The organism is Flavobacterium rhamnosiphilum (genome assembly GCF_004349195.1).
Classification (GTDB): Bacteria; Bacteroidota; Bacteroidia; order Flavobacteriales; family Flavobacteriaceae; genus Flavobacterium; species Flavobacterium rhamnosiphilum.
The window spans coordinates 1-57,671 of the sequence record NZ_SMLG01000008.1 but is presented as its reverse complement, the minus strand read 5'-3'; the positions used below and the strand labels follow the sequence as shown (position 1 = coordinate 57,671).

The window sequence follows — 57,671 nt, the reverse complement described above, 5'->3', positions numbered from 1 at the left end:
TTTTATATTTGTATTGATAAAGTGTATATTTTTAAGGGATTTATTTCAATAAATTATGATAATAAAAAATAAAGAAAACTGGTTTAAAATGCTTTTTGTCTGGCATGGTTCAGTCCTACCCCAATTGTTGCCCCGTCTGATTTTATTGTTTATTTTATCTTTAGTCATCGTATATTTTCATGGAAATATTTTTTCGTTTAAAATTCCTCTTAATCCGGCGCCATTAACTTTATTTGGTTTTGTACTGGCATTATTTCTTGGCTTTCGCAACAATGTTAGCTATGAGCGATTTTGGGAAGGGCGAAAACTCTGGGGAGCTTTATTAAACCATACCCGATCATTAGCACGGCAGACCTTAACTTTAACAGATTCAAAAATAGATGATTCATCCAAAATAGAGTTTATTTCTTTGCTACGCTCTTTTGCCTACGCTCTAAAACATCAATTAAGAAATACTGATTCTGAAAATGATTTAAAAATACGTCTTACTGAAAGACAGTTCAAAATAGTATCACAGGCACAATATAAACCCATTATGCTTACCAAACTTATGGCTGAATGGATACAAAAAGCCAAACATGAAAATATAATCGATTCTATTCAGCAGGCACGCTTTGATGAAAATCTCGATGCACTAACCGACATAGTAGGAGGCTGCGAAAGAATTGCATCTACACCTATACCCTATACCTACCGTGTTTTATTGCACCGAACGGTTTACATATACTGTTTTTTATTGCCTTTTGGATTGGTAGACAGCCTGCAATGGCTCACTCCTTTTCTCGTTGCCTTTATTGCTTATACTTTTGTTGCTTTTGAGGCCATTGCCGATGAAATCGAAGAACCATTTGGCACTGAACCGAATGATCTCGCACTAAATAGTATGTCACAAATGATCGAAGCCACCATCTCTGAACTGGCAGGCATACCTATAAAACAAACACAAGAAGCTAAGCGAGACATTATTGATTAACTATGAACCTATCAATCTTGAATGAATCAAAAAGTTTCATTTTAAGGATATTTTTCTTCTTCATCACTTATTCTACCGTTCCTTATGTACTTCTGAATAATTAACCCGATTGCGGATTTGCAATCTGTACCCGTAACAGGTAAGAGTATAATCTCAAAAAAAGACATAAAAAGGAAAACTCCTTAATTTCTTAAGGAGTTTTTTGTGGTCCTTACGAACCTGTTTACGAACCATTTTTTACATGGATTTGAAGAAGTTAGCGTTAAAAACTTAATGATTTGAGATGGGTTATTAGCTTCTAAAGACAACTTCCAGCTTTTCATACACTATCCATACACTATCTATGCTTTATCTATGCTTTATGTGCCGTCGTTAAGCTGCTTTTTTTAACCCATTTGGAAACATAATAGCCAACAATGCGAATATCAGCAAGAAATTAAATTCTACACCATTTCTTCCACCGCCTACAACATACCACCCTTCTTTGAAGTGGATTAAAATAATACCTGTTATCAATACTAAAATTGTAACTAAAGATGTCAATTTTACATATTTTCCAAATAATAAACATAAAGCAGCCACCAAGTGTGATAATTTAATAGTCCAAGCCAGAAATATTCCAAAGGGAGCAAAACCAATTTGGTCTAAATACAAAGTCCCAAAAGTATTTACTCCGTTGTTAAACATTCCTGGCACACTATGCATAAAGAGAATAATCGCAACTGCCAGGCGAAGTAAAAAAGTATTGTTAAAAATTTTCATAGTTATTGATTTTTTTGTGATTTGATACGATTGTCATTACTATTTGGCCAGATTTAAGCTGGTTGTTGTTATTTTCCTTATTTTCAGTTCATTAATAAACCCATATATATAAAACTTTCAGTTTAGCCTTATAACTCTACTTGCTTACAAACTGTCTTAAGTTTAATTAAAAGTGTTGGAAGGACAGACAACAAACTCCTAGTGCTCGTTGCAACGAGTCCCAATTTTCACTCATAGCAGTAAAACAAACATTTGCAACACGGCTATTAGATCAAGTTATCAAAAAATCCAAACATATCAAGAAGTAAACCTAACTTATTTTACTCGAGAGATCAAAGGCGGGAGACTTTGCCTAGCCCACGCAACGAACACCTCAGAGAGCTGGGGAGATACCCGCACCAGCGGTACTTCAAAGTAATTACTGTCTTGCCAGAAAGCATAAATATAAAAAAAGGCACTTGCTGTAAACAAGTGCCTTTCTATTATAAAAGTAATTTTATTTTGAGTTAACTTTTTACAGCTGAATATTCAAAAGATTGATAAAAACCATTTGTTTATTGCCTTCTGTTTTCGCCAAAATTAATCTTTTAGCTTCTGGTAAATAATTCACAAAACCTGTAATTATTGTTCCATCATCATCTAAAGATTTTATTTTAAGATTGTTGTCAATCGAACCGTTATTTAATCGGTAAATTCCAGGAACTTCATATTGTCCGTTTACATGTGTATTTAGAAAATAATTCCCTTTAATATTTTGCACACCAATTGATTTATAACCTTCTCTGGTTGGTCGTACCTTATAATCTACAGTTCTTGTCAGTTCCCCATTCATATTAAATATTAGCAGACTTGGGTAACCGTTTGAATATTCCGGAACTTTGAATGTAGAATTTGGAAAGGTAGGATCCGGTTTTGTTCCGCTTTGAAAGTCACAGTCAACAAATAAGTTAATTTCATCATTTTGTATAGACAGAGTATTGAAATTAACTTTCTTTAAATCCTTAATATTTCTTAAACTTTCTATAGGATTATTTTTCAAGACCGTACCTGCATTTACATCATAAACAAGAACTTTATCAAATTCTCCGCGATTTATTCCGTGTGCATAATTATTAAATGCGATCAGATACTCGTTGGGACCTACTGAAAAAGAAAGCGGTTTCTTAATCTTCACATCTTCTTTACCAAAATCTTTGTTTTCAACAGTATTTCCGTCTGCTATGGCCAATACGTTTTGAGATCCGGTTTCTTTAGTAGTTCTGACGAAAATCACTTTTCCGCTATCACTTAAAACTACATCGTCTGTAAATGATAATAACGGAAAGGAAACGTCTTTTTGCCAAAGTAAATCTCCTGTTCTTCCATCTATAATGGTACATTGATGTTCTTCTGCAATTTTCTTATTTGCAAATTTACTGTAAACAATTCCGAAATAGTTTTTGTTTTGTGAAACCATTGCATAAGTAGTTCCAGATTTTGAAAGGCTTTCAAAAGTATATTCAGCGATTACTTTTTTATCAAATAAACCCGTTTTTTTATCAAATGTAATTTGATGAATTTCTTTCTTTTTTGTTTTATTTGAATAACAATCCGTTAAAATTATAAGCTTCTCTTTTCCAACCTCATAACTTGCAACATAATTATGAAGCGTAAATGAGTCTTTATATGGAAATTCTTCTGTAAAGGTCTCAACTAACTGATTTTTTTGATCAAATTTTCTAATAATAATTTTGTTGCTTGACTGCATTCCGCCGTCCACATTTATTATAGAAGACATATAATGATTGTAGTTATCAACCAAAACTACTTTAAAATCTATTTCTCGTGCATCGTAGTCAAATTTAGTTCCGTATTCTTTATTAATCTGGCTAAATCCAGAATGGTTTAGCAGTAAAAAAAGGAGTGCAAGTATTTTTGTTCTCATACTATTAGTTTTTAAGTCGTTTTATAAATTTGCTTTTCGATGGCTTTTAATTCGGTTTCCTCGCTTGAATTTAACTTGATGTAAATTAAATTTTCCTGCATTTCATTAAGTACTTTTTCTGCTTCAGTTTTTTTATCTAATGCCAAATTTAAATTCATTAAATTAAAGTAAATAAACTTTGCAATTTTTGCGTTAAAATCGGTTTTTGGATCTTTAAAATCAATCTTAGTTAAGGTTTCTCTCCAAATATCAATTCCTTTTTGCATTCCGGTAAAAGCTACGGCATTAATTTGCGGATTTTCAGGGCTTAATTTTTTTAAATTAGTTGAAACATAAATATCTGCTTTTTCCAAATCATCATATTGCCCTTTGTTTTTAACTCTCTGAAGTCTTACACTATATCGGATTGTTTTAAAAGCAAATGTTTCATTTAAATAATCATTGATAAAAGCTACGACTTTTCTCAAATGTTGTTGTTCTTCGTGAGGTTTATTGATGTTGTTTGTTGGAGACGAACTAATGTATTTATATTCCTGGAAAAAGATTTTATTTATTTTTTCTTGCCCATTTTGTTTTACAATAAGTGTTGTAGGCTGATTGGCATACGTTTGTCCTGAATTATCCTGAAAATTAGTTTTTTTGATGTCTAATAAAATAGTCAAATAATTTCCGTCTTTAGTAAAACCGTCAATGTTTACCTGAGAAGCTAAAACATTATTATCAATAATAACAAAGTTTTGAAGGTTTGGTTCGTGATAAACCGGTTTTAGTGGCGCTACATAAAGCGGTCTGTTTGGAAGAACAAGTTTAGGATTTTGATTTTTATCCTGTAGCGTTAAACGCTCTAATAAAGTAAGCTTTTTAAATTCTTCAGACTCTGATTTATATTTAGCACTGGCTTTTGCTACATCAGCATCGTAATCTGCTAGTTTTTGTTTAAACTCGTTTTGGCTATCCGTAGTTACCTTATCAAAATTCTTTAATTCGGTTTGAAAATCAACTTTAGATTGGGCATAAACTTCATCACTCGTCAAGTTGTAAGGTGAAGTAACTGTTACTGAATACTGACGTGAATTGGCGTCGATACTAATTTTTGGTTCTCTTAAAACCTGGTATTCTACTAATTCTGTTGAAATGCTTTGTGCATTCAAAGTAAAAAGGGGAAACAGAAAAAGACCTAGTAGGTAATTTAACTTCATGTGATTTAGCTTTAAAATTCTGTCAAAATTAACATAATATAAATACAAAATACATGGCATATATTAAAATATAAACTCGTATTGCATTTAGACAATGTTAGCTTTTAAGTTGTTGATGTTTCTATTTAGATTTTTATTAATGAATTGAATAAATTTAGTATTTTTATCTAATACAAAGTAAAGGCGGATTTACTTCGTCAGTTCGCTATCGCTCGGGTGTAATCCGTGCCCGTAACAATAAGCCATAAAGTTAACACAATAAAAAAGCTACAAGAAAATAATTCCTGCAGCTTTTTTATAAAATTGAAATTACTAATCTTTGTGGACACAGATTAAAAATCCGCGATATCGGTTTTTTTTCCTTATTTTCAGTTTATTAATCAAACCAAATATATAAAAACCTTTCAGTTTAGCCTTACAACTCTACTTGCTTACAAACTGTCTTAAGTTTAATTAAAAGTGTTGGAAGGACAAACAACAAACTCCTTGTGCTAGTTGCAACGAGTCCCAATTTTCACTCATAGCAGTAAAACAAGCATTTGCAACACGGATATTAGATCAAGTTATCAAAAAATCCAAGCATACCAAGAAGTAAACCTAACTTATTTTACTCGCGAGGTCAAAGTCGGGAGACTTTGCCTAGCCCACGCAACGAACACCTCGGATAGCAGGGGGTCCTTACGAATTTGTTTACAAACCATTTTTTTGCAGGATTTGAAGAAGTAAGCTTTAAAATAATGAATAATCAAGACGGGAGTGACTGGAGAGAGACCGCTTGTTTGTCTTGTTGTTTATAACAAAAAAGCTGTTTAATGGACAGTATCTTTATTTAGCATCCAGTATGTCATCTGGTTTATTGATTAATAGATCAAGCCAATCAGCTTTATCAGTTGCCCATTTTACCCATTCCTGCTTTTCCTGTGTTAGGTTATTTGTTTATATTAAACCTAATTTTACAATTAAGTCAAGTAAATGTTCCGATTTAATGCTATTGACAAGGCTTTGACTGTGAGCAATTTGATATGTTGAAGTCCAAATTGTATCGAAACCGTATTTATTAGCAGTATTATCAACTGCGTGAACTGTTTCTCCTCTTGTTCTTGTTGAGCAAATTATCAAATCTGGTTTGTATTTCACAACAATATCATCAAGCCTTTGTACTAGGTTTGTTTTTGGATCCCCCTGACTTTCTAAAGCAATCACTTTTCCACTAATTTCTAAAATCAATTGTAAGTGTACTGGCATTCTTAGAGCAATATATAACTTTGTGTGTTGTATAACTTGACATTAACAAGTTAGCTAGATTTAAGATAGTAGAAGATTTTCCTTTTCCTCCTGAATTCCATATTGCAATTATTGTACTCATCATTATAATTTTATATTAAATTCAAATGCTTTAAGTCGGTAACATAAATATATTCTCCTATTGTAAATACCTAATTTGGATTTTTACAAAAACTAAAAACCAGTTATTCCACTTATAAAAGTATTGACAAAATTGTAAATTTTATCAGTTATTCTTTCAGCTGTAATGCCCCTTTCTTTTAATCCTGGTTTAGTTTTCATCATACCAACCACATCATCTCGCAAAGGTTTCTTTTCGGTAAACATATATTTTCCGATTATTTCTTCTAATTTTTTGGCATCTAGATTTTCTTCGAGCGTTATTTTATTTAATGCTATTTCTTTTTCTAACTCCCAGAATTTGTTGAATTCATCAGGAATATCATCATTTTCTTGAATTACGGGTAAATTTTGTTCGATAAATTTTTCAATTAATTCCCGTTTACTTCTTAATTCTACATCGCCAGAAATTAAATCGATGATTGCTTTTTTCTGCTTTTCAATTTCTTCGGAAGTGCTGTTATTTAATTTTGCTAGCAATTTCAGTATGTAGGTAACATTAATTTCATCACGATGTATCAATTCTAATTCAAAATCAATATCGTCCAGAATGGATGTTTTTTGTATTTGATTAAATCCTTTGGTTTTATCATACAAATCTAAATACTTGCTTTTGTAATCTTCAAATTGTTGTTCTGTCATTGACAAATCATCAAAATTAAATTCCGTAAAAGTGCTTAAAACATTTCTTAATCGCATTAACTCCCGAAATGTTTTGATAAATTCTACTTCATCTTCTTCACTTTTCAGATTATTAACGCTATTTACTGTTGGCGTTATTTGTATTAGTGTAATAAATGAGCTGTTGAATTTTGTTACATAATCTTCATACGGTTGTAATATAATTTCATTTTTATGTTCTAATCTCGAAAACAGTTCAATAGCATCGTCAGTATCTTGTTTTAAGTTTCTAAAACAAACAATATTTCCTTGCGATTTGATTTCGTTTAAAATTCTGTTAGTTCTTGAAAATGCTTGAATTAAACCGTGGTATTTTAAGTTTTTATCTACATACAAGGTATTGAGTGATTTACTATCAAAACCAGTTAAAAACATATTGACTACCAACAAAATATCTACTTCTTTTTGTTTAACACGTTTTGCAATATCATTATAGTAATTATAAAAAGATTGTGTGTCCTTTGTTGTAAAATTGGTGCTAAACATTTGATTATAATGTCCAATAAATGTTTCTAAATTATCTCTAGAATGATTGGTGCCATATTCTTCTCTTGGTTCGGCAGCTATTATCAAATCTTCTTCTTCAAAAGTACCAACCGCATCTAAATCTTCTTCATTGGTTTGATATGAAAAAATTGTCGCTATTTTAAGGTTGTGCAATCCTGCTTCTTTTTTTTGTTGAAACAGTTTGTAATATTCTACTAATGAAGCAACACTAGAAACGCAAAAAATAGCCGTAAACTCTTTTTGATGTGTTTTACGGTTGTGATTTGTAACAATATAATCTGCAATATTGTTCAGTCGAATTGGTGCATTCATTACTTCAACTTCGTCTATTGCTTCTACATTTATATCAACAATATCCTCTTTGCGTTTGAATGTTCGTATGTATTCTATAGAAAATTTAAGTACGTTTTCGTCTCTAATGGCATCTGTAATGACATATTTGTGTAACATTTCGCCAAACAACATTTCGGTTGTTCGTTTTCCAAATTCGTTTGAGCCTGCATTTTTATCAAAAATTGGCGTTCCTGTAAAACCAAACATCTGACAATTGGAAAAGAATTTTTTTATGGTATCGTGCGTTTTTCCAAATTGACTTCTGTGACATTCATCAAAAATAAAAACAACTCTTTCGTTTTTTATCTTGTCCATTTTTCCTAAATACTTTGCTTTAGAAATAGCAGTATTCAGTTTTTGTATGGTGGTCACTATAAGTTTATTATCACCGGCTAATTGTTTTACTAGTGCCTCAGTATTGTTAGTTCCGTCAATACTTCCCTTACTGAAACCATTAAATTCTTTTGTAGTCTGGTAGTCTAAATCTTTTCTGTCCACGACAAAAACCACTTTATGTACATTGGGTAGGTTGGTAAGTATTTGCGCCGTTTTGAATGAAGTTAATGTTTTACCTGAACCCGTAGTATGCCAAATATATCCAAACTTGGTTGTTGTTTTTACCTTTTCAATAATGGCTTCTGTAGCATAAAATTGATACGGTCTTAAAATCATTAATGCCTTTACGGTTTCATTGAGTACAATGTATTTTGTAATCATTTTTGAAACGTGACAAGGCTCTAGGAAAATATTAGTAAAATCTGCTAATTGAGTAATGAGCTTGTTTTTATCATCCGACCAATAAAAAGTTTGTTTGAAAGTTCGGGACTTTAAAGCATTGTTTGCGTAATATTTTGTGTTTACTCCATTACTGATTACAAATAATTGAATGAATTGAAACAAACCATTTCCGGCACCATAAGAGTGGCGTTCGTATCTGTTGGTTTGATTAAAGGCTTCTTTTAATTCTAAACCTCTTCGTTTCAGCTCGATTTGGATTAATGGCAAACCATTGATTAAAATAGTAACATCATATCGATTTTTATAAGTGCCTTCCATTTCAATTTGCTGTGCAACTTGAAATTCATTTTGACACCAATGGATTTGATTAATTAACTCAATGGTTTTATTTTCTCCTAAATCGTTAGTGTAAGGAACTCGGTCACGAAGAATCTTGGCTCTTTCAAATACATTCCCTTTATTGATATGGTTTAGTATTTGCTTGAACTCTTGTTGACTAATAGCTACTTTGTTATGCTTTTCTAATTGTGTTTTTAGATTTTCTAAAAGTTCCTTTTCGTCTTTAATAACAACTGTTTTATAACCCAAACGTGTTAACTGAGCAATTAGATTTTTTTCTAATATTTGTTCTGGTTGTGCTGTCATTACTTTTCTTTTAATTCATTAGCGAAATCCATAACTATTTCAAGCATAACTAATAAAGCAGTTCTCCTATCCGCTAATGATGGCGGATGTTTCATAATTTTGCCTATATTATCTCTTAAAGGTTCATCATTAAAAGCAATATAATCTTCGATGATTTTTTTCAAACCAACTACATAAAATGAATTAACATCTGCAAATTGATTTAAATCTTGAATTCTTTTTTCTGTCCAAAACGTTTTCTCATCAAACGTATTTATTAATTGAACTATTGGTTTGACTTCTTCTTTTCTACCAAAAGTCACCTCGTATAATTTTTTAGACTGCTCTTCGGTTAGTTGAGGAATCTCTTGTTGTGCTTTAAGAATTTGTTCTGAAAGACCAATTTCGGGAATGACTTCATTCTTTGATGACTCAGTAATGCTTTCAATTATTTTTTCTTCAGTTACAACTTCTTCTATTTCATTTTCTAAAATTTCTAAATATTCTTCTGAGTAATAATATTCTTCATACTTATCATATGCATTTTTATATAGTAGATTACTAAAATCGATTTTGACTGATAAAACATTATGTTTATTATCTAACCACTCATTAAAACTAATAAGGTCATCATAAATTAATTTTTTATTAGAAACTTCAAAAACAATATATTGTGAAGAAAATTCATTTATCATAAATGAACAAATACCATCCGTTATCGAAGCTATTGATTTTGCTAAATGCACCTCGCTTTCGTCCTTCTTAGGATAGATTCTACCATGACATATATCTCCTCGATTATCCCTAATGACTGAGATTTTTAGTATTGCTTCTTTTGTATTTTCAAAAATAATTTCAGCACTAGTATTGATGAATTTATCAATTTTAACTTTACTTCTTATAATTTTATATAATGCATTGTGAATATCAATTTCAAATTTATTTCGATAAATATTTTCAAATGCTTGCTTTACTAAAAAGGGCAAATTATTGTCACAATTCTTACGAACACTTTTTGTTGTTTTATATTCATCACTTAATAATTCAAGAGCTTTTTTACAAAGACCTTCAATTAGTGATTTACATGCTTCAATTGCAATGTCAGGATTTAAAGTTACATTGTCTTCAATTTCAGAAGCAATTATGATATACCCATCTAAGCCATCAATGGCTTGCTTATGTTTTTGTATTGCTTGTTTAGTCAGTTCCATGTTAAACAAACATTTTTTGAAGTAGACTTTTTTTGAATAAATAAGTGTTTTCTATTTCTATTACTTTTTTATCAATGGTTGTTTCAATTTGACTTAGGTATTTACCAATTTTTGATTGTTCATCTTTAGAAGGTAAACTAATACTTAATTTCAAAAATTCTGTTTTGGATAAATTATATCTAATACTTCCTTGAGCCAGTTTAATTATTTCAGTTCTTATTTTATGACTCTGAAAATAAAACCTTGAAAATTCTGGAACTAAAACCTCTAATGAATTAGGTCTAAAACCAAAACTGTTTAAATATAAATCTTCAATTTTGTCAAGCATAACTGATGATGTTCCTATTTCATTTGGTGTTTCAGATGATGTAGTAAATAGAATATCCCCATATTCTACCGTATTTTGATTTTCATTTTCAAGAACATTAACATATTGAAACTTCAAAACATCAATTTTAGATTGATCAAAAATTTGTTTATACTGAACGTAAGGTTTACCGCTTCCAAAATCTTCTTTTGATTTCCCTGTAAGCCCATTATAATTGACTCCAATATCACCTAATTTTTTCTCTTCCCAAGCTGGAAAATCATTTCCATTATCATCTTTAAATCTGATTTCCTGATTGAATATTTTTTGAAAAACACCTTTCTTAAATTTTTCTAATAGTGCTTTTTCTTTTTCTAAAAGGTGTATTTGTTTGTCAATGGAGAATAAAAATGATGCAATTTTTTCTTGTTCAGGTAGAGACGGTAAAACAATCTCTATCTTTTCAATAGTGTTCTTAGAAAGACTAGGAACACCCGAGGCTTCACTATACCTTTTCCAATTAATCTTCTGGAAAAGACAGTAAGCGAATTTAGGAATTAATCCATTAAATGAATGAGTATAAAACAAAGTGTCTACAGTCCAAATTTTACCATTAAAATATACTGGTTTATCTATTGTCCCTTTCCTTCCAATACACACAGTTTCTCCATCATATAAAAAATCATTAACATAAGTCATTATTCCTCCAGTTCCAAAAACAGGAACATTTCCTTGACTTAAATGCTTGTAATCGGAACCACTTCCAATTTTTAATACTTCGGAAATACTTTTAGTACACCATTCATTATTATACTCCGGAAATCTCAATTGAGGAACTACAGTTTCGTTTGTCATAATTTAGAAAGGTGTTGGAATATTTAACTCATGACAATAATTAGCAATGTCTTCATAAACTCCAGCCAATTCATTTCTTGTTTGCTTTATAGCAGTTGTAACTTCCTCTAAACTAATTGTGTTCTCTTCAACAAATCTATCTATATAACGAGGAATGTTAAGATTATAATCATTCTCTGTTATTTCGGCTAAAGTTGCTATATGGCTGTAACGCTCTTGTTCCTCTCTGTTTCTGTATGCGTTTACAATTCTTTCCACATCTTTATCTTCCAAAATGTTTTGATTGCCTTCTTTTTTAAAGTTTCCTTCTCCACTAGCATCAATAAATATTACATTATCATTAGCTTGACGACATTTTTTGAGTACCAGAATGCATGTAGGTATTGAAGTGCCATAAAATATATTTGCTGGCAAGCCGATTACTGCATCTAAAACATTTAGTTCTTTAATCAGATATTTTCTAATTTCACCCTCGGCAGCTCCACGAAATAATACACCGTGAGGAAAAACACTAGCTAAGATACCATTGTCTGCCAACTGGTATAACATGTGTTGTAAAAAAGCATAATCTGCTTTTGTTCTAGGGGCAATTCTACCAAATTGACTAAAACGTTCGTCAGTACTGTTCAATGGATTAGCATCACTTCTCCAATGTGCCGAAAATGGCGGATTTGCGACGATAGCCTCAAATCTTTTGTCTAAGTGTTGTGGGTGCTCTAAAGTATCCTCCTGTTTGATATTAAACTCTCTGAAATGTACGTTGTGCAACAACATATTCATTCTCGCTAAATTGAATGTGGTACGGTTTAATTCTTGACCATAAAATTCGCTTACTTCGGCTTCCTTTGTGATTCGAAGCAATAACGAACCGGAGCCACATGTTGGATCATAAGCAGATTTTATCTTTGTTTTACCGGTAGTAACAATTTTTGAAAGTATTTTTGAAACTTGTTGTGGTGTATAAAATTCACCGGCCGATTTACCAGCTCCTGCCGCAAATTTACCAATCAAAAATTCATAAGCGTCACCCAACACATCGGCATCAATTTCCTCTAATTTGAAATCAATTTTATCCAAATAGTTTAATATTTGAACAATTATTTCGTTTCGAGCACTTACTGAACGTCCAATTTTGGTTGAATTTAAATCTAAATCTTCAAATAGGGCATTAAAATCCTCTTCAGATTCTGTACCCATTGTACTTAATTCAATATGATTAAGTACTGATTGTAAGTCTTCTAAAATATAATTACTGTCCGTTTCAGTATTTGCATTACCCTTAGCAGTAATAACAGAAAATAATTGAGAAGGTTCAAGAAAATATCCAAGTTTTAATAGTGATTCTTCTTTAATAGCCGCTAGAGTTTCTTTATCAGTTACTTTAGTAAATTCAGTGATTTCTTCTCCTACTAGAAGTTGGTTCGCATATAAATTTTGTTTCTCCGATAAGATATTTGAAAAAGATAAAACCTAGAATATAATCCCGATAGTCATCTGGACTAATTTTATTTCTTAAAAGATTTGCAATTCCCCAAAGTTGGGCTTCTAAAAGTCGCTTTTGTTCTTCTGACATATTTTGTTTATTTACAAAACACTGATTATCAGCATTTTATATATTTAAATTCTTTTTAGCAAATGTAACATAAAGGTTAAATAATCTTTACTTATTTTTAAACTATATTCTATTTCTAGTGTGATTATTTAATTGAACCTTTTGTACCAACTAGTTAAATTAGTCGAATAGTTTCCTTCAACCAGAATTAATTTACTTTAACAGTTTTTTTCTCTCTATTCTTTCTCTAGCTTCGGTTAAAAGCAAGTGTATTTTTTCTTCAAACTGCTTTTTTGGTGGTAAATCTGTCCAATATTCGGCCACCATTATTCCGTCTTTGTGCATTTCGAGTAACTCTATTTGTTCCCTGCTGCTTTCGGCACAAAGGATTAAGCCTATTGGAGTGTTTTCGCCTTCTTGCTTTTCGTATTTGTCCAGCCATTTGAGGTATAATTCCATTTGGCCTTTATGTTTGGCTTGGAATTTACCCAATTTTAGTTCTATGGCCACTAATCTTTTCAGTTTTCGATGGTAAAAAAGCAAATCTAAATTGAAATCTTCGCCATCTATAATCATCCGTTTTTGGCGTTCCACAAACGTAAAGCCTTTGCCGAGTTCGAGAATGAATTTTTCTAATTCGTATAATATTGCCTGTTCCAAATCTTTTTCTAAATAGGCATTTCCTAGATTAAGGAAATCTAATAAATAAGGGTCTTTGAAGGTGTATTGTAGCTTATGTTCCGATGGATTTGTTTGAACGTTTGCTATTGCGGCACGTTCAAAAGTTTTGGTTGCAATTTGTTTTCGCAAATCCCTAACGCTCATTAACTGATTACTCACCTGGTGTGCATAGAACAATTTGGCTTCCGGGTTTTTTATGGGTAATAATTCTATGAAGTGTGACCAACTCAATTGTCGTGACAGTGTTACGACAATTTGCTTGTCTATAAATTGTTCTGCAAAACGAAGCATTCGTCTCACATTTTTTTCAGTAAAGTTTCTTCCGTATTTGTTTTCCAATTGTGCCGACAGTGTCGGCACAATTTGTTTTCCGTATTCAGCACGTTTGTTTTGGAGTACTGTTTCATTGATGCGAAAACCAATTTGCCAAAAAAGCAACGTTAAAACACTGTTGTTTTGAACAATAACTTGTTGCTGGCTTTGCTCCACCAATTGTGATAACTCATTGAGTAAATCGGTTTCAATAATCGTTACCTCATTTGTTTCTTCTGCCATACTATTGTTCCTTGTGTTTTTGTGCTAAAAAAACTATTTGACTTCTTTTGGTTTCGTTACAGCGTGCTTTTACTGAAAAGCAACCAATTCTTATAAAAAATCTATTACAATCCAGTGATATGTTATATTACCACCAATCTACAAACATACTAAAAAGCAACGGAATGTAAAAGGATGAAAATGGATTTAGGGTAAGATTGGTACCCTAATTTGGAATAAAATAAATTTTATTTTTTTCGGCATAAAAAACGGATTTATATGGCTGTTTGGGTGCAAAACAATCCGCTTACTTTACTGATTTGCGTTGTTTTGATGTGATATTACTCGATTGTTTAAAAATAGAAAAAAATGCAATTGTTTGTGATGTTTTTTGGCTACCCTGCTTACCCTGTGAAGTGGGTGTAAATAAAAGCAAATTGATAATTATAAATTATGAGTTATAAGTTATCACTTTGGGAGTTTAAAAACAAAAGTGGAAATTTTTTATTCCCTCTTTTGTTAGGATTATTCAAAAGGTAAGTTTTCTTGTTTGGGTGTTTGTTTTGGTCGTTCTTGTATTGGAATTTCTCTTTTTTCTTCTTCTACCATTTTATTGCTATTGTTCACTTCTTCCCAAGTGTTTTCTATCAGTGCGTAAACAAATATCCCATTCTTTTTCAGGCGAAGGAAATTGTGTTTTTTTAGTGCTTTGCCTAATTTGTTTATTGTTCCGTCTGTAATGTTTATTTTGGCTTTGTCAGCGAGTTTTGAGGCGATTTGCAATGCGTTGAGAAAGGTATTTACTTTTTCTTTTTCGCAAGTTTAATAGTTTTTATCCATCTTGTTGGTTTCTTATTAATATTACACAATAAACAAAAATACTGTTAAACAAAAAAGAGACTCGAAAGTCTCTTTTTTGTTTTCATGTATCTTTTATAAAAGACTATTTCCCTTTTAATAATTTTTCTAAATATTCGACTTTATCTTTTTCGGCTTGAACTAAACGTTCATAAAGCTTTTTATTTTCTTCAAAAACTTCAACTAATTTTTCGATAGGATTAAAATTGATATGGTTACACGAATTTAGTATGTGACCTTTATTATCATAGTAATTGTTGAAATAATTTATAGCCGCTTCCTCTGAAAAATTTTTAATTGCTTCTACAGTTACGCCAAGGGCTTTTGCAACTTCTACAAGTTTTTCTTCTTCAACTGTTTCACTCCCTTCAATATTAGAAACCGATTGTTGGCTCACTCCTATTGCAATAGCCAATGCTTCTTGTTTCATCCCTCTGAGCTCTCTGATGCGGCTGATATTTCTGCCGATATGTTTTGGTTTTGTTGCTGTGTTCATGTTTCAAAGGTACTAAATCGTTGCGAAATTTTTATTGATAAAATACCAATGATGAATGGTGTGATACAATCTCAATTGGTTGGGTACGGCTGGAACTGTTCGGAACTTGCTATGACCTAAACAAAAATACAATTTTTCGGACATGTATCAACTAAAAAATTAAAATTATGAAAGCAATTGAATTTTCACAGCAAAAAGAAATGGAGGCAGTTATTAAAGAACATATCAAGACATCTGCTATTTACTGTTTTGGTAAATTTGAAACAGCTTACAGTTCAAATCACACCATTTATCCAAATAAGGGGATACAAAAAAAGAATACACATTTGTACCTATTAGTTTTTGTAGAGGAAAACATAGAAAATGTAACCAATGACATGTGTGATAAAATAAGAACGAAAACAGATGGACGTATTACCGCTACGCTTCTTATACATCAAGTGAAGAGTCTTAAAAAAATGTGTGGCGATCAACAGTACTTTTTTTGGTGCATCATGCAAAACGCAGAGTTAGTATACCAAAATGCAGGGAAGCCCCCCTATCTAAGCATTACTGGAATTCCAAAAAGAAATCTAAAAGCCACATCACTTTATGTAGCAAATAGGAAGAATAATATTTCCACTATTTGGGGCTGGGTTTATAATGATGATGAAGTTAATTCTTCAGATGAAGTAAAAATGTCTGGTCTTCATCAAATAGTGGAACAAGCTTGTTTGTCTTTGATTCGTGTTTTTATGGGTTATGCTCCTAATCACTTTTCATTAGACCATCTATTTAATCTCTGCGAATATTTCACCACTATAACAACAGATTTTTTTCCCCGTAAAACTGAGGAGGATCTATCCATGTTTAAATTACTTAAGCAACAGCCAAGTGCCTTACGTTTTAATAAAGCTAATGATGTTGATTATTTATACTACCCGTTACTGGAAGAAAGATGCTGTAAATTTAAGAATCAAGCGGATGTTTTGACACAAAAAGAACTCGATAGATTAAAGCAAATTGAAAGTGAAGAAGATCGAACCAAAATAAATATATAAATGTTATGGAAACAAATGAAATTAAAAATTTAGAAACTATTAAAAGATTGACCGCCAGCTGTCTCAGTACTTTGAAGCCAGTTGAAGATAAGAGCGAGATCTATACCGCAGAAATAAGAGTGTATGATTATTATGAACTCGCTTCGGTTATTAGAAATCTGCTGAAATTATGTATTGTGGCTCTGGATCAAGATGGCGCTGAAGTTCCCATTACGATAAAAAATCAGGTAATTGATGTCGGGCTTATACTGGGAATTGCCCTGCAGTTATTCCCAATTGATGAATTTGAACTGTTAAATGAGATCAGCATATTATTTCCTGCTGTTTCTAAAAATGAAGATGAAAATATTATCAAAAAATAACAATCCAACCCCAAAAAATACAGAATTGTTTATTATGGAATTAAAAGTTTGAGGACAATGAGTTCAGCTCAATGTTTACAAATATTTTGAAAGCAAGTATTTCGGCATTAGAGCCGAGAGGACGGTGTCTAAAGAAAAAAGACAAATAAATATAACTTAAATCGTATCGAGAACAAGAAAAATCTCAGTAAAAACGATTCTCGATACATTTTTTGTTCCGTTTAACTGCACAAAAAACACTCGAATTGACGTTTTTAATAATTATACCCAACGGGTTATTATTATTTAAGATTCATCCTCTTTTAAATCACTTATCGCATTAATCTGGTCAAGTATATTAGTTTGATTTGGCGAAATGTGGTTTTTTGGATCTGGAATATTTTCTTTTTTAAATAACAATACTAATGCATTGTGCAGTTTTAATAATATGTCCTTGTCTTCTTTGTCAATATCTACAGCAGTATTGAAATCAAAAATATAGTTATTTGAATTTCGTACTTCTATTTTTATTGTTTTAGGCGTGATTTTAAATTTTACGACATCCATTCTTAAGAGAAATAGTATTTGTTTTTGTAAAAAAGACAAAAAAAAACTTCTCAATTTCTTGAGAAGTTATGTGGGCGATGAGGGGTTCGAACCCCCGACCCCCTCGGTGTAAACGAGGTGCTCTGAACCAGCTGAGCTAATCGCCCTAATGCAATTTAGTAATTTTCATTTCCTTATTGCGAGTGCAAATATACAGCTAGAAATCGTATCTGCAAGCAAAACAATAAAAAAAATCAATAAAATATTGACTCTATTTGCTTTTACGCTCTATAATAGCACTTTATATTAAACATGAAACGCTACTATTTTTTTGTATTGATTCGTTATAGTCTTACATTTGCGACATAAACAATAGATAATGGCCAGGTTCAAAGAAAACGATTTACCAAAATCAAAAATTACTGCAAGTTCACTCCAAAAAGCAACTCTAATATTTCAATATGCAGGAAATCACCGTTGGAAATTTTATGTAGGTTTAATTTTTTTATTATTTACTGGAGCTACTGCTCTTGCCTTTCCAAAATTAATGGGAATGCTTATCGATTGCGTGAAAAACAAAGATAACTCTCAGGCCAATATGATTGCAGGAGGGCTAATTGTAATCTTATTTCTTCAATCTATTTTTTCATTTTTTAGATTGTATTTATTTGTCAATTTCACTGAAAATACCTTAGCTAATCTTAGAGTATCGCTTTACAGTAATTTGGTAAAATTACCGATGTCTTTCTTCTCCCAAAAACGTGTTGGGGAGTTAAACAGCCGAATCAGTTCTGATATAACCCAAATACAAGATACCTTAACTTCCACTATAGCCGAATTCTTAAGACAATTTATTCTAATCATTGGAGGTGTTCTTTTGTTGGCGAATGAAAGTATCAAATTGACATTGTTGATGTTATCAGTAGTTCCGCTTGTCGCTGTGGCCGCTGTTATTTTTGGACGATTCATCAGGAAATATTCGAAAAATGTTCAAGATAAAGTAGCCGAAAGTCAGGTAATTGTTGAAGAAACCATGCAAGGCATCAGTATTGTTAAGGCTTTCGCCAATGAATGGTATGAAATTGCCCGTTATAATGGAAAAATAAAGGAAGTCGTAAAAATAGCCATTAAAGGTGGGAAATACCGAGGTTATTTCGCTTCATTCATCATATTCTGTCTCTTTGGAGCCATCGTTGCCGTAGTTTGGTTTGGTGTTCGATTGAGCATCAGCGGAGAAATGAGCGTGGGACAATTGATTTCTTTTGTGTTGTATTCCACTTTCGTTGGAGCTTCTTTTGGAGGAATAGCGGAGCTTTATGCCCAAATCCAAAAAGCGATTGGCGCAACCGAACGTGTTTTTGAATTATTGGATGAAACTCCTGAAAAAATTAATTCAATTCAAAATGTTGCTGAAAACCAAAAGATAAAAGGTAATGTTACGTTCAAGAATGTAGCATTCAGTTATCATTCGAGAAAAGAAATCAAAGTATTGAAAGATGTCAGTTTTACTGCCAATTTCGGTCAAAAAATAGCTATTGTAGGTCCTAGTGGAACCGGGAAATCGACTATTGCTTCCCTTTTATTACGTTTTTATACTATTGATGAAGGAGAAATATTGGTTGACGGAAAAAATATTTATGATTTTGATTTAGAAAACCTTCGTGGAAACATGAGTATTGTACCGCAAGATGTGATCTTATTTGGAGGAACCATTAGAGAAAATATTGCTTATGGAAAACCAAATGCCACCGAAGAAGAAATTGTTACCGCTGCAAAACAAGCCAATGCTTATAATTTTGTCGAAAGTTTCCCTGAAAAATTTGAAACGATTGTGGGAGAAAGAGGAATTAAACTTTCCGGAGGACAACGACAACGTATTGCCATTGCCAGAGCTTTATTGAAAAACCCAAGTATTTTGATTCTGGATGAAGCCACATCATCATTAGATAGCGAAAGTGAAAAACTTGTTCAAGAGGCGTTAGAAATTTTAATGGAAGGAAGAACCAGCATTATTATCGCGCACCGCCTTTCGACAATTCGAAGTGCCGATCAAATTTTGGTTTTGGATAAAGGAAAAATTACCGAACAAGGAACGCATCAAGAATTAATAGCTTTAGAAAATGGTATTTATAAAAATTTAAGTAATTTACAATTTAGCAACTCTTAAATTTTATTACTCATTTGGCATAAAAAAACTCCATTCTGTAAGCTGAATGGAGTTTTTTTTATGGATTTAAATGTAACTGAATACTAGAAATTGAACACTGATTTCTATTTCCCTTTTCTTCGGTTACGTTCTGCTTTAATCATCGATAATTCACGACTGGTTTGTCCCGCAACAGAAGTGTTTTCTTCCGCACGACGAATTAAGTACGGCATCACATCTTTTACTGGGCCAAACGGCAAATATTTAGAAACATTGTATCCATGAGCTGCCAGATTATAGCTGATATTATCACTCATTCCATACAATTGACCAAACCAAATTCTATCATCGTTCGTTTTAATTCCTTTTTCCTGCATCAATTCCATTAAAGTATACGTGCTTAACTCATTGTGGGTTCCTGCAAAAATAGACATCGTATCTAAATGCTCAATCATATAGCGAACTGCAGCATCATAATTTTCATCCGTTGCTTCTTTTGAAGCGCATATTGGTGATGGATATCCTCTTTCTTCCGCACGTGCAATTTCTTTTTCCATGTATGCACCACGAACCAATTTCATTCCAATGAAGAATCCATCTTTTTTGGCTTGTTCGTGTAATTTTTTCAGATAATCCAAACGATCCCAACGATACATTTGCAACGTATTGAAAACAATGGCTTTCTCTTTATTGTATTTACGCATCATTTCGGTAACTAAATCATCCGCTGCATCTTGCATCCAACTTTCTTCACCATCAATCAAAAGGGCAACATTTTTAGAATGAGCATCTTTACAAACCAAATCAAAACGGGCCACTACTCTATTCCATTCTGCTTGTTCTTCAGAAGTTAACGTTTGTTTTTCGCCCAATTTCTCATACAATTCAAAACGACCAAAACCGGTTGGTTTAAAAACCGCAAAAGGAATCGCTTGACGTTCTTTGGCAAATTCAATGGTTTTTAAAGTCATTTCAAGCGCAGCGTCAAACTGTTCTTCTTCTTCTTTTCCTTCTACAGAATAATCCAAAACAGATGAAACCCCTTTGGTATACATTTTATCAACCACAGAAAGACAGTCCACTTCATTTACTCCACCACAAAAATGGTCAAAAACAGTAGCTCGAATCAAACCTTCAACTGGAAGATTCGCTTTAAGGGCAAAATTAGTAACCGCAGTTCCGATTCGAACTAGAGGTTGATTATCAATCATTTTGAAAAGAAAATAAGCTCTATCAAGTTCAGTATCACTTTTTAATGAAAAGGCAACTTGAGTATTATTGAATATTTTTTCCATTATTTGTTAAATTTTTGTACAAATATAGACAGAGTTTTGAATATTATTTAGCAAAAATTGCCTTATTTTGCGGTTCCAATTAATCAATACAGATGCAATCAATTCAAGCCAACAGTTATCCGATTCATTTCAACGAAAAAGGATATGAAGCGTTAAACCTTCATTTGACAGAAAATAAGTATTCAAAACTTTTTATTATTGTAGACAGTAATACTAATGAATTTTGCATACCAAAATTCCTCCCTTTTTTAGAAACCGATCTTACAATTGAAATCATTGAATTTGATGCCGGTGAAGAAAATAAAAATATTGAGACTTGCGTCCAAATTTGGAATGTATTAACGGAACTTGGTGCTGACAGAAAAAGTCTTGTAATTAATCTGGGCGGTGGCGTTGTTACTGATTTAGGCGGATTTGTTGCTTCAACATTCAAACGTGGAGTTGATTTTATTCACATTCCTACTACGCTCCTATCGATGGTTGATGCTTCTGTAGGTGGAAAAAATGGGGTTGATTTAGGGAATTTAAAAAACCAAATTGGCGTTATAAATGTTCCAATAATGGTGCTTATCGATACACAATATCTTGAAACGGTGCCCCAGAATGAAATGCGTTCCGGTCTTGCTGAAATGTTGAAACATGGTTTAATATATGATAAGGAGTATTGGGAGCAATTTTTAGATTTAAAATCCATAGATTTTGCTGATTTTGATGCATTGATTTACCGTTCTGTCGAAATAAAAAATGAAATTGTAATACAAGATCCTACTGAGAAAAATATCCGAAAATCATTGAATTTTGGACACACATTGGGTCATGCCATTGAAAGTTATTTTCTGGAAAATGAAAATAAAACCACTTTGTTACACGGAGAAGCCATTGCTGTTGGGATGATATTAGAAAGTTACCTTTCATTGCATAAAAAATTAATCAGTCCAGAAGAGTATTTTCAGATAAAATCAAGCATAAAGTCTATATATGACACCATTATTTTTGAAGAAAATGACATCGAGCCTATCCTGGAATTACTGATACACGACAAAAAAAATGAGTATGGAAACATACAATTTGCTTTAATAGAAGGTATCGGGAAAATAAAAATCAATCAATCTGTTGAAAATGAATTAATTCTTGAAGCGTTTCAAGATTATAAATCTTAATTATTTTTTATAAAAAGGATTGCATTGCGTATATAATATTTTTTACATTTGCATCGATGAAAAAAAGTCAAAACAAGCGAAATTATAGCTCTAATAAAACCCGAAACAATATGTCTTTTCTAAGAATATTGAAACGGTTTTATTCTATTAAAGGAAACTTTAGTTTTGATATTTTCCAGTACATGAAAGCAGAAAACGAGAAGCTTCAGATCGTTTATGCAAATATCAGAGTTTGAATTTTAGATTAAGTTATTGTACACTATTCTAATCTATAATTCTAAAACATAATGAATACAAAATATTCTGATTTAATCAATCAAACCTATTACTTTCCACAAGAAGAATTTACTTTAAACAAAGATAATCTTCAGTTTCACAATATTGATTTGATGAAACTAGTAGAGAAATATGGTACGCCTTTAAAATTCACTTATTTACCTCAAATTTCCAACAACATCAACAAAGCCAAAAGCTGGTTTCGTAAATCAATGGAAAAAAATAAGTATGAGGCAAAATATTACTATTGCTATTGTACTAAAAGTTCTCATTTTGAATATATAATGAATGAGGCTTTTAAGAATAACATCCATATTGAAACGTCATCTGCTTTTGACATTAATATTGTTGAGAACTTATTGGCAAACGGTAAAATCAATAAAAGCACGTATGTAATTTGTAATGGTTTCAAAAGAGACCAATATATTGACAACATAGCACGACTTATTAATACGGGTCATAAAAATACGATTCCAATTATTGACAATTATGAAGAACTTGATTTACTTCAGGGTCAGATAAAGAATAAATTCAAGATTGGAATTAGAATTGCTGCGGAAGAAGAACCTAAATTTGAGTTTTATACTTCAAGATTGGGAATTGGATACAAAAATATTGTTCCGTTTTACAAAAAAGAAATCAAAGAAAATAAGAAATTGGAACTGAAAATGTTGCACTTTTTTATCAACACAGGAATCAATGACAATGCCTATTACTGGAATGAATTAGTAAAATGTATCAAGGTTTACGTGGCATTGAAAAAAGAATGTCCTACTCTTGACGGATTAAATATTGGTGGTGGTTTTCCAATAAAAAACTCATTAGCATTTGAGTACGACTATCAATATATGATTGATGAAATCATCAATCAGATAAAAATAGCCTGTGATGAAGCTGAAGTTGATGTTCCAAATATTTTTACTGAATTTGGTTCGTATACTGTAGGCGAAAGTGGCGGAGCTATCTATCAGATATTGTATCAAAAACAACAAAATGACAGAGAGAAATGGAACATGATTGATTCCTCTTTTATCACTACTTTACCGGATACTTGGGCTATCAACAAACGTTTTATCATGCTGGCAGTCAATCGCTGGAATGATACATACGAGCGGGTTTTATTAGGGGGAATGACTTGTGACAGCGATGATTATTACAATTCAGAGCAGAACATGAATGCCATCTACTTGCCAAAATACAATAAAGAAAAACCATTATATATAGGATTCTTTAATACCGGAGCCTATCAGGAAACTATAGGTGGTTACGGTGGCTTGCATCACTGCCTTATTCCACAGCCGAAACACATACTTATAGATAGAGATGAGAACGGATTTTTGGCAACGGAAGTATTTTCGGAACAACAAACCTCTGAAGATGTCTTAAAAATATTAGGTTACGATAAGAAAAAATAAATTCACAATAATTCAATTAGTCAATTTAAAAATTCGTTAAATTTGAGATTACATTTCTAATGCAATGATTTTTAAGTATTTAAATTTTAAAAAATGAGCAAAGGACCAATCAGTCAGTTTATTGAAAAGCATTATTTGCATTTTAATTCTGCATCTTTAGTTGACGCAGCTAAGGCTTACGAACAACAATTAGCCAATGGTGCAAAAATGATGGTGAGCATGGCTGGAGCTATGAGTACAGCAGAGATTGGAAAGATTTTTTCCGAAATAATTCGTCAGGACAAAGTACATATTATTTCTTGTACTGGTGCAAATCTTGAAGAAGACATCATGAATTTAGTGGCTCATTCTCATTATGAAAGAGTACCTAATTACCGTGATTTGACTCCTCAAGACGAATGGGATTTACTGGAAAGAGGTTTAAATCGTGTTACTGACACTTGTATTCCGGAGCACGAAGCATTCCGTCGTTTGCAAAAGCATATTTACAAAATCTGGAAAGATGCTGATGATAAAGGCGAAAGATATTTTCCGCATGAATTTATGTATAAAATGTTACTTTCAGGTGTTCTTGAAGAATATTATGAAATTGACTTAAAAGACAGTTGGATGTATGCAGCTGCTGAGAAAAATTTACCTATTATTGTACCGGGATGGGAAGACAGTACCATGGGAAATATATTTGCATCGTATGTAATCAAAGGAGATTTAAAAGCTTCTACAATGAAATCCGGTATCGAGTATATGGTTTTCTTGTCAGATTGGTATCCAAAAAACAGTACAAACGGTGTAGGTTTCTTTCAAATTGGTGGTGGTATTGCTGGAGATTTTCCAATATGTGTGGTGCCAATGTTATACCAAGATATGGAAATGCATGACATTCCGTTTTGGAGTTATTTCTGTCAGATTTCAGATTCAACAACCAGTTATGGTTCGTATTCTGGAGCGGTGCCAAATGAAAAAATTACTTGGGGTAAATTAGACATTAAAACGCCTAAGTTTATTATTGAGTCCGATGCTACCATTGTAGCACCTTTAATTTTCGCTTATTTATTAGATTTATAGAATATTTTTATGAAAAGAGTAATTGTTGATTACGCAAAACTTACCAATGAAATTTTAAACCTATTGGTGGATAAATTTCCAGATGGTTATGATGATTCAAACATTATTAGTTTTAGAAACGCTAAAAATGAATTGGTTGAAGCAGTTGAAGTACGAACTGAAGACACTATTTATTTAGTAAAAGTGAGCACTAAACTTGCTGATAGAATTGAAAATTATGATGAAGATGACGAAATAATCATTGACGATGTTGTTGAACCAATTAAAGGTCTTGATTTAGACGACGATATTGACGACGACGACGATGATGACGCTATCGATAAACCGGATTCAGACTCAGGAGATGATGAAGATGATGAGGATTCAGACGAAAAAGACTTTTCGGATGAAGATGATGACGAAGATGATGAGGATTAAGTAATCCCATTTTTAAATAAATTAGAAAAAGGAACTCACCCAAACGAGTTCCTTTTTTTATTACTTTAGGATTCAAAATATACGCCAAAATGACAAATCAAATTTTACACGCCAAACTAAAGGAAAACTTTGGTTTTGAAAAATTCAGACCCAACCAAGAAGACATTATAAATTGTATTCTTTCCGGTCAGGACACACTGGCGATTATGCCAACGGGTGGTGGAAAATCAATTTGTTTTCAGTTACCCGCGCTAATTTTCCCAGGAATTACAATCGTAATTTCACCACTTATCGCTTTGATGAAAGATCAGGTAGACAGTTTAAAAGCCAATGGAATCGAAGCCTGTTTTATAAATAGCAGTCAAACCGAAGACGAACGACAATTTTATATCGAACGTTTAAAATCTAACGTAATTAAGTTAGTTTACATCGCTCCGGAAAGTTTGTCTTTTCTGGACAACCTTTTCAATAGTTTGACCATAAGTCTGATTGCTATAGACGAGGCTCATTGTATTTCGGCTTGGGGACATGATTTCAGACCAGCGTATACTAATTTAGGATATCTGAAAAACCGCTTCCCTTCTACTCCAATCTTAGCTTTAACTGCTACAGCCGATAAAGCTACACGTAAAGATATTAGCCAGCAATTAAATCTAATAAATCCTAGAATTTTCGTCGCTTCTTTTGACAGAAAAAATTTGAGTTTAGAAGTACGCCCCGCTTTAGACAGAGTCAAACAAATAATAGATTTCATCCAAGAAAAGCCAAATGAATCTGGAATTGTGTACTGCCTAAGCAGAAAAACGACGGAAGAACTTGCTGAAAAACTACAAAAAATTGGCATTAACGCCAAAGCGTATCATGCCGGTTTAGACAATAAAATTCGTTCCAAAACACAAGACGAATTTATCAATGATGACTGCCAGGTGGTTTGTGCAACCATTGCTTTTGGGATGGGTATTGATAAATCAAACGTTCGTTGGGTAATTCATTATAATTTACCTAAAAACATCGAAGGGTATTATCAGGAAATTGGTCGCGCCGGACGAGATGGCTTGCCATCAGAAACAGTACTATTCGAAAGTTACGGCGACATGATTCAATTGCAAAAATTTGCTTCTCAAGGTTTGAATGCCGAAGTGCAACTGGCCAAACTGGAGCGAATGAAACAATATGCTGATGCTTTAAGTTGTCGCAGAAAAATACTGCTTTCCTATTTTGGTGAACTCGTTACAGAGAACTGTGGGAATTGTGATATTTGCAAAAATCCACCTTTATTTTTCGATGGAACTGTACTTGCACAAAAAGCATTATCGGCAATCATTCGGTTACAGGAAACGGAACCTTTGCCCGTAATTATTGACTTTTTGCGCGGTTCAAAAAATGCTTATATTTATGAGAAAGAATACCAAAACCTAAAAACATATGGTGTTGGTACTGATCTTTCGTGGTTTGATTGGAATCAATATTTAATACAATTAATAAATTTAGGCTATTGTGAAATTGCTTTTCATCAACAAAACAAAATCAGATTAACAGCCTTTGCGAAAAAAGTATTGTTTGAAGGTGAAAAAGTACAATTGACCACCGTTCAGAAAATCAATGTTGATAAATCTGAAATCAAGGAAGTAAAAAGTAAAGCGGTTGCTAATTCACTTTTTGAAACACTTAGAAAACTACGCTACGAAATTTCCAAAGAAGAAAACGTTCCTGCTTATGTAATTTTTAGTGATGCGGCTTTGCGCCAAATGGAAACCGAAAGACCAATGAGTGATCAGGAATTACTGACAATTGATGGTGTTGGAAAAGCGAAATTAGAAAAATATGGAGATGCTTTCATAAAAGTTATTCAAGATTTCCAGAAAGCAAAAGGCGCTAAAAAGAAAAAAGAAACCACTACCTATAAAGAAACATTAGAATTATATAAAAATGGATTGTCGGTCGAAGAAATCGCTCAAAAAAGAAAATTAGGATTAAGTACCATCATGTCCCATTTAGCTAAACTATATGTTGACGGAGCTGACATAGATTTGAATCCGTTTATTTCTAAAGAAGACGTTTTACAAATTGCTGAAGCGCAAATAAAACTGAAATTCCCAAATACCTTAAAACCCTATTTTGATTATTTTGAAGAAAAAATAGATTATGGAAAAATTCGGTTAGCACTGGCCATTCTGGAAAAAGAAAAAGCAACACTTTAAATCCCAATATGATACAATCCTTTCCACCTTTTGTGAATTATCAAACCGAAATTTTAATTTTGGGAACAATGCCTGGCATCGCTTCACTGGAAAAGCAGGAATATTATGCGCATAAAAGAAATCATTTTTGGAAGATAATGTACACACTGTTGGATCATTTACCAATATCCGAAGTTTTCGAAGAAAAGATACAATTACTCCAAGCGAATAACATTGGACTTTGGGATGTTTTAGAAAATTGCGAAAGAAAAGGAAGTTTGGATATTCATATCAAACATCAAAAAGAAAATGATTTTGAAACGTTATTCAAAGAATTTAACGGAATCACTACAATTATTTTTAACGGAAAAGAAAGCCATAAATACTTTCTGAAAAAATTCGGACAAATAGAAGGCATCGCGTATTATGTGATGCCTTCCACTAGTCCAGCTAATACAATGTCATTTGAAAACAAGCTGAAAATCTGGTCCAGCGGTTTCAAATACCCTATAAATACCTTTCTTGAAAAACCTTTTGATGGTGTTTTTGATGTCCAATGATAATAAAACCAATGGCGCGAACTGAAACAGCAGCGTTCGAAGCAATTCCCATTCTTTTCAATTGTTCTTCTGAAAAACTTTTAAAAAGCAACAAAGTAGATTGTCTTACAGCGGAAAATTCAGTCAATAAATCTTGAATGCTTCTATCGTTAGCATTCGCATTATCAACATAATCATTCTCTTCAAAACCCGGTAAAGGGGTTTTGTCATTTCTGGAAATTCGTAACGCACGATAGGCAAAAATGCGTTCGGCATCAATCAGATGTTGAATAATATCTTTGATTGTCCATTTTCCTTCGGCATATCTGTAATCAAATTTATCCATTGGGATATTTTGTACAAATTTAATAAAGTCATGCAGGCAAGTTTCTAATTCTTCCAGTAACACTACATTTCCGAGCGCATTAATATAAGGAGAATAAAAACTCGCATATTCATTAGTTGGCAATTGATTTGATTCCATAAATTTATCTTTAATTTGAATACTTTTATTTTTAAAACTTCCTATAGAACAATCTTAAACAATCTTAAAACTGAATTCTAAAATATGACTGTCCTTAATACCTACCAAGTCTTTTTTTTGGCCACGGATTTCACAGATTTTCACAGATTTTATATCTGTTATTAAAGAAATCTGTGAAAATCTGTGAAATCCGTGGCTAACTTTATCGCTTTGGCACTAGTCACGGATAGTCTTATTCTTAAATATAAATTCTTCTTTAGGCCGAATTTCTACTGGCATTTGTGTTTCCAAAAAGAGAACGGGTAACAATTTTTTCGTACACTTTTATTAAAGCTTCATCTGGCTTATCCTCTTTGTTTAATTCATTTATACGAAGTAATGCATATTGTTGTATTGTTAACAATGGCAGTACAATACGCTCTCTTATTTGTATGGATGCTTTACCGTCAGGATAATTTTCCATAAGCTCTTTATGACCTGCAATTTTCAAAAGTAATCTTTTTGTTTCTAAAAATTCATCATAAATTATTTGCCAAAAAGCACCAAATTGAGGATCTTTTTTCATGTAAGCCGTTAATGGGAAAAATGATTTTGCCAATGACATCATACTGTTTTCTAACAAGGTTTTAAAGAACATAGAATTATCATATAAATCTTGAACTTTATCCCATTGATCCGTATCTTCAAAATACTTTAAAGCAGTACCTACTCCAAAAAATCCGGGTACATTTTGCTTCAACTGACTCCAAGAACCCACAAAAGGAATCGCTCGCAAATCAGCAAAATCTAAATGTTCCGATTTACTTCTTTTGGATGGGCGGCTTCCAATATTTGTTTTGGCATAATATTTTAAAGTGCTCATTTGTTCTAAATACGGAATAAATTTAGGATGGTTTTTGAAACTTAAATACTTTTCATATCCTAAACCAGCCAATTGATCCAAAATATCTTTTTCGCCAGTTGTCAATTCATTTTGTCCTTTACTAAAAACTTGATTGGTTACACCGGCACTTAATAAATTTTCCAAATTATAACGACATGAATCTAACGTTCCAAAATTTGAACTAATCGTTTGTCCCTGAACCGTAACCTGAATCTCATTATTTTCAATATTTGGCCCCAACGAAGCATAGAACTTATGCGTTTTTCCACCACCACGAGCCGGCGGACCGCCACGACCATCAAAGAAAATAGCTTTTATGCCATACTTCCTAGAAATTGCAGTAAGTTCCTCTTTGGCTTTATAAATACTCCAATTCGCCATTAAATACCCTCCATCTTTTGTTCCGTCAGAAAAACCAAGCATGATGGTTTGCTTGTTGTTTCTATTCGTCAAATGTTTCGCATAAGCGGGATTCGTATACAATTTCTCCATGATTTCATGCGCATTCTGCAAATCATCAACAGATTCGAAAAGCGGAATAATATCAACAGATGGGTTTTCCCAGTTACACAAACGGAATAACGCAAAGGTTTCCATCACATTCAACGCACTTTCATTATTACTTATGATATAACGGTTTGCACCAAATTCTCCATTATTTTCCTGAATCGCCTTGATCGCTTGAATAGATTCGATCGTAGATTTTGTCATTTCATTTTCAAATGCATTCGAATCAAGATTTCCTCTGACTTTAGACAATACCGAAAACTTCTCGGCTTCAGAAAGCTCATAATAATTCTTAGGAAAAACTAATGTATTCGAATTCGAATACAATCCCACTACGTCTTTAAACACAGCATCGTGTATTTTACTGTTTTGACGAATATCTAAAGACGCAAAATGAAATCCAAACAGATTCACTTTTATAAGAAGTCCATCTATTTCATCTAAATATAAAGATTGATGTTGGTCAATTACGATCTGTTTTATTTTATTCAATTGTGATTTAAATTCATTTAAAGTGATAAAAATATCACCTTTAGAATAAAAAACAGACCTATAAAGTTTTTGTTCCAATTCAGTCACCAAAGCATCTACTCCAGAGAAAGTTAACTTTCTTTTTAAATTTCTCATTTCTATGTAGTAGCATTTCAAAATGGAAGTTCGCAAACGCTCCGCTACTTTCAAAGTAATCTCTGTTGTTACAAATGGATTTCCATCACGATCACCACCGGGCCAAAATCCAAGTTTAATCAATGGATTTTTTATGGAGTTTCCATTAAAAATATTCTTTTGAAGATAATGCACCATCTCTCCGGAAGTTTGATAAAATACATTCTCAAGATACCAGATTAAACTAACCGCTTCATCAAAAGGGTTTGGTTTTTCGTTTTGAATAAAAGGAGTTTTACCCAATTGAGCCAGCAATTGCTTGATAATAAGTAAGTCGTTTTTTCGGATAGCTTCTGTTAAATCATTGATAATTCCAAGAACAGCGCCTGGATAAAATTGCGTAGGATGTGCCGTTAAAACCGTTCTCACATTGAAATCTTCCAGAAAATCAATCAATTCATCTTCCTTGTCTTTAGCATCTGACTTTTCCTTGATATCTCTCAACGAACCTCTTCCTTCCATATTATTGACTACAGGAAAAGCAGCATCTTCAATAGCATCAAATAAAACGATTTGGCGTTCAATATATTGAATGAAACGAAACATCAAATCAATTTTTTCTGTCTCTGAAGCACTATGCAAATATCTTTTGGCAAAAAAATCGACTATCTCCTTAGGAGTTTCCTGTTTTTTGAAACCAATTTCACAAACATCTGTAAATAAAGGAAGTAAAACCCCAGTATTATCAATAGAATCGAAAGGTAATGTAATAAAAACACTATTATAAATGTGGTATTTAGAAAGAACATCCTGATTGAAACGTTCAATTTTTGGTAGCGTGTACATAATTCAGTTGTAGTTGGTTTAGTTAGTTAATTTGTCATAAAAAAACCCCAAGAACTAACTTGAGGTTATATTTATAATATAGCGCATTCAAGATTAATTACATATTTTTGAAAATAGTATGCATCAAGCGCTTCTTATCATTTATGCTTTCCTCAAGTGAGATCATAGTTTCAGTTCTGTAAACACCATCAATATCATCAATCATAAAGATAACATCTTTAGCATGCTTCGTATCTTTAGCTCTAATTTTACAAAAGATATTGAATTTCCCTGTAGTAACAGAAGCAACCGTCACAAATGGAATTTCATTAATTCGCTCTAAAACAAACTTTGTTTGAGAGGTATTGTTTAGAAAAACACCAACATAAGCGATAAAAGAATACCCTAATTTATCATAATCAAGTACTAATGAAGACCCCATTATAATACCGGCATCCTCCATTTTTTTCACCCTAACATGCACAGTTCCTGCAGAAATCAATAACTTTTTCGCGATATCCGTAAATGGAACTCTTGTATTGTCTATCAACATATCTAAAATCTGGTGATCTACTTCATCTAAACGAAATTTACTCATAATTCTTAAATTAATTTTATTAATTGCTATAACAAAGTATAAAAATATACATAAAAACAACAAAAAGACATAAATATTATATTTTTATCATTCCGTTAACAATTTTTATGTTATTATCTAAATAAAAATCAGCTTTTTGGTTTAATTTAGGAATATTGTCAAAATCATCTTTATATAAAGCTCCTTGAGCATCGTATTCAAAATGACCAAAATAATTTTCTAAATCTCCTATTTGTGAAACATAGGCATTAAAACAAATCTGATTTTCAATTAACTCTTCTTTGTATTGTGCTGCAAAATTGGTGATTATTTCGATACCATCATAATTTATCCTGATGTTTTTATATATAAAATCATAAAAAACGACTTTATTTTGAGGAATATTCAAATATTTGTTAATTTCATTGCTAACTATAACGTTTTCGCTGAGTATTTCAAAACTGGAAATCAGCGCCATAAAAACATATTTACGCGTTTCTTCTCTTTCATAATCATTTACAAAATGCCCCGCTTCAAATAATAAAGTTGGTACACCTAAATATTGAAAAGTATCTCCAATGCAGTTTATATTAAAAGAATCATCAAAACGGCCTATTTGATTTGGCAAATACTCCTGAAGCACCTCATTTATACCTGCAATCAAATTGATAGCTTTCAATCTGGATTCATTTATTTCCCGTTCTTCATTATAAGAAGGCGCTAAAAACGACATTGTAGCCGGTTTTCCGGTATCACTAACGCCAAAAATAGTGCGCTGATCATGAAGATTAAAACAATAATCCGGTTTAAAAGATTCGAAAGTCTCTCTCAATAATTTACTTTCTGGCTGGGTAAGATCTTGAGAATCGCGATTTAAATCGACTTTATTAGCATTTTCTCTTGTGTATAATGTTGCACCGTCAGGATTTAACATTGGAATACTATAAAAAGTAAATGCATTTAGTAATTGTTGTGCCAATTCCGAACCTCCATTTAATACATTTAAAAAGTCAAACAACGCTTTTGTAGTCGTACTTTCATTTCCATGCATTTGCGACCAAAGGAAAATTTTAGTTTTACCTTCTCCGATTTCATACGAATAAATAGATTTTCCAAGAACTGATTTTCCAATAATTCTAAGTTGCTTATTGGTGTTTAATTTTTGTAATAACGGCTCAACCGAATTTAAAGTAATGTAACGACCACGGATAGATTCTTCTTTATATTGACTAAATAATTGTTCTAAATTCATGCTGTTTTATTTGATTTACAAAAGTAAACATCTTTATATTTACATTTGTAAACTGCTGTTATTTAAAATATTTCAATGATGTAAACAGTATTTTGCAATTAAGCCTAGTAAACTGGCTTTCCCTAATTAACAATTGTTACCTATTCATTAAGTCAACTTCATTTTATTGTTTATCAATACATTACCAGTTATTATGTCATTTTAAACTTTAAATTATTTACTACTAGAAATACTATTTACACTTGTAATTTTGGTATTTCATTCTATTTTAGTTACATTTGTAAATAGTTAATTTTCAATATTAATTTACAATGGTAAACATAGAAGATTTTATAAAAAGATTAGAAATTATACTGGATTACTACAGTTTGAATGCTTCTTCTTTTGCGGATAAAATTGGCGTACAGCGTTCCAGTTTGTCTCACCTACTTTCAGGAAGAAACAAACCCAGCTTGGATTTTATCCTTAAAATATTAGAGGTTTTTCCCGATGTGGATTTGTATTGGATTTTGAACGGAAAAGGAAATTTTCCAAAAAATTCGGAGCAGTTTGATAAAACAGAAAACAGCGTTGAGCAAGCTGTAAAACAAAATATTCCTACTCCATCGAATACTGAAATAATTCCTGAGAATTTATTCTCAGAAATACAAAATCCAATAAATAGAAATTCATTGGAAACAAAAAAAGCAGAAAATCAAAATACCATAAAAGATTCCATTTCAAGCGACGTGGAAAAAATTGTATTCTTTTATAAAGATGGTACATTTAAAGTTTTTAATCCTAATTAAAAATTAGACCGTTTTTAATTAAAAACGGTCTAAAAAAATTTAAACCTAAAAACTGAAATAAACTCAATTTATAATTTATATCCGTTTTCAGGAATTTTTCCTTCTACACCTACATAATGCTTTTTCAAAATAATAAGATCCGCTTCTATATCCCCCGTTGGCATTAAAGGCTTTCCAAGATTGACTTCTTTTTTACCAAAATCAAATGCAACAGGAATTATAGGAACATTTGCTTTCAAGGCAATATAATAAAATCCCGTTTTTAGTTCGCCCACTTTTTTACGGGTTCCCTCAGGTGCAACTGCCAGACGAAAAACTTCTTTTCTTTGAAAAATAGCCGCAATAGAATCAACTTTGTTCAAACCTCCTGAGCGATCCAATGGTTCTCCACCCATATATTTGAAATAAAATCCAAAAGGAAAACGGAACAATTCTTTTTTACCCACCCAATTCATTTCTAATCCTGTAATTCCTCTGGTAAAAATCCCCAAATAAAAATCATGGTTACTCGTATGCGGCATCACCATCATGACACATTTTTTGATATCCGCATCAATAGTCCCAACTATTTTCCAACCCATGAGCCTGAAAAATATCCATTTGTAAAATTGTTTCTTCATTCTTTCTTATTTAGTACAAAATAAATAATTTATATCTTATTTTTGAGTAAAACTGCCACCAATGATTAAAAAAATATTCAGTTATCTAATTCCAATAAAAATTTATGAAACCAAATCTTCGTTGAGTAAATCAATAGAGGTGACTTGGGCAAATGGTGAATTGGTTTTAGATTCTGAAAATACAAATTATTCGTATGGCAGTTTGCAACGCATTTTAAGATTAGGATTAAAAAACATTGGTTATGAAAAAATAGTCCCAATGAATCATATTTTAGTTTTGGGAGTTGCCGGCGGAAGCGTTATAAAAACATTGGTTGATGAAATAAAATACAAAGGAAAAATTACCGGAGTAGAAATTGACCCGGAAATAATTAAAATAGCCAATACGTATTTTAAATTGGAGGAAGTGAAAAATCTTGAAATTGTAATTGATGATGCCTTCGAATTTGTTTTAAAAACAAAAACCAAATACGATTTAATTATTATTGATATTTTTCAAGACACAACAATGCCTAATTTTCTATTTGAAACTTTTTTCATCAATAGAATTTGCTCTCTTTTGAAAAGTAATGGTTTTATTCTTTTTAATACAATGCTATTGAATGAAAGTCAAAATGTAAGAAATAAAAAATACGTCTCCGAATTTTACAAAAATCAATTTCAAATAAAAACCATTCCAAGAGTTGAAGTTCATAATGAATTGATCGTAATCGAAAAATTGAATTAAATAATGAACCGTAAATATTCTTTCTGAAAATTCGCAATCCAATAGTCTTAAAGCAACACAATTATTTTGTACTCTTACATAGCGTTATTTAATACTCTGCTGGAATGAAAAAAATTTTAAAAAAACTGCTTCTTGGGAAAACGTCAAAGGGTTTTCAACCCAAATTTAATCCCATTCAAAAACGGATACAAAATATTCAATCCATTTGGAATAACGATCATCAGGAAGACAATGGAATTGAAAAAATCGTGCGGTTATTCCTTGCTTCTTCCCAATTACTTTTCCCTGGAATTTACATTAAATATTGGGCCAGCAAAAAAGGAGTCGAATACCAGGATTTAGCTTTGGATTTCTATGTTTTACTTAAAGTGGTTTTTCCAATATTGATTTTAGTAAATCATTGGCAAAGCCATCAATGGATTATTTGGATTCTCATTTATGTTTTTTTGGAAACCGTTTTTTACATTCCAACATTAATTTTTGCTTCTGATTTATTTTCAAAACCACGTTCGTATAAGAGATCAATGTTGTTGCTTTTCTTTAATTATTTAGAAATTGCATTTGCGTATGCCGTGTTTTATTCTATTGACAGTTACTTAAACAGACCTTTCTTTCATTGGTTTGATGCGGTTTATTTTAGCATCGTAACCTCCTCTTCCATAGGGTATGGAGATTATCATCCAATAACCACGATAGGGAAATTCCTGGTAACTACACAAGCGTTATTGTTTCTGTTTTTCGTTGTGCTTTTCTTGAATTTCTTTTCCACCAAAGTAAAAACCAAAGGCTACTTTGATCATGAAAATCTGGAATAAATCACAACATTTTTCTGGCTTTTTCTAAATCTTCCGGAGTGTCAATCCCGATTCCAACATGAGTCGTTTCGACCATTTTGATTCGTTTTCCAAATTCCAGATAGCGTAATTGCTCCAGTTTTTCGGATGCTTCCAAAGATTGCATCGGTAAACTGTAAAAATCCAATAAAGCTTGTTTTCTAAAAGCATAAATCCCGATGTGTTGCATGTACCGAACACCCACATTTTTCTCTCTTGGATAAGGAATTACCGAACGTGAAAAATACAATGCAAATCCGTTTTGATCCACCACTACTTTTACATTGTTGGGATTATTGATGTCTTCTTCATTTGTGATTTCGCGCATCAAAGAAGCCAAATCCACTTTTTTATCCAAATCATTTCTAAAAACTTCAATCACTTTTGCCAAAGGTTCCGCATCTATAAACGGTTCATCTCCCTGCACGTTAATCACAATATCAACGTCCAGATTTTCGACTGCTTCCGCAATTCGATCACTCCCCGATTCGTGTTCCTTAATACTCCTGATGGCTTTCCCACCATTAGAAACGATTTCGTTATAAATTAAATCCGAATCCGTTACCACAAAAACATCATCAAACAATTGCGTGTTTATGGCCGCTTCATAAGTTCTTAAAATGACCGTTTTTCCTCCTAAATCCTGCATCAGTTTAGCGGGAAATCGTGTCGAAGCGTAACGGGCGGGAATGACTGCTATTATTTTCATTATTATGTTTTTAATTTGCTACAAATAAACTAAGTCGCAAAGTTTTATTTTTTATTACTAAACATTTAAAAATAATTTAGTGTACGATTTAATAAACAACAACTTTTATTATTATTCAAATAAACTACTAATGGTTTTCATTGGTAAAAACATTTTGCCACTATCTGGCAAAGTTATAAATCCATATTTGCTGTAGAAATTTACAGCATCCTCATCTAAAGGGTCAACAATTACGGCAAAAGAACCAATATTTTTTGATAATTCATAACTCCTTTTAAGGGCATCAATCAATAATAGTTTCCCGGTACCATTACCTTGAAATTTCCGATCAACAGCTAATCTACCAATCAAGGTTGTTGGAATTGAGGTGTATGATTTTGGCAATTGTTTTTGTAATTCGGAAGGAACTAAATCCAAAGAGATACTATTATTGGCTAAAGTATAATAACCTGATATAAAACCTGTTTCCTTGTCAATCAAAACAAAACAGGCCGATAATTTTCTACGGATATCCTGGTTGGCTTGTTTTTGTAAATAGTCATCCAACATCTCTTTTCCGCAAAAAAAATCCTTTTTTTTATGCCCTGAATTTAGGGTTTCAGATAATTGACTCATTCTGAAAGCAATGCTTTAAAATCATTTGCAGCTGCTTGAAGTGCTTGGTTTGGAGTATTAGGATTCGTAATGGCCTCAAAGAAAATTTCGCTATCTCTTTGAGAAGCCAAAACTTGTTCTCTTTCGCTTATAATTTCTTTTGCCTTAATTTGAACGGTACTAATTACAAAATCGGTTAGATTGCGATACCCGCCAAGACGTGCGGCTTTTTCGAACAATAATTTTTGTTCAATAGGCAATTTAGTATCAAATCTAGCTTTTTCGATTTTAATTGTTTTTGTTGCCATAACACAGTATTTTTTTTCAAATATACGGATAATATCCGTATAAAAAATAAATCATACGGTTTATTTCTGTACTTTTTATTCTAATGAAATTAAATCACCGTCTTTCCAACCTTAGTTAGTATGTTTTTAGAAGTTAAAAACTGTTCTTAATTCTCAACTTAAATTTACTTCGTGATATTCCAAAAACTGATTTTTCGCCTGATTGTAAAACCTAATTTCTCGTACAGTTGTATTGCTCCACTATTATCTTCAATCACATGTAAATAAGGCGTTTTATTTTGGTTAAAAATTTCATTTACAGTATGGATAACTAATTGTTTGGCGTATCCTTTTCCGGTATGATTAGGATGTGTGACTACTGCACTTACTTCAACAAAATCATTCATTTGCATGCGTTCACCAGTCACAGCAACAAGTTCATCGTTTTTGAAAATACCATAATAATTGCCTAATAAAGCAGTTTTTCTTTTAAAATAACCCGGTTGCACCAAGTTAACCAACTCATATAAAGCATCGATATGTTCGTCAGTGAGTTTTACGATTGGATCATTAATTGTAATATCGATTGCATCATAAACAATCATTTGAAGGCAAATAACTTCTTTATTTAACTTCAATAGATTTGAAAGTTCCGGTTTTTCTCCAACAATAAAAAAATTATCAACTTTAGCAGAATATTCATCAATAGGCTTTACAATCGCATTGCCTTTTTCAAAACCACCAAACAGACAATAATCCGGATGATAAAATTTTACACTGTCATAATCTACCGCAAAACTTTGATGCGTTTCTGATAACGAAAACCAAACCGGATTATCTAATTTTTTATCGTCTTGTGTTTTCACAATAAGTAGTTTTGAGGGGTTTGTTCTGAAGATTAGTGATAATTATTATTGAAAGAAAAAGTTATATTTAGTTTGTGGTCACGAGCGGGACGCTCGCGCTAGCTGGGTGGGGGGTTATTCTTTTATTTCAAGTTTATAACCAGAAAGCTTATTGCGGAACTTATCCAATTTCTGATTGGTTTCTGCCGTTCTGAATGCAACGGTGTCTTGGACACTTATTTTAGATTCTTCAATTATTTCATCTACAGTTATGGTTTTGTAGAATACTATTATTTCAGACATTTCAAATTCAGAAATATATGACTGTAGATTATTTGGAGCTTGAAACTTTGTTTCACAATTAGGACAAATTGGTTTGTCAAAATTATTTCCAATGTTTTTACCGAAAATACCACCTAAAATAGCTCCGGGTATAGTTCCGGCAATGGCTCCCAAAGGCCCCATTGCTATTCCTATTTTTGCCCCAAGAATTGCCCCAGCAGAAGCGCCACTAATCCCACCAGTAATTTTGCCATCAGTTATATTAAAAAAATGGAATCGATATCCGCATTTGGGACAATGAACAAATACTTTTCCATTTTCAGCATTATGATTTTTTTGATATTCAATTTTTTTTACTCTTTCTTCCTTTCTTAAAATGTCTACCTCTTCCAAATATTTAACAAGTTCTTCTTTGCCACTCTTTAAATAAATTTCGACTGCATTTTTCTTAAATTGAATAATTTGTATTTGTTCTTCACTTTCTGGCATTTCGACTATTGTTGTCATAATAAATTTAGTTAAGGTTGGAAAAATGATTGAATTTATATTAAAAAAAATAATTTATTGGTGTCATAAATAATATAAAAAACACCAATCTTCCAAAAAACATTACTAAAATTTCCCCATTATTCTTTTATAATATTTTGGAAGTTTATATAGGGTCTGATTTTCTTTAGATAAGCTATCAATACCGAAATAATCTCGAATTAAAATTACCAACAAATAATAATTATTAAAATATTCTTTATATTCTTCTTCAGTTTTTGCTTGGTTTTTTTCTCTCAATGAAACAAAAAAACCTTCACTTTTATACAAAGTTTCATTTGAGAGTGTAACAATATTATTAGGAAGGATGTGTTCGTGCTGATATATAATTGCACCAATAATTTCAAACTTATTCACTGAATCATTTTGAACTTCGGGATTTTCAAATAATTCAGTTATATGAAGGTTAAGTTTATAAAAATCATTTATTATTAATGTACAAATTCTAATCTGTTCTTTATAAATATGTTCCCGCAAATTATTTTTTCGGTTTTTGGCAGTAAAATATAGATTTACTAGACTCACAGCCAGGGTCGCCATAATTCCAATTATAAATAAGATATCTTTGGTTTCCATTTTATTTAAACTTTTTTTGATGTTATAATAAGCGACTCATAAATAAATGTTTGTTTTTTAATCACCCAAATATAAGATTTATTCCCCATTATTTCTCTACATAATCTTCACTGAAGTCATACTCAGCGAACCCGCTAATAACTTATCATTAAACAAACTCAGTTCTTCGGATTTTCCTTTTAATCCCAAGGTATAAATCAAAGGTAAATAATGTTCTGGCGTAGGAATTGCTAATTGAAACGCTTTGCTTTGTTTTTCAAAATCAATCAACGGCTGGAAATTCCCGTCCACTAAATAATTGTTCACCGTTTCCCTTGCTTCAATTGCCCAATCGTATCCGTAATTGTCTTTATCGAAATTATGATAATCGACCAATCTCAAATTATGCACAATATTTCCACTACCTACAATCAAGATTCCTTTGGTACGCAACGCACTTAGTTTCTGAGCCAACTCAAAATGGTATTGCCCGGATTTTGTATAATCAATACTCAACTGAATCACAGGAACATTCGCTTCGGGATATAAATGTTTGATGACACTCCAAGCACCGTGATCCAAGCCCCAATGTTCGTCCAGCTCTACTTCTACCGGTGTCAACAATTGTTTGGTTTCTAATGCTAATTCGGGACTTCCTTTCGCAGGATATTGCACGTCGAACAACGCTTGCGGAAAACCTCCAAAGTCGTGAATCGTTCGTGGCATTTCCATTGCGGTTACCTTTGTCCCTTTGGTAAACCAATGCGCCGAAATACACAAAATGGCATTCGGTTGTGGTAACGTTTTAGCCAAATTTCGAAAACCCGTTACAAACTGATTTTCTTCAATTGCGTTCATCGGACTGCCGTGTCCTAAAAACAGCACCGGCATTTTTTCGGTATTCGAAAAAGAACCTGAAATTTTATGCAAGTCGTTTAAAGTGTTCATAACCAATTCTATTAAAAGTTTAAAACAGACAAATTAATTTTTCAAACCATATAAGCTATTTAAATTTTACTTTAATTGTTAAGCATATATGACTTATATGTTTATGAAATTTACTCTACAAAATTCTCATCCTTAAAACCAATCAAATATAATTTATTTTTTGCTCGGGTCATTGCGGTGTACAACCAGCGAATGTAATCTCTATTGATTCCGTCCGGTAAATACGGTTGTTCTATAAAAACAGTATTCCATTGACCACCTTGGGACTTATGACAGGTTATTGCATATGAAAATTTAACTTGCAAACCATTAAAATATTCGTTGGCTTTCACTTTTTGGAATTTTTGGAATTTGGTTTCACCTTCGTAATCTTTCAACACTTCCTGATACAATCGGTTGGATTCTTCATACGTTAAAGATGGTGATTCACTTTTTATGGTGTCCATTAACAATACCGTTTCAAACGGAATCTGATTGGGATAATCAATCATTCTTATTTTTACTTTGGCAAACTTAAAACCGTACAATTCTTTGATATTGAAAATTTCCAATATTTCGATAATATCACCGTTGGCAATAAAACCCGCTTCATCAGAATCTTTTAACCAAAAATAATTGTTCTTCACCACCATCAGGAAATCACCTGTAGAAAGTTCGCTTTCTTTATCGAGGATTTTGGTTCTGATTTGCTCATTATATTGATTTGCCCTTTTATTGGAACGAACAATAAAGGCAGTATCTTCTATACTATAATTACTGTAGGCGAAATTGATGGCATCCTGAATATCGTATCCATCGGTCAATCGAACTATATCCTTGAATTTCTTGACGTCAAATTTGAATTCATCTATAAAGGAATCCTTCAATAATTCCCGAAGTTCAGTGGCGTTATGCAAAATCCCGGAATTTTCTTCCTGACGCATCACTTCGTCCAACTCAATATGTTCTACTTCCTTATCATAATTCATTCCCAAAGTGCGAATATCCAAAGCTGGACTGATATCCAAATTCACCGGAGGCAACTGAGCGGTGTCACCCAGTAAAATCATTTTGCAATTGGTTCCTGAATATACATACGAAATCAAATCATCTAATAAGGAACCGTTTTCATATAACTTAGAATCGGAATTAGTGTCCGAAATCATCGAAGCTTCATCGACGATAAAAATCGTGTTCTTGTGTTTATTTTGTTGTAACGTAAAAGTAACGCCACCACCGGAAGACTTCTTTGGAAAGTATATTTTTTTATGAATCGTAAAAGCTGGTTTGTTCGAATAATTAGCAATCACTTTTGCCGCACGACCCGTTGGCGCCAACAAAACATACTTTTTATTGATGTCCAATAAACTGTTTACAATCGTAGAAATCACGGTTGTTTTTCCCGTTCCCGCATATCCTTTTAATACGAAGATGGTTTTATTATCGGTTTCGGTTAAAAAAATTGCTATTTTTTGAAAAAAAACATCCTGTTTATACGTGGGTTGAAAAGGAAACTTTTTTTGTAAAAGACTATAAAACAGGGAGGAATTCATTTCGTGTTATTTGACTGCAAAGTAAAGAATGTTTTTTCAATTTCAATGTCAATAGCAATTTCAATTTTCAATTACTGCCATTGAATTTTGCTATTGTCATTGCTATTGCTATTGTCATTGCAAGTGAATTTTGTAATTGAATTTTGCCATTGCAATTGTTATTGATTTTTAAATTTGTAAGTTTGCGTTGTTGAAAAAATCAATAGTATTATGAACATAGCCGAAAAAAAATATAAAAAACTTTCCATTCAAGTTTCCTTGACGGGACTTTCTTTTTGTTGTTTTGATACGCTAAATAATACCGTAATTTCATTTAACGAAGTGCATTTTGAGACCTTTCATAAAGCCACAAAAATTGAAGATTTGTTTGCTGATGCTTTTAGAGATCATTCGGAATTAAAGGATTCCTATGATGAAATTCTGATAATTCATAACAACAACCTTTCTACTTTTGTACCGGAACCTTTATTTGATGAAAACTTTTTAGGCAGTTATTTGCAATACAATACCAAGGTTTTTGAAACCGATTTTTTCGCTTTTGATGAAATTCCAAACTATCAAATGAATGCGGTTTATATTCCGTATGTGAATATCAATAATTTTTTTATTGACCAATTTGGTACTTTCGATTACAAACATGCGAACAGTATTTTGGTTTCCAAATTATTGGTTGCTTCCAAAAATAAGGATGAGAAAAAAATGTTTGTACATATTAATGCCGGTCATTTTGAAATTATTGTAGTTCAGAACCAAAAACTACTCCTTTTCAATTCATTTGATTACAATACGCCGGAAGATTTCTTGTATTACATATTATTCACGGCTGAACAATTGAACTTAAATCCCGAAAACTTCCCATTGGAATTAATCGGAAATATTGATACCGAAAGTGATTATTTCAAAATCGCTTACAAATACATTCGCAACGTTTCCCTCATAGATGTGGAAGATTTGCGATGGAACAATTATTTTTCTGAGGCCGAAAACAGAAATCATTTTATACTTTTCAACTCATGAGAATCATTTCAGGAAAATACAAAGGAAGACGCATTTTTCCACCAAAAGGACTTCCCGTTCGTCCCACAACCGATATGTCTAAAGAAGCATTATTCAATGTTTTGAACAACCATTTCAGTTTCGAAGGGCTTAAAATATTAGATTTATTTGCCGGAACCGGAAATATCAGTTACGAATTTGCCTCAAGAGGAAGCACGCCGATTACTTCTGTTGATGGTGATTTTGGTTGTGTAAAATTCATCAAACAAGTTGCTGCCGAATATGATTTTAATATTGCAGCCACTAAAAGTGATGTTTTTACCTATTTAGAAAGATGCAAAACTTCGTACGATATTATTTTTGCGGATCCACCTTATGCTTTGGACCAAAAAACTTTCGAGAAAATTGTTTTATTAATTTTCGAAAAAGAATTGCTAAATGAAGAAGGAATGATGGTAATCGAGCATTCAAAATATACCAAATTGGATCACATGATTCACTTTTCGTTCCAAAAAAGTTATGGTGGTTCTATTTTTAGTTTCTTCGAAATAGGCAATAAGGAGGAAGATTCTGAAAATGAATCAGACCAAAACGATGGTGAAGAAGAATAATTTTAGTTATTTTTTTTAAGATAGTTTCTCCAATATTTTCTTATATATTGGAGTAGCAACTCCATATTTCAAACCTTCTTTTACCACATATTCTGTTAAGGAATTCACTTCTGTTTTTCGATTTGCCAACAAATCTCTGTGCATCGATGAAGTGGCATCTTGTGGCGATTTCTCCAATTTAATAATCGTTTGGGCAACAATGTCATTTGGCAACGCTAACCCTTTTGCGGAAGCGACAGCAGTAATCTCGTTTAACAATGAAATATAAACTGCTTTATTTTCAGGATTATTTAAAATCCCTCCAATGTTTTGGTTCAAATACGAAGTTGCTGAAGCCAGAGCGGAAATAAAAATGAACTTCTCCCAAACTGTTTCTTCACTATTTTCTACAAGATAACTTTCGATACTTGCATTTTCGAAAATGGATTGCAATTCCTTCAATTTAGAAACCGGAGCATTTTTAGAACCAAAGAATAGTTTTTCGTAAGGGCCAATTTTCTTGATAATTCCCGGAGCAACAATCATCGAAACAATATACACGCAACCTTGCAAAACAACATTTTCAGGAAATGCTATTTGTATGCGTTCCGTGGCATCGACACCATTATATAAAGGCAAGATTATCGTGTTTGGCGCAATGCAGTTTTTTATGGATTCAAAACTACTTTCAATATCATAGGTTTTAGTGGCGCAAATAAGGTAATCGAGTTTCCCAATTTCGTTTGGATTGTTAGAAACCAAATTCGGAAAAACAGTCATTTCACTTTCGTCTAAAATGATTTTTAATCCGTTTTGAGCTACTGCTTTTTGGGTTTCGCCACGGGCAATACATACGATTTCAATTGTATCTGAGTCAAAATAAGCTTTGGCTAATAAACCTCCGAAATAACCACCCACTCCTCCGAGTCCTAAAATCCCAATTCTTGTTTTCATTAATTTAAGTTTAATTATCGGTAACAGGTTCAAGATTTAATTCAGAAAAATCAAATTCACTTTTAGATATAACAATTGTAGCTACGCTGTTTCCTATTAAATTTGTAATTGCTCTAGCTTCACTCATAAACTTATCTACCCCAAGTAAAAATGCCAATCCTTCTACTGGAATCTTATGAAGCGCTGTAAGTGTTGAAGCAAGAACTATGAAGCCACTTCCAGTAACGCCAGCAGCTCCTTTTGAGGTTATCATTAGAATACCGATTATACTCAATATTTCAAAAAAACTAAGATGCACATCGTACAATTGAGCTAGAAATATAACCGACATCGATAAATAGATTGAAGTTCCATCCAGATTAAAAGAATAACCAGTTGGGATTACCAATCCGACAACCGATTTACTACACCCCATTCTTTCCAATTTTACCATTATACTTGGTAAAGCAGCTTCAGAAGAAGAGGTACCGAGAACCAATAAAAGTTCTTCTTTAATGTATTTTAAAATCGAAATTATATTAATTTTATAATAACGAAGGATCCCACCAAGTATTATAAACACAAATAAAAACATAGTGAGATAAACCGAAAGCATCAATTTTCCGAGAGGAATAAGTGTGGCCAAACCAAATTTACCAATAGTATAAGCCATTCCTCCAAAAGCACCTAATGGGGCTAGATACATTACATATTTTAATCCTAGAAAAACAACATTAGAAAATCGCTCTAAAACAAGAATTGTCTGTTCTCTCTTCTTATAAAAATTAAGCAAAACTCCGGTTACAATTGCTGCTACGAGAACTTGCAAAGTAAAATTAGAGAAAAAGAATTGTAGCCATGAAAAATTTTCTGAAGCTGCATTGGTGAATTTACTCGGATCTTGCAAAGCCAATCCTGTTCTGTCTATTTTCCCGGGTTGAAAAAAATATGCAACGGCAATTCCTATAGTTAATGCAATTGTAGAAACAATTTCGAAATATAATAATGCCTTAAAACCAATACGTCCTACTTTCTTTAAATCTCCCATACTGGAAATTCCCAAAACAATCGTCAGAAAAATAATTGGTCCAATAAAAAGTTTGATGATATCAACGAATGTTTTTCCTATTATCTCCATTTTAACTCCATTGGCTGGAGAAAAATGCCCTAATAAAATTCCCGCAATAATAGCGATAAGCACCCAAAAAGTTAGATTGGAGAAAAGTAACGCAAAAATTCCTTTTTTTAAATTTTCTCGATTAATAGAAGAAGATTGTTTCATTAAAATATATTTGATATTTGCGCAAATATATATAAAAAATGCAGACCTATAAGCCGGATTCTGTTCTCATTATCACTAACGATACCTTATCATTTATCTAGATCCCGAATTACTTCGGGACTCAAGCTATCTACCCTTCAACAACGGACGAGAAGCCCTTAAATGCTGATATACTTGATATTTCACCGCATAGAGTTTACCTGGTTTCACTACAGCATTACCTGTACATACTTTCTGTTGCACTTGTCCTAATCCGATTGCTCGAACCGACGGGGGTTACCCGCTATGCTTCCCTATGGTGTCCGGACTTTCCTCCCTCTTGATTACTCAAAACGGCGATAAGGCGGTCTGCGGTGCGAAATTACAACATTTTTTGATGTATCTCAGTTTTAGATTATTTACTTTAACATCCATTTCACAACGACTTAATAATAAATTAGTTATCTTTATAATTAACAATTAATCTTCCATTAATCATGAAGCCAACGTACCATTATACCACTGTTATAGAAGCCTTAGAAGATCTAAAAGAAAAAGGTTTCACCTATGATTTTAATATTCATCAAGATGATATTAAAGCAAATCCGCATAAATATGAAGTAAAACACGTGTATCGCTACGAAGGGGATACTGATCCTGGCGAAGAATCGGTGGTATATGGCATCAGCTCTGATTCAGGAGAAAATGGAGTTTTTGTAGCTGGTTTTTCGGCAAATTCTGATAATGATGCTGCACTTGTTTTGGAAAAATTATGCATAGAAAGCAGCGGGCAATGCAAACTCTAGTTGCCGTATAGTCCTCTTTTTTAAACAACAACAACTTCATTTTAAGGTTTCCCAAAAAAATTAATTATTTAAGTTCTATGCTGTTATCCGAAATAATAATAGAACGAATCAAAAAAGAAGGACCAATCTCTTTTCGGGATTTTATGGAAATGGCATTGTATTATCCAGAATTGGGGTATTATAATTCTATACAGGACAAGATAGGATCCAATGGCGATTTTTACACCAGCCCTTATATTTCTGCCGACTTTGGAGCCATGCTAGGCCATCAAATCGAAGAAATGTGGGAGATTTTAGAAAAAAAACCTTTTACGATTGTTGAATATGGCGCCGGAACCGGTTTATTATGTCATGATATTTTAGATTATCTCAAGAATAATCCCGCTTTGTATGATAGCTTAACCTATTGTATCATCGAAAAAAGTGTCAGCATGCGTGAAATTGAAAAAAAACATTTGCATGAAAAAGTAAGTTGGTACAATTCAATCCAAGATATTCCTGAAATTAACGGTTGTATTTTATCGAATGAACTGGTTGATAATTTTGCGGTGCATCAGGTAATTATGGAAGAACAACTTCAGGAAGTCTTTGTAGACTATAAAGAGGTTTTCATAGAAGTTTTGAAACCTGCAAAAAAAGAACTCACCCAATATTTCGAAACATTAAATGTACAACTGCCAAAAGGATTTCGCACGGAAGTCAATTTGGAAGCGGTATCTTGGATAAAAGAAGTTTCACAATCCATACAGAAAGGATATGTAATCACCATAGATTATGGTTCTTTGTCGGCTGAATTATACCACAACCACAGGAGTTCCGGTACATTATTGTGCTATCACAAGCATCACAAAAACGACAATCCTTATCAATTTATTGGTCAACAAGACATCACATCTCATACCAATTTCTCTGCTATATCGCATTGGGGCGCGCAAAACGGGCTAGATTGTTGTGGTATAGTGGATCAAGCACCTTTTTTATTAGCGCTCGGTATTAAAGAATATCAAAATATTGCTTTACTTAAAAATAAGGATAATTTGCAATTGGCAGCCCATGAAGCAGTAATGAATTACAGACTATTATTTGATATGGGAACGAAATTCAAAGTATTAATCCAACAAAAAGGAGTCCCAAAATATCCATTATCCGGTTTGAAATTTTTAAATTCTTCAAGAACCGTTTTTAGTTAAAAAAACTATCCAATCAGATTTAGAAATACTTTATTTTTTTGAAATTGTAATTTAGTTAGGAGCTATTTCCAGCTATTCATTACAAATGAAATTCACTGAACTCCAATTAAAATAAAAGTATTGTGAAGTAATCTTTTCTTGTTTTAAAGAAAAACAAGAAAAGGATTTCTCCCGAAAATTCGGGACTATCCAGACTAGAAATTCGGGAACAAAAAACCATTTAAAAAATTATAAAATCTTTCAATACTTAAATTTTTCCATCTTTAAATTAAAACCTATATTTGCTTTCGAATAAAAATTCTATGGAACAATTTGTTGTATCGGCCCGTAAATATCGTCCTCAAACATTTAAAGATGTTGTAGGACAAAAAGCCATTACCAATACTTTATTGAATGCCATAGAAAGCAATCATTTGGCTTCTGCCCTATTATTCACAGGACCTCGTGGCGTTGGAAAAACTACTTGCGCCCGTATTTTGGCTCGAAAAATAAATCAGCCGGGATATGACGATCCAAATGAAGATTTTGCCTTTAATGTTTTCGAATTAGATGCTGCTTCCAACAACTCCGTTGATGATATCAGAAATTTAATTGACCAAGTCCGTATTCCGCCACAAACGGGACAATACAAAGTATACATTATTGATGAGGTTCACATGTTGTCTTCGGCAGCTTTCAATGCTTTTTTGAAAACATTAGAAGAACCGCCAAAGCACGCCATTTTTATATTGGCTACGACCGAAAAACATAAAATTATTCCAACGATACTTTCTCGTTGTCAAATATTTGATTTCAAAAGAATCACCGTAAAAGATGCTAAAGAACATCTTGCCGAAGTGGCTACCAGTCAAGGGGTTAATTTTGAAGATGACGCTTTGCATATTATTGCTCAAAAAGCAGATGGCGCGATGCGAGATGCTTTGTCGATTTTTGACCGAGTAGTTTCTTTTTGTGGAAAAGATTTAACACGTCAGGCCGTTACGGAAAACTTGAATGTGTTGGATTACGAAACCTACATCAACATCACCGATTTGATTCTGGAAAACAAAATCCCGGAATTATTAATCGCTTTCAACGATATTCTTGCCAAAGGTTTTGATTCACATCATTTTGTATCAGGATTGGCTTCCCATTTTAGAGATTTATTAGTATCTAAAACACCTGCTACGCTATCATTATTAGAAGTTGGGGAACAAGCGCAACAAATGTATGGTGTGCAAGCCCAAAAATGCAGTCAAGACTTTCTTTTAAAAGGAATCGAAATTGCAAACGATTGTGATTTGAAATACAAACTAAGCCAAAATCAACGACTTCTTGTTGAACTTTGTTTGATGCAACTTGCCTCTATCACTTATGATGGAGAAAAAAAAAAGTTGAGCAATTTATAATTCCACCTACTTATTATAGGAAGAATGACTACTCCATAATAGAAATTCCAAAAAACAATGGCAATAGCAATGAAAATGGCAATGTCAAAAATCAAATTTCAGTTTCCAAACCCGAAACTGTTACCCTAAACGCTCCCGAAGTTTCCAGAGAAGAATTAAATTCAGAAGTTGTTCAACCTAAATTCTCAAATCTTAATTCTCAAATCTTAACTCCATTATCAAATGAACCAAAGATTTCTGCATTTTCATTATCGAGTATTCGTGCCAAAAAAGCATTAGAAGAAAGCAATAAAGGAATTGTAAAAGAAGTGCTTCATTTGCCGACTGAATCTTTTACAGAGACTGAAATGTTGTTGCAATGGAATAAATATGCGCAACGTTTAGGAGATAAAGGGTATAAAATCATGGAATCGTTATTACTTATCAACGATCCTAAACTAGATGGAACTGCCATCTCAATTGAATTGCCTAATGAAGGTTCTAAATTAGATTTTGAAAAAGAACTAAACGGACTTTTAGGACATTTAAAAGGTCATTTACACAATCATGATATTACAATAGAAGTTATTGTGAATGAGAGTTTCGAAAACAAAAGAAGCTTTAATGACCAAGACCGATACAATAGACTTCATGAAATAAATCCAAATATTGAACTGTTACGAACAACATTTGGATTAGATTTAGATGCGTAAATTATTTGTTTTTTAAACCAAATTGAAAAACTTTTCGCAACCAGTTTTCTCTTTGCTTTTCATCAGAAGTTTTTATGACTCCAATATAACTGACTTTAACTGGTTTTATGCCACAAAATTCTAAAGTTGATTTCTTTAATTGATTCACACTTGGTCTTCCAAAAAACAATCTGTAATACCAACCAGGTTGATCTAATGTAGTAATAATGTGTGCTGTTTTTCCTTTTAAAAGTTTATCCCACCAAATAGAATTTTCTCTGTATCTAAAAGCCATTCCCGGCAAAAAAAGACGATCAATAAAGCCTTTTGTAATTGCAGGTAAACCACCCCACCAAACCGGATGAATCCAAACTAAATGTTCAGCAATTTTAATTTTTTCCCAAGATTCAATTAAATCTTCCTCTAATTCAATTCGCTTTTGATAGCCAAATTGTAAATTAGGATTAAATTTTAAAGTAGCAATTGTAATCATATCTACCTGTGCACCTGATTGAATCGCTCCATTTTTGTAATACTCCGCTAATGCATAATTAAAACTCGACGGGTTTGGATGTCCATTTATAATAAGAATTTTTTTCATGTTTATATTTTGGACAAAAATACCCCATAAAAAAAACATAGCTACAAGACAAATGTCCTATAATTAAAGCGCTTTTCGAATCCGACTTAAATGTCTTGGGGTTATTCCTAAAAAAGAAGCCAAATTGTGTAATGGAATAAGCTGAATGTATTTTTTATGAAGCCTAAATAATTCTTCATAGCGTTCTTTTCCTGTCAATTTTTGAAAAGATACCATTCGTTGTTGTAATGTGACATATTCCATTTCAGCTATTTTCCTACCTGCTTCTTGCCAATGAATACTGTTTTTATAAAGTAGTTCTAAATTTTCATGGCTGATAATTTGCAATTCAGTATCAAAAATTGCCTGAATATTTTCTTCCGTTGGTTTTCTAGTGATAAAACTAGCAAAAGCGGCCATAAATTCATTCTCAAAAGTGATACAATTTGTTATTTCGTCTCCTTTATTATTTAAAAAAAAGGAGCGTAAGACACCTGATTTTATGAAAACAATTTCATTACAAATTTGATTTTCTCGAATTAAAAAATCTCCTTTTTTGAGTTTCCGTTCCGTTACTAACGCATCTAATTTATTTAATTCATTTTCGGGGAGCAGTTGTAATGATTTGAATATGGATTTCATTTGTTGTTTTTAATAAATCTGGTTTACCTTAATGATATTAGGAAATCATTTGTAATAAGAATAACTACTTAAAAATTCTTTCGACCCTTTTATCTGGAATTAACCAAATCAGGGCTACAATAAAATAGATAACTCCTGAAATCAATTCATTAAAAAAAGAAAAAAATATACCTAAGAAATATAACGCTATTGAAGCTTTCCCTTTAAGATCTCTTCCTAAAACTTTACCCAAAAGAGAATCTTTCCCCTCATTTAGGATAATATTTTTTTGTAAAATAATATAAGCAATTGCCGATAATAGCAGAATAACCCCATACAAAGTCATTGTTTGTTTAGCAAAATAATGTTCTCCCATCCATCCCGTAGAAACAGGAATTAACGATAGCCAAAAAAGCAAATGCAAGTTTGACCAAAGAATTTTACCATTCACTTTAGTCAGTCCATGTATTAAATAATGATGGTTATTCCAATAAATTCCAACATATATAAAACTTAGAATATAGCTTATAAATTTTGGAAAAAGAATTTTTAAATCCTCAAAATTATGCCCTTCCGGAACTTTTATTTCCAGTATCATAATAGTAATTATGATAGCCAAAACACCATCACTGAAAGCTTCAAGTCTGTTTTTATTCATATTATAAATTATATCTTACCGTAATACATGGCTTTTACAATACCATCTGAAAGCCCTATTTTAGGAACATATATATGTCTGGCACCACTCCATTTCATTGCATTCAGATAAATTCTTGTCGCGGGAATAATTACATCGGCACGATCCGGATTCAATCCTAATTCTGAAATCCTTTGTTCGTACGAAAGTGAATTCAAGAAAGCATATTGAGAATTCATATAGATATAAGATAATGGCTTTTCCTGTATCTTTCCGGACATTTTGAATAACTTATTAATATTTCCACCAGACCCTATTAAAGTGACTTCATCGTATTCTTCCGTATTTGTTTTAATCCATTTTTCAATTTCATCCCATACAATATCGTGTACCATTTCATTAAGCAATCGCACAGTTCCTGCTTTGAATGATCTTGAATTTATCATTTTACCATTAGAGAATAAGGTAAACTCAGTGCTTCCACCGCCAACATCTACAAAAAGATAGGTTTCATCTGTTTTCAGCAGATGATGCAAATCAGTAGAAGCAATTATAGCAGCTTCTTTTTTCCCATCAATAATTTCTATTTTTATATCGGCTTTTTTCTTTATTAAAGCAACAACTTCCTTACCGTTGTAGGCTTCGCGCATGGCTGAAGTTGCAAAAGCCATATAACGTTCCACTTTATGTACTTTCATCAAAAGATTAAAAGCTTTCATGGCATCGCACATTCTTTCCATATTCTCATCAGAAATTTCACCCACTGTAAAGGCATCCTGACCTAGACGAATTGGAACACGTACTAACGAACTTTTATTAAACTGTGGTTCTTTTCCTTCTTGTTCTACAATATTTACAATCAATAAACGCATGGCATTAGAGCCAATATCGATTGCTGCATATTTTTTTATTTTAATCATTTTGGATTTGATTCGTTTATGCTTTTAGTAATTAATTTGTCTATTTATTAATTCTAAAGTCAAAAAATTAATGAAAATATTAAATTAGATTTGAACAAATAATTATACTATTTCTTCTGTTTTTGATTCTAATTCCACTTTGCTTTGATAGTATTTATAGGTTTCTAATTGTGCCCTAAAAACAGGATTATGATTTCGAACTCTATATTTATTATCTAATTTATAAGAATGATAACGGGCCTTTACATTCCCTTTCCAACCTATATCGAAGTTATCGATTAACTCATTTTTTATTTCCTGATCGTATATTGGACAGGTAACTTCAACACGACCATCCAGATTTCTGGTCATAAAATCAGCTGATGAAATATAAACTTCCGTTTGTCCTGCATTTCCAAAAATATAAATTCTGGAATGTTCTAAATAATTATCGACTATACTTATAGCTTCGATATTATCACTCATTCCGGGAATTCCCGGTATCAATGAACAAATCCCTCTAACTTCGAGTTGAATTTTCACTCCTGCTCTACTGGCTTCGTATAATTTATCTATCATTTCAAAATCAGACAAACTATTCATTTTTAGTTTTATATGCGTTTTTCTTCCTGCTAATGCATGAGTAATTTCTCTATCAATTAATTTTATAAATCGAGATCTGGTATAATGCGGGGAAACAATGAGATGTTTGTAGCGATGCACTCTATAATTGATGTCAAAAAACTCAAATATTCGCATAATATCTTTCAGAATTTGTTGATGACTCGTAAAAAGAGTTACGTCAGTGTACACTTTTGCTGTTGATTCATTGAAATTTCCTGTTGAAATAAAACCGTATCGCTTTATTTTATTATTCTCATTTCTTTCAATAACACATATTTTACTGTGTACTTTTAATCCTTTTATTCCAAAAATTAGTTCAATACCTTCCGTTTGCATTTGCTCAGCATACGAAATATTGGAAGCTTCATCAAAACGAGCTTGCAATTCGATTTGAACGGTTACTTTTTTTCCATTTTTGGCCGCATTTATCAGTGAACTAATAATTTGAGAATTTTTTGCCAATCGATATAACGTAATTTTTATCGAAGTTACTTTTGGATCTAATGCCGCTTCACGCAAAAACTTAGTGAGATATGAAAAGGATTGATAAGGTGCATTTAATAAATAATCTCTTTCACTTATTTTTTCTAACATACTTCCTTCAAGACTTAATCCTGGAATTGGCAAAGGATCATTGGTTTTGTATAATAAATCAAATCGACCCAGATTTGGAAAATTCATGTAGTCGCGTCTGTTGTGGTATCTTCCTCCGGGAATAATGCTGTCAGTAGAAACAATTTTCATTTTATCAAGAAAAAATTGCAAAGTATCTTCTTCTATTAATTGGTCATAAATAAAGCGCACCGGTTCACCAATTCTACGATCTTTAACACTCAATGATATTTTTTCAATCATACTTTTACTTAAATCACTATCGATGTCAAGTTGAGCATCTCTGGTAATTTTTATCATGTGTGCAGAAACACTTTTGTAGTCAAAAATATTAAAAATACTGCTTAAATTATGTCTAATGACATCATCCAGAAGTATAATATATTGTTTTTCATTATTAGACGGTAAAACAACAAAACGGTTGATTGTTTTTGGAATTTCAATAACGGCATAACGAACTTCTGAATTTTGATTCATAACCAGTTTAATGGCTAAATAACCCGAAGTGTCTTTCAATACTGGAAACTCTGCTAAATCATTCAAAATTATTGTTACTAATTCAGGACTTAATTTTTGAATAAAAAAGTCTTTCAAAAAGATTTCTTGTTCAATTGTAATGTCATTTTCAGTGATAATAAATATATTTTTAGTCTCCAGTTCCGTTTCAATAATATTTAATATCCGTAAACTTTCAGATTGTTGCTGGATTACAATTTCAGTAATATCCTTTACTAATTGCTGCGCAGAAATACCTCCGAGATACTTTTCTCCGGTTATCCCTGTCAGACTCAATCGTCTAATGGCTGCAAAACGAACTCTAAAAAACTCATCTAAATTATTCGAAAAAATACCTAAAAATCGCAGTCTGTCTAATAGTGGAACTGAATTATCACCAGCCTCTTGAAGTACTCTGGCGTTGAAAGCTAACCAACTTTTTTCTCTATCAATATATTTATATTCTAATACTTTATTCATCTTAAATCTTTGGGAAATATTATTTTTTTTATTTTACCTTTTTTAATTTTTTTCCAATCATCGGTATCAAATTTCAAGGATACAAAACCACTTGTAGGAATATTATCAATATAATCATCCCCAAATTTATTAACAAAATTTGTAATTGCACCATTATGTCCGAAAACAATAATACTTTCGAAAAGATTACTGCATGATTTGATAATTTCCTCCAGTTTCTTTTCATCAAAAGTATAAAGGTCGTCTTTGTAAACGATACTTTCTATAGGATAGGCTAAATTTTGAGCAAAAATTAACGCTGTGTTTGTCGCTCTTTTTGCAGAACTTGCCCAAATAATATACGTTTTGGGAATAAAATCTTTTGCATGAATAGAAACAAGATGAGCATCTTTCATTCCTTGACAAGTCAAACCACGATCTTTATCATGCATTGGAACTTCCCAACTTGATTTTGCATGCCGAACTAATATTAGGTTTTTCATAATGAAAAAATAATTTTGTAATCAATTAGCAAATAGTTCGAGAATTAAGATACAATTTACAAAAATATATTTTAAATGTACTTTTTTATTTAACTATTAACCCAATAGATAAAATACAAACAAACCCATTAAAATACTATTATTCTTACATGTAAATAACGTAAAACCACAAGTAATCAACTATTTAAGTGTTTTATCTTGCTTTTTATTTGTTAATATTAATTAAAAATATAGATTTGAAATGTTAAAATTTTATTTAAAAAAACTACAATAGAAGTAAAAAGATCAAAAGCTATCATAAAAAAGACATAAGAATACTTTTTTTTAGTTTTTTTTTAACAAGAAATGTCATTTCAACGAGTATTTAGGTTATTGGTAGAAAAAAAAATTGGAATTAAATCATTCTAGTTAGTTTAGCTTAACATTCAAGCATTTAACTTCAAAAAATTATCATTTAAATAAAATCAGTATGATTTCAAAAATTGATATTATCCTATAAAAATGTCCATAATCTATCAATAAAATTAATTACAAACAGCATATTAAAAATTGATTGTATGAAAACAAAAATTACCCCCAGCAAAAAAAACAGTTTTAAACCTATTATTTTTATTTTGAGTTTGTTTTTTACAATACTAAACAGTTATTCACAGACAAATCCTACGGTTAGCTTAGCTGAATCACCTGCTTGTACATATGCAGGTTGTACTGCAAAAGACCTATAAATCACTAATTCTTTTATTGGGAAATTTGGATGAAATCCTACTATTTTAAAGAATTCATTACTAATTTATTTAAATAATAAATATTATGAAAAAAATTACTTTTATTCGATTTTTAGCTTTTTTAATATTGTTGTTTTCTACAACAATTGGGTTTTCACAAACACCAACTGTTTTTTCAGGCACCCCAGCTTTAGTCGATGCCTGTGTTTTGGCAGCTAATGACTGTACAACCTCTGCAGTTACTATTGGAGAAGTGTATTTAGGCAATGCAAGCGGAGCGGCGATTACATCTTGTACATATGGAACTCCTTTTTCGACAGGTGTTTATATTTGGGTAAATGTTTTGAGTTCTACTAAAGAGAATATGTATGTACAATTCGATTTGTTTAAAGATGATGATAAAATAGATCTTAGTGGAGCATCTTATTCAGGTACTCAAAAAATCAGTGTAGGTCATGTTGGAGAATTCGCACCTGGAAAATATAGAATTGTTGCCGTACCGAGTTATACTTGTGGAGAGACTTTAGAAATTAAGAATTTATTTATGACTTGGCAGACTAATAACCAAACCCCTCCTGGTTGTCATACGCAAAAATCAATGTGTGATAAAAATTTGCTTACATCTACAATAATTGTGAATACGCCAATATTTACTGATTTTTTAGTAAGTAAAGTATGTAATGTGGGAGCTTTTCAACAAGTTACTTATACAGACTCAACCACTGGAGGTGTTACAAATAATGTTTACGCATGGTCTTTTCCTGGAGCTGCAACGGTTTCACCAACTAATTTAACAACAAAGGGACCATATACTGTGACTTATTCTTCAGCTGGTCCACATAGCGCTAGTTTAACGGTGTCACATCCAACAAATGTGGTAAGTCCAAATACTAAAACAATTAATGATATAACAGTAGAGGCTTGTTGTACAATAGCTATTAATTCAATAGAAAAAACTAATGTGCAATGTAATGGAAGTTCTGATGGTACAGTAACAGCGACTAAAACAGGAGGAGTTGGAACAATAACTTATGATTTGTTGTTTTCAGCAACTTCAGGAGGATCTTTTACTGCAAATGGTTTGACGACAAATGGTGATTCAGATGGAACTTACACGGGTTTAGGTGTAGGATTTTACAAAGTAGTTATATCTGAAGCTAACGGATGTAGCAATACAAGTTCTGAAGTTCAAATTACTCAACCAATACTGGTAACGGTATCG

At 32.1% G+C, this 57,671-nt stretch carries 54 protein-coding genes, 1 tRNA gene, 1 other RNA gene and 1 pseudogene; 21 read left to right on the top strand and 36 right to left on the bottom strand.

Annotated features, from left to right (window positions below; all coding sequences use genetic code 11):
• Positions 1-55: 55 nt before the first annotated feature.
• Complete coding sequence (locus tag E0I26_RS11320) at positions 56-973, top strand: bestrophin family protein (protein ID WP_131916588.1); 918 nt, start codon at positions 56-58, stop codon at positions 971-973.
• Positions 974-1,345: 372 nt separating this feature from the next.
• Here E0I26_RS11320 and E0I26_RS11315 read toward each other — a convergent pair whose 3' ends face one another.
• The 11 genes and pseudogenes from E0I26_RS11315 to E0I26_RS11265 all read right to left on the bottom strand — a co-directional run bounded on the left by E0I26_RS11315 (position 1,346) and on the right by E0I26_RS11265 (position 15,639).
• Positions 1,346-1,735 carry a DoxX family protein gene (locus E0I26_RS11315; RefSeq protein WP_131916587.1) on the bottom strand — a complete coding sequence of 130 codons (390 nt, stop codon included), beginning with the start codon at positions 1,733-1,735 and terminating at the stop codon, positions 1,346-1,348.
• Positions 1,736-2,249: 514 nt separating this feature from the next.
• Complete coding sequence (locus tag E0I26_RS11310; RefSeq protein ID WP_131916586.1) at positions 2,250-3,659, bottom strand: hypothetical protein; 1,410 nt, start codon at positions 3,657-3,659, stop codon at positions 2,250-2,252.
• Positions 3,660-3,670: 11 nt separating this feature from the next.
• On the bottom strand, positions 3,671-4,858 hold the full coding sequence (locus tag E0I26_RS11305; protein WP_131916585.1) for a hypothetical protein: 1,188 nt from the start codon (positions 4,856-4,858) through the stop codon (positions 3,671-3,673).
• A gap of 936 nt (positions 4,859-5,794) precedes the next feature.
• The gene (locus E0I26_RS11300; RefSeq protein WP_131916584.1) at positions 5,795-6,103 is read right to left on the bottom strand and encodes a hypothetical protein; all 309 of its coding nucleotides are present in this window, start codon (positions 6,101-6,103) and stop codon (positions 5,795-5,797) included.
• A gap of 213 nt (positions 6,104-6,316) precedes the next feature.
• Complete coding sequence (locus tag E0I26_RS11295) at positions 6,317-9,166, bottom strand: type I restriction endonuclease subunit R (RefSeq protein WP_131916583.1); 2,850 nt, start codon at positions 9,164-9,166, stop codon at positions 6,317-6,319.
• A complete protein-coding gene (locus E0I26_RS11290; protein ID WP_131916582.1) occupies positions 9,166-10,356 on the bottom strand; it encodes a hypothetical protein in 1,191 nt (396 codons plus the stop codon). Before E0I26_RS11290 ends, E0I26_RS11295 begins: the two co-directional genes overlap by 1 nt.
• A gap of 1 nt (position 10,357) precedes the next feature.
• Entirely contained in the window at positions 10,358-11,518 is a 1,161-nt protein-coding gene (locus E0I26_RS11285) for a restriction endonuclease subunit S (RefSeq protein ID WP_131916581.1), read from the bottom strand.
• A 3-nt stretch (positions 11,519-11,521) separates the two neighbouring features.
• Positions 11,522-13,091: pseudogene (locus E0I26_RS11280) on the bottom strand (type I restriction-modification system subunit M).
• Positions 13,092-13,283: 192 nt separating this feature from the next.
• On the bottom strand, positions 13,284-14,306 hold the full coding sequence (locus tag E0I26_RS11275; protein WP_131916580.1) for a PDDEXK nuclease domain-containing protein: 1,023 nt from the start codon (positions 14,304-14,306) through the stop codon (positions 13,284-13,286).
• Between the two features lie 504 nt (positions 14,307-14,810).
• Positions 14,811-15,068, bottom strand: coding sequence for a hypothetical protein (locus E0I26_RS11270; protein WP_205728797.1), 258 nt, complete (start codon positions 15,066-15,068; stop codon positions 14,811-14,813).
• Positions 15,069-15,228: 160 nt separating this feature from the next.
• The gene (locus E0I26_RS11265) at positions 15,229-15,639 is read right to left on the bottom strand and encodes a helix-turn-helix domain-containing protein (RefSeq protein ID WP_131916579.1); all 411 of its coding nucleotides are present in this window, start codon (positions 15,637-15,639) and stop codon (positions 15,229-15,231) included.
• Between the two features lie 167 nt (positions 15,640-15,806).
• On the opposite strand from E0I26_RS11265, the gene E0I26_RS11260 reads away from it, so the two are divergent.
• Both E0I26_RS11260 and E0I26_RS11255 read left to right on the top strand, forming a co-directional pair.
• Complete coding sequence (locus E0I26_RS11260) at positions 15,807-16,679, top strand: hypothetical protein (RefSeq protein WP_131916578.1); 873 nt, start codon at positions 15,807-15,809, stop codon at positions 16,677-16,679.
• A 5-nt stretch (positions 16,680-16,684) separates the two neighbouring features.
• Complete coding sequence (locus tag E0I26_RS11255; protein ID WP_131916577.1) at positions 16,685-17,041, top strand: hypothetical protein; 357 nt, start codon at positions 16,685-16,687, stop codon at positions 17,039-17,041.
• A gap of 285 nt (positions 17,042-17,326) precedes the next feature.
• Here E0I26_RS11255 and E0I26_RS11250 read toward each other — a convergent pair whose 3' ends face one another.
• Both E0I26_RS11250 and E0I26_RS11245 read right to left on the bottom strand, forming a co-directional pair.
• On the bottom strand, positions 17,327-17,587 hold the full coding sequence (locus tag E0I26_RS11250; RefSeq protein WP_131916576.1) for a hypothetical protein: 261 nt from the start codon (positions 17,585-17,587) through the stop codon (positions 17,327-17,329).
• A 71-nt stretch (positions 17,588-17,658) separates the two neighbouring features.
• Positions 17,659-17,733, bottom strand: a tRNA-Val gene (locus tag E0I26_RS11245).
• Positions 17,734-17,945: 212 nt separating this feature from the next.
• Here E0I26_RS11245 and E0I26_RS11240 point away from each other — a divergent pair.
• On the top strand, positions 17,946-19,733 hold the full coding sequence (locus E0I26_RS11240; protein WP_131916575.1) for an ABC transporter ATP-binding protein: 1,788 nt from the start codon (positions 17,946-17,948) through the stop codon (positions 19,731-19,733).
• A gap of 104 nt (positions 19,734-19,837) precedes the next feature.
• On the opposite strand, the gene E0I26_RS11235 is transcribed toward E0I26_RS11240, so the two are convergent.
• Positions 19,838-21,007, bottom strand: a complete 1,170-nt coding sequence (locus E0I26_RS11235) for a proline dehydrogenase family protein (RefSeq protein WP_131916574.1) — start codon at positions 21,005-21,007, stop codon at positions 19,838-19,840.
• A 92-nt stretch (positions 21,008-21,099) separates the two neighbouring features.
• Between E0I26_RS11235 and aroB the strand changes: the two genes are divergently transcribed.
• The 6 genes from aroB to E0I26_RS11205 all read left to right on the top strand — a co-directional run bounded on the left by aroB (position 21,100) and on the right by E0I26_RS11205 (position 28,080).
• Entirely contained in the window at positions 21,100-22,167 is a 1,068-nt protein-coding gene (gene aroB / locus E0I26_RS11230) for a 3-dehydroquinate synthase (RefSeq protein WP_131916573.1), read from the top strand.
• Between the two features lie 287 nt (positions 22,168-22,454).
• On the top strand, positions 22,455-23,858 hold the full coding sequence (locus E0I26_RS11225; RefSeq protein WP_131916572.1) for a type III PLP-dependent enzyme domain-containing protein: 1,404 nt from the start codon (positions 22,455-22,457) through the stop codon (positions 23,856-23,858).
• A gap of 93 nt (positions 23,859-23,951) precedes the next feature.
• Positions 23,952-24,923, top strand: coding sequence for a deoxyhypusine synthase family protein (locus E0I26_RS11220; protein ID WP_073208830.1), 972 nt, complete (start codon positions 23,952-23,954; stop codon positions 24,921-24,923).
• Positions 24,924-24,932: 9 nt separating this feature from the next.
• Positions 24,933-25,340, top strand: coding sequence for a DNA primase (locus E0I26_RS11215; RefSeq protein WP_131916571.1), 408 nt, complete (start codon positions 24,933-24,935; stop codon positions 25,338-25,340).
• Positions 25,341-25,429: 89 nt separating this feature from the next.
• A complete protein-coding gene (gene recQ, locus E0I26_RS11210) occupies positions 25,430-27,541 on the top strand; it encodes a DNA helicase RecQ (protein WP_131916570.1) in 2,112 nt (703 codons plus the stop codon).
• 8 nt (positions 27,542-27,549) lie between these two features.
• Entirely contained in the window at positions 27,550-28,080 is a 531-nt protein-coding gene (locus E0I26_RS11205; RefSeq protein ID WP_131916569.1) for a DNA-deoxyinosine glycosylase, read from the top strand.
• Here E0I26_RS11205 and E0I26_RS11200 read toward each other — a convergent pair.
• The 4 genes from E0I26_RS11200 to E0I26_RS11185 form a co-directional block, all read right to left on the bottom strand.
• Positions 28,028-28,543, bottom strand: a complete 516-nt coding sequence (locus E0I26_RS11200; RefSeq protein WP_131916568.1) for a DinB family protein — start codon at positions 28,541-28,543, stop codon at positions 28,028-28,030. The genes E0I26_RS11205 and E0I26_RS11200 overlap by 53 nt on opposite strands.
• A 256-nt stretch (positions 28,544-28,799) precedes the next feature.
• Positions 28,800-31,385, bottom strand: a complete 2,586-nt coding sequence (locus tag E0I26_RS11195; RefSeq protein ID WP_131916567.1) for a phosphoenolpyruvate carboxylase — start codon at positions 31,383-31,385, stop codon at positions 28,800-28,802.
• 97 nt (positions 31,386-31,482) lie between these two features.
• Positions 31,483-31,962, bottom strand: coding sequence for an Lrp/AsnC family transcriptional regulator (locus tag E0I26_RS11190; RefSeq protein WP_072943262.1), 480 nt, complete (start codon positions 31,960-31,962; stop codon positions 31,483-31,485).
• A 76-nt stretch (positions 31,963-32,038) separates the two neighbouring features.
• A complete protein-coding gene (locus E0I26_RS11185; RefSeq protein WP_131916566.1) occupies positions 32,039-33,193 on the bottom strand; it encodes a M14 family metallopeptidase in 1,155 nt (384 codons plus the stop codon).
• Between the two features lie 311 nt (positions 33,194-33,504).
• On the opposite strand from E0I26_RS11185, the gene E0I26_RS11180 reads away from it, so the two are divergent.
• On the top strand, positions 33,505-33,981 hold the full coding sequence (locus E0I26_RS11180) for a helix-turn-helix domain-containing protein (RefSeq protein ID WP_131916565.1): 477 nt from the start codon (positions 33,505-33,507) through the stop codon (positions 33,979-33,981).
• A gap of 68 nt (positions 33,982-34,049) precedes the next feature.
• On the opposite strand, the gene E0I26_RS11175 is transcribed toward E0I26_RS11180, so the two are convergent.
• Positions 34,050-34,601, bottom strand: a complete 552-nt coding sequence (locus E0I26_RS11175) for a 1-acyl-sn-glycerol-3-phosphate acyltransferase (protein ID WP_131916564.1) — start codon at positions 34,599-34,601, stop codon at positions 34,050-34,052.
• 61 nt (positions 34,602-34,662) lie between these two features.
• Here E0I26_RS11175 and E0I26_RS11170 point away from each other — a divergent pair, with 61 nt between their 5' ends.
• Together E0I26_RS11170 and E0I26_RS11165 are read left to right on the top strand one after the other, a co-directional pair.
• Positions 34,663-35,328 (top strand): spermidine synthase, encoded by a 666-nt coding sequence (locus tag E0I26_RS11170; RefSeq protein WP_131916563.1) that lies wholly within the window; start codon positions 34,663-34,665, stop codon positions 35,326-35,328.
• A gap of 104 nt (positions 35,329-35,432) precedes the next feature.
• Positions 35,433-36,143, top strand: coding sequence for a potassium channel family protein (locus E0I26_RS11165; RefSeq protein WP_131916562.1), 711 nt, complete (start codon positions 35,433-35,435; stop codon positions 36,141-36,143).
• Position 36,144: 1 nt separating this feature from the next.
• Here E0I26_RS11165 and kdsB read toward each other — a convergent pair whose 3' ends face one another.
• The 8 genes from kdsB to E0I26_RS11125 all read right to left on the bottom strand — a co-directional run bounded on the left by kdsB (position 36,145) and on the right by E0I26_RS11125 (position 42,459).
• Positions 36,145-36,870: a 3-deoxy-manno-octulosonate cytidylyltransferase gene (kdsB, locus tag E0I26_RS11160; protein ID WP_131916561.1), complete on the bottom strand. Its 726-nt coding sequence runs from the start codon at positions 36,868-36,870 to the stop codon at positions 36,145-36,147.
• Positions 36,871-36,981: 111 nt separating this feature from the next.
• Positions 36,982-37,485: a GNAT family N-acetyltransferase gene (locus E0I26_RS11155; protein ID WP_131916560.1), complete on the bottom strand. Its 504-nt coding sequence runs from the start codon at positions 37,483-37,485 to the stop codon at positions 36,982-36,984.
• Positions 37,482-37,772 carry a type II toxin-antitoxin system TacA family antitoxin gene (locus E0I26_RS11150; RefSeq protein ID WP_131916559.1) on the bottom strand — a complete coding sequence of 97 codons (291 nt, stop codon included), beginning with the start codon at positions 37,770-37,772 and terminating at the stop codon, positions 37,482-37,484. The genes E0I26_RS11155 and E0I26_RS11150 overlap by 4 nt, the downstream gene beginning before the upstream one ends.
• Positions 37,773-37,936: 164 nt before the next feature.
• Positions 37,937-38,617, bottom strand: coding sequence for a GNAT family N-acetyltransferase (locus E0I26_RS11145; protein WP_131916558.1), 681 nt, complete (start codon positions 38,615-38,617; stop codon positions 37,937-37,939).
• Between the two features lie 114 nt (positions 38,618-38,731).
• A complete protein-coding gene (locus E0I26_RS11140) occupies positions 38,732-39,367 on the bottom strand; it encodes a hypothetical protein (RefSeq protein ID WP_131916557.1) in 636 nt (211 codons plus the stop codon).
• 123 nt (positions 39,368-39,490) lie between these two features.
• The gene (locus tag E0I26_RS11135) at positions 39,491-40,000 is read right to left on the bottom strand and encodes a hypothetical protein (protein WP_131916556.1); all 510 of its coding nucleotides are present in this window, start codon (positions 39,998-40,000) and stop codon (positions 39,491-39,493) included.
• A 96-nt stretch (positions 40,001-40,096) separates the two neighbouring features.
• On the bottom strand, positions 40,097-40,927 hold the full coding sequence (ygiD, locus tag E0I26_RS11130) for a 4,5-DOPA-extradiol-dioxygenase (RefSeq protein WP_131916555.1): 831 nt from the start codon (positions 40,925-40,927) through the stop codon (positions 40,097-40,099).
• A gap of 110 nt (positions 40,928-41,037) precedes the next feature.
• On the bottom strand, positions 41,038-42,459 hold the full coding sequence (locus tag E0I26_RS11125) for an ATP-dependent DNA helicase (RefSeq protein ID WP_131916554.1): 1,422 nt from the start codon (positions 42,457-42,459) through the stop codon (positions 41,038-41,040).
• A gap of 210 nt (positions 42,460-42,669) precedes the next feature.
• Here E0I26_RS11125 and E0I26_RS11120 point away from each other — a divergent pair, with 210 nt between their 5' ends.
• Positions 42,670-43,476: a DUF3822 family protein gene (locus E0I26_RS11120; RefSeq protein WP_131916553.1), complete on the top strand. Its 807-nt coding sequence runs from the start codon at positions 42,670-42,672 to the stop codon at positions 43,474-43,476.
• Entirely contained in the window at positions 43,473-44,066 is a 594-nt protein-coding gene (locus E0I26_RS11115; RefSeq protein WP_131916552.1) for an RsmD family RNA methyltransferase, read from the top strand. The genes E0I26_RS11120 and E0I26_RS11115 overlap by 4 nt, the downstream gene beginning before the upstream one ends.
• A 15-nt stretch (positions 44,067-44,081) precedes the next feature.
• Here E0I26_RS11115 and E0I26_RS11110 read toward each other — a convergent pair whose 3' ends face one another.
• From E0I26_RS11110 to rnpB, 3 genes are all read right to left on the bottom strand, one after another.
• Positions 44,082-44,999 (bottom strand): ketopantoate reductase family protein, encoded by a 918-nt coding sequence (locus E0I26_RS11110; protein WP_131916551.1) that lies wholly within the window; start codon positions 44,997-44,999, stop codon positions 44,082-44,084.
• Between the two features lie 10 nt (positions 45,000-45,009).
• A complete protein-coding gene (locus E0I26_RS11105) occupies positions 45,010-46,260 on the bottom strand; it encodes a cation:dicarboxylate symporter family transporter (RefSeq protein ID WP_131916550.1) in 1,251 nt (416 codons plus the stop codon).
• 33 nt (positions 46,261-46,293) lie between these two features.
• Positions 46,294-46,615, bottom strand: an RNA gene (gene rnpB, locus E0I26_RS11100) — RNase P RNA component class A.
• A 121-nt stretch (positions 46,616-46,736) separates the two neighbouring features.
• Between rnpB and E0I26_RS11095 the strand changes: the two genes are divergently transcribed.
• The 4 genes from E0I26_RS11095 to E0I26_RS11080 all read left to right on the top strand — a co-directional run bounded on the left by E0I26_RS11095 (position 46,737) and on the right by E0I26_RS11080 (position 50,315).
• The gene (locus E0I26_RS11095; RefSeq protein WP_131916549.1) at positions 46,737-47,045 is read left to right on the top strand and encodes a hypothetical protein; all 309 of its coding nucleotides are present in this window, start codon (positions 46,737-46,739) and stop codon (positions 47,043-47,045) included.
• Between the two features lie 77 nt (positions 47,046-47,122).
• A complete protein-coding gene (locus E0I26_RS11090; RefSeq protein WP_131916548.1) occupies positions 47,123-48,235 on the top strand; it encodes a class I SAM-dependent methyltransferase in 1,113 nt (370 codons plus the stop codon).
• Positions 48,236-48,537: 302 nt separating this feature from the next.
• On the top strand, positions 48,538-49,623 hold the full coding sequence (gene dnaX / locus E0I26_RS11085) for a DNA polymerase III subunit gamma/tau (RefSeq protein ID WP_131916547.1): 1,086 nt from the start codon (positions 48,538-48,540) through the stop codon (positions 49,621-49,623).
• 308 nt (positions 49,624-49,931) lie between these two features.
• The gene (locus E0I26_RS11080; RefSeq protein WP_235831761.1) at positions 49,932-50,315 is read left to right on the top strand and encodes a DNA polymerase III; all 384 of its coding nucleotides are present in this window, start codon (positions 49,932-49,934) and stop codon (positions 50,313-50,315) included.
• Position 50,316: 1 nt separating this feature from the next.
• Here E0I26_RS11080 and E0I26_RS11075 read toward each other — a convergent pair whose 3' ends face one another.
• The 6 genes from E0I26_RS11075 to E0I26_RS11050 form a co-directional block, all read right to left on the bottom strand.
• Positions 50,317-50,895 carry an NAD(P)H-dependent oxidoreductase gene (locus tag E0I26_RS11075; RefSeq protein ID WP_131916546.1) on the bottom strand — a complete coding sequence of 193 codons (579 nt, stop codon included), beginning with the start codon at positions 50,893-50,895 and terminating at the stop codon, positions 50,317-50,319.
• A gap of 63 nt (positions 50,896-50,958) precedes the next feature.
• Positions 50,959-51,516, bottom strand: a complete 558-nt coding sequence (locus E0I26_RS11070) for a Crp/Fnr family transcriptional regulator (RefSeq protein ID WP_131916545.1) — start codon at positions 51,514-51,516, stop codon at positions 50,959-50,961.
• Positions 51,517-51,580: 64 nt separating this feature from the next.
• Positions 51,581-52,153 (bottom strand): TMEM175 family protein, encoded by a 573-nt coding sequence (locus tag E0I26_RS11065; protein ID WP_131916544.1) that lies wholly within the window; start codon positions 52,151-52,153, stop codon positions 51,581-51,583.
• Positions 52,154-52,161: 8 nt separating this feature from the next.
• The gene (locus tag E0I26_RS11060; RefSeq protein ID WP_131916543.1) at positions 52,162-53,052 is read right to left on the bottom strand and encodes a Ppx/GppA phosphatase family protein; all 891 of its coding nucleotides are present in this window, start codon (positions 53,050-53,052) and stop codon (positions 52,162-52,164) included.
• Positions 53,053-53,154: 102 nt separating this feature from the next.
• Entirely contained in the window at positions 53,155-55,242 is a 2,088-nt protein-coding gene (gene ppk1 / locus E0I26_RS11055) for a polyphosphate kinase 1 (RefSeq protein WP_131916542.1), read from the bottom strand.
• Positions 55,239-55,724 (bottom strand): SixA phosphatase family protein, encoded by a 486-nt coding sequence (locus tag E0I26_RS11050; protein WP_131916541.1) that lies wholly within the window; start codon positions 55,722-55,724, stop codon positions 55,239-55,241. Before E0I26_RS11050 ends, ppk1 begins: the two co-directional genes overlap by 4 nt.
• A gap of 557 nt (positions 55,725-56,281) precedes the next feature.
• On the opposite strand from E0I26_RS11050, the gene E0I26_RS16500 reads away from it, so the two are divergent.
• Together E0I26_RS16500 and E0I26_RS11045 are read left to right on the top strand one after the other, a co-directional pair.
• Complete coding sequence (locus E0I26_RS16500) at positions 56,282-56,449, top strand: hypothetical protein (RefSeq protein ID WP_165929440.1); 168 nt, start codon at positions 56,282-56,284, stop codon at positions 56,447-56,449.
• Positions 56,450-56,534: 85 nt separating this feature from the next.
• A partial coding sequence (locus E0I26_RS11045; RefSeq protein WP_131916540.1) for a SprB repeat-containing protein occupies positions 56,535-57,671 on the top strand: 1,137 nt, incomplete at its 3' end.

Excerpts from the sequence above, each read along its gene's own strand:
- E0I26_RS11195 (WP_131916567.1), bottom strand. The coding sequence starts at position 31,385 with ATGTACACGCTACCAAAAATTGAACGTTTCAATCAGGATGTTCTTTCT.
- E0I26_RS11140 (WP_131916557.1), bottom strand. The coding sequence starts at position 39,367 with ATGCCAGAAAGTGAAGAACAAATACAAATTATTCAATTTAAGAAAAAT.
- E0I26_RS11285 (WP_131916581.1), bottom strand. The coding sequence starts at position 11,518 with ATGACAAACGAAACTGTAGTTCCTCAATTGAGATTTCCGGAGTATAAT.
- E0I26_RS11065 (WP_131916544.1), bottom strand. The coding sequence starts at position 52,153 with ATGAATAAAAACAGACTTGAAGCTTTCAGTGATGGTGTTTTGGCTATC.
- E0I26_RS11275 (WP_131916580.1), bottom strand. The coding sequence starts at position 14,306 with ATGGCAGAAGAAACAAATGAGGTAACGATTATTGAAACCGATTTACTC.
- E0I26_RS11300 (WP_131916584.1), bottom strand. The coding sequence starts at position 6,103 with ATGCCAGTACACTTACAATTGATTTTAGAAATTAGTGGAAAAGTGATT.
- E0I26_RS11180 (WP_131916565.1), top strand. The coding sequence starts at position 33,505 with ATGGTAAACATAGAAGATTTTATAAAAAGATTAGAAATTATACTGGAT.
- E0I26_RS11255 (WP_131916577.1), top strand. The coding sequence starts at position 16,685 with ATGGAAACAAATGAAATTAAAAATTTAGAAACTATTAAAAGATTGACC.
- E0I26_RS11155 (WP_131916560.1), bottom strand. The coding sequence starts at position 37,485 with ATGAGTCAATTATCTGAAACCCTAAATTCAGGGCATAAAAAAAAGGAT.
- E0I26_RS11175 (WP_131916564.1), bottom strand. The coding sequence starts at position 34,601 with ATGAAGAAACAATTTTACAAATGGATATTTTTCAGGCTCATGGGTTGG.
- E0I26_RS11120 (WP_131916553.1), top strand. The coding sequence starts at position 42,670 with ATGAACATAGCCGAAAAAAAATATAAAAAACTTTCCATTCAAGTTTCC.
- E0I26_RS11200 (WP_131916568.1), bottom strand. The coding sequence starts at position 28,543 with ATGGAATCAAATCAATTGCCAACTAATGAATATGCGAGTTTTTATTCT.
- E0I26_RS11260 (WP_131916578.1), top strand. The coding sequence starts at position 15,807 with ATGAAAGCAATTGAATTTTCACAGCAAAAAGAAATGGAGGCAGTTATT.
- dnaX (WP_131916547.1), top strand. The coding sequence starts at position 48,538 with ATGGAACAATTTGTTGTATCGGCCCGTAAATATCGTCCTCAAACATTT.
- E0I26_RS11060 (WP_131916543.1), bottom strand. The coding sequence starts at position 53,052 with ATGATTAAAATAAAAAAATATGCAGCAATCGATATTGGCTCTAATGCC.
- E0I26_RS11050 (WP_131916541.1), bottom strand. The coding sequence starts at position 55,724 with ATGAAAAACCTAATATTAGTTCGGCATGCAAAATCAAGTTGGGAAGTT.
- E0I26_RS11265 (WP_131916579.1), bottom strand. The coding sequence starts at position 15,639 with ATGAACACAGCAACAAAACCAAAACATATCGGCAGAAATATCAGCCGC.
- E0I26_RS11225 (WP_131916572.1), top strand. The coding sequence starts at position 22,455 with ATGAATACAAAATATTCTGATTTAATCAATCAAACCTATTACTTTCCA.
- E0I26_RS16500 (WP_165929440.1), top strand. The coding sequence starts at position 56,282 with ATGAAAACAAAAATTACCCCCAGCAAAAAAAACAGTTTTAAACCTATT.
- ygiD (WP_131916555.1), bottom strand. The coding sequence starts at position 40,927 with ATGAACACTTTAAACGACTTGCATAAAATTTCAGGTTCTTTTTCGAAT.
- E0I26_RS11090 (WP_131916548.1), top strand. The coding sequence starts at position 47,123 with ATGCTGTTATCCGAAATAATAATAGAACGAATCAAAAAAGAAGGACCA.
- E0I26_RS11190 (WP_072943262.1), bottom strand. The coding sequence starts at position 31,962 with ATGAGTAAATTTCGTTTAGATGAAGTAGATCACCAGATTTTAGATATG.
- E0I26_RS11305 (WP_131916585.1), bottom strand. The coding sequence starts at position 4,858 with ATGAAGTTAAATTACCTACTAGGTCTTTTTCTGTTTCCCCTTTTTACT.
- E0I26_RS11150 (WP_131916559.1), bottom strand. The coding sequence starts at position 37,772 with ATGGCAACAAAAACAATTAAAATCGAAAAAGCTAGATTTGATACTAAA.
- aroB (WP_131916573.1), top strand. The coding sequence starts at position 21,100 with ATGCAATCAATTCAAGCCAACAGTTATCCGATTCATTTCAACGAAAAA.
- E0I26_RS11320 (WP_131916588.1), top strand. The coding sequence starts at position 56 with ATGATAATAAAAAATAAAGAAAACTGGTTTAAAATGCTTTTTGTCTGG.
- E0I26_RS11095 (WP_131916549.1), top strand. The coding sequence starts at position 46,737 with ATGAAGCCAACGTACCATTATACCACTGTTATAGAAGCCTTAGAAGAT.
- E0I26_RS11235 (WP_131916574.1), bottom strand. The coding sequence starts at position 21,007 with ATGGAAAAAATATTCAATAATACTCAAGTTGCCTTTTCATTAAAAAGT.
- E0I26_RS11185 (WP_131916566.1), bottom strand. The coding sequence starts at position 33,193 with ATGAATTTAGAACAATTATTTAGTCAATATAAAGAAGAATCTATCCGT.
- E0I26_RS11075 (WP_131916546.1), bottom strand. The coding sequence starts at position 50,895 with ATGAAAAAAATTCTTATTATAAATGGACATCCAAACCCGTCGAGTTTT.
- kdsB (WP_131916561.1), bottom strand. The coding sequence starts at position 36,870 with ATGAAAATAATAGCAGTCATTCCCGCCCGTTACGCTTCGACACGATTT.
- E0I26_RS11135 (WP_131916556.1), bottom strand. The coding sequence starts at position 40,000 with ATGGAAACCAAAGATATCTTATTTATAATTGGAATTATGGCGACCCTG.
- E0I26_RS11205 (WP_131916569.1), top strand. The coding sequence starts at position 27,550 with ATGATACAATCCTTTCCACCTTTTGTGAATTATCAAACCGAAATTTTA.
- E0I26_RS11315 (WP_131916587.1), bottom strand. The coding sequence starts at position 1,735 with ATGAAAATTTTTAACAATACTTTTTTACTTCGCCTGGCAGTTGCGATT.
- E0I26_RS11165 (WP_131916562.1), top strand. The coding sequence starts at position 35,433 with ATGAAAAAAATTTTAAAAAAACTGCTTCTTGGGAAAACGTCAAAGGGT.
- E0I26_RS11250 (WP_131916576.1), bottom strand. The coding sequence starts at position 17,587 with ATGGATGTCGTAAAATTTAAAATCACGCCTAAAACAATAAAAATAGAA.
- E0I26_RS11215 (WP_131916571.1), top strand. The coding sequence starts at position 24,933 with ATGAAAAGAGTAATTGTTGATTACGCAAAACTTACCAATGAAATTTTA.
- E0I26_RS11170 (WP_131916563.1), top strand. The coding sequence starts at position 34,663 with ATGATTAAAAAAATATTCAGTTATCTAATTCCAATAAAAATTTATGAA.
- E0I26_RS11125 (WP_131916554.1), bottom strand. The coding sequence starts at position 42,459 with ATGAATTCCTCCCTGTTTTATAGTCTTTTACAAAAAAAGTTTCCTTTT.
- recQ (WP_131916570.1), top strand. The coding sequence starts at position 25,430 with ATGACAAATCAAATTTTACACGCCAAACTAAAGGAAAACTTTGGTTTT.
- E0I26_RS11240 (WP_131916575.1), top strand. The coding sequence starts at position 17,946 with ATGGCCAGGTTCAAAGAAAACGATTTACCAAAATCAAAAATTACTGCA.
- E0I26_RS11290 (WP_131916582.1), bottom strand. The coding sequence starts at position 10,356 with ATGGAACTGACTAAACAAGCAATACAAAAACATAAGCAAGCCATTGAT.
- E0I26_RS11110 (WP_131916551.1), bottom strand. The coding sequence starts at position 44,999 with ATGAAAACAAGAATTGGGATTTTAGGACTCGGAGGAGTGGGTGGTTAT.
- E0I26_RS11070 (WP_131916545.1), bottom strand. The coding sequence starts at position 51,516 with ATGAAATCCATATTCAAATCATTACAACTGCTCCCCGAAAATGAATTA.
- E0I26_RS11105 (WP_131916550.1), bottom strand. The coding sequence starts at position 46,260 with ATGAAACAATCTTCTTCTATTAATCGAGAAAATTTAAAAAAAGGAATT.
- ppk1 (WP_131916542.1), bottom strand. The coding sequence starts at position 55,242 with ATGAATAAAGTATTAGAATATAAATATATTGATAGAGAAAAAAGTTGG.
- E0I26_RS11115 (WP_131916552.1), top strand. The coding sequence starts at position 43,473 with ATGAGAATCATTTCAGGAAAATACAAAGGAAGACGCATTTTTCCACCA.
- E0I26_RS11295 (WP_131916583.1), bottom strand. The coding sequence starts at position 9,166 with ATGACAGCACAACCAGAACAAATATTAGAAAAAAATCTAATTGCTCAG.
- E0I26_RS11310 (WP_131916586.1), bottom strand. The coding sequence starts at position 3,659 with ATGAGAACAAAAATACTTGCACTCCTTTTTTTACTGCTAAACCATTCT.
- E0I26_RS11220 (WP_073208830.1), top strand. The coding sequence starts at position 23,952 with ATGAGCAAAGGACCAATCAGTCAGTTTATTGAAAAGCATTATTTGCAT.